Genomic DNA, 57,671 nt, shown 5'->3' on the forward strand with positions numbered 1-57,671 from the left:
CGGTAGCCCAGGCGGCCCTCGGTGCGCTCGCCCGGTGCCGCCTGGAGCTGGTCGCTCATCTCGGCTTCCAGAACCTGCTGGACCGCCTCGCGCACCAGCGTGCGCATCAGTTCCTCGTCTGTCCCCAATAACGCTCGCAGTGACGTGCGATCCGCAGTAGCCTGGCTCTTGTGAGTGGTCATGGTCTCGCCCTCCTTGAGGGGTTCCGGTGGTCGCTAACCAACCCGAATACCATGGCCGCTCACCTCCTGCCAGCTTCTGCACATAACTCAGCACACTACTCCGAGACGCAACGATCGGGACCCGGCCCGTCTGACCGCGGGTGCGCATTTCGGTACCCTGACAGTTAGGGACGAGGCACATGGAAATGTCGGAGATTGCGGCTTCGCGGCAGGGGGGTGGTCGATGGAACTTCGGGAAGGGCGACGCAGGGGCGTTCGCATGACCGCGGAAGTACAGCCGTTGCAGGGTGCCCCCGCATTCCGGGCAAATGGGTGGGTCCGCGATGTCAGCCTTAGCGGCCTTTACGTAGAGATGCCCGTTTCAGGTATCTCCGAGCATTCAAGACTGAAAGTGACGGTGAGCCCGGAAGAGGGCGCCGACGGCCGGACCTATGTTTGGCAGTGCATCGTGATGCGGGTGGATGAGCATGGCGCGGGCGTCATGTTCGATACCGAGGATCCGTCGAGTGTCGAGGGCCTGCTCGATCTGATGCGCGAGTCCATCGGACTCCCACCCGATTCGCGATAATCCGAACCCCAAGAGCGAATCCTGCTGCTCGGCCCAGCGATTGGCCAAGAGAAAAAGGCCAGGCCTGGCCCTTTGACCCGCGCACAATACCGATTTCGCTCGCACCCGCGCCCCCTGACCAACCCCGATGGCCCTGAGAGACCCGGGGCCCCGTAGGAGGCTGCTTGCAGGCGAAGCCCCTGCCAAAGCCAGACGCGGGCAGGGGCTTCGCCTGCAAGCAGCCTCCTACAGGCCCTTCTGTGTTCCGACTAGGCGGTCATTCCAGCAACGCCCAGTGGTTATCCGGGATCTCGTGCACCGGGGCAGGGGCCGACTGCAGAGCTCCCGGCTCCTCGATTCGCTCATCCAGGATAACGCTGTGGCGCCCGGAGCTAGAGGGGCCACCGTCCCACACTGGATGCTCCCTTGCCCCGAAGGTGGGCTAAAGAATCTCCACCGGCGGCCGTTAACGCCGTACCCGTCCCCGTGTGTGAGTGCGCCGCCATGCCTGTCGATACCAGTTTCCACCCAATCTCCCTAAAGGGCCCCGCAGAGCGGTCTGGCTTTACGCGCCAGGGCCTTGCGCAGGCCGACGGCGGCTCCGGCCGCAGCCTGAACGCCCTGCAGAATCAGATCCTGCAGAACCTGGCGCGGGCCATCCCCGGCGAAAGCCTTGGCAGCCTCAAGCGTCTGGATGCCAGCGACTTCACCCCGGAAAAGGTGGCCGACCGGATCGCGACCTTCGTGGAGATGGGGCTGGCGAATGCCCGGGCCCGCGGCGCGTCGGGCGCCGAGCTGGAGGCGCTGAGGGAGCAGGCGACCCAGGGCGTGGAACAGGGCTTTCGGGAGGCGCGGGAGATCCTGTCGGGGCTCAACCTGTTGGAAGGCCGCATCGCCGAGGACGTGGACGAGACCGAACGCCTGACCTTCGCGGCCCTGGAAGACCTCCGGCTGCCTCCCGCCGAGCGCAGCCTGGCCGGCACCACGGCCCTGTCCATGAGCGAGCGCTTCTCGCGCGCCGAGAGCCTGGAACTGAACATCACCACCCAGTCGGGTGCGGAGGTTCAGATCCGGTTTCAGAGCGTCCAGGACGCGTGGCTGCAGACCCAGGTCCAGGTGCAGGACGGGGCAGCCGATGGCTGGCTGGATGTCAGCCGGTACGCGGCGAGCGGCTACCAGTTCTCCGTGCAGGGTGACCTGGACCCGGACGAACTGCGTGCCGTCGAGGAGCTGGTGCGCGATATCGGCTCGCTCGCGGACGAATTCTTCCATGGCGATGTTCAGCGGGCGTTCGAGATGCTGCCGGACCTGCGTTTCGATACCGACAGGCTCCAGTCGATGGAGCTGAACATGACGCGCACCGAGACCTACCGAATGACCCAGGCCTACGAACAGACACAGCAACTGGACGCGCCTGAACACTCCCGCGCGGCACAGCGCCTCGGGCAACTGGTGGAGGCCCTCCAGGAACGCTTCAGCCAGCCAGCGCTCCAGTTCCTGGACAATCCCGTCGACACGGGCGGGCAGATCCTGAACGCCCTGGTCGAGCAGGATGCGCGGTTCCGCGAGGCCGAGGCCGAGCGCCAGCAGCAGTTCCGGGACAACCTGACACGGCTGCTCGACGCGCTGGGTTAGTCGTCCGGCCCGCGCGAGCGTGGCGAACCGCGCAGCCGCCCCTGCGTCGCTGGAATGCGATCCCGAGCGGTTGCCGAAGGGCTCGTCTAGGCTGGGACCCGTTCGCGTCGCCGCGCGCTGAGCCAGAGCGCGTCATCGCCCCATTTCGGGTGCGAAACGCCTCGTCCAGGAAGAAGATGGGTGTCCTCTTTCTCTGTTGTGGGAGGCCAGCCCTCTGGTCGATCCAGCGCCAGCCATGCCCCTCGGCCAGAGGCTGGCCTCCCACAGTAGGGTGGGATGGGGCGGTAATTCATCGGTGTGGTCGGGATGCTGGCTGTTAGACTGCCCCTTCAGGGCGCGCAGCGTGCTGCGTGCCTTAAAGCCGAGTCCGGGTCTGATTGGCATTCCGTGAGAACCATCGCTCATCTCGATATGGATGCGTTTTATGCATCCGTGGATCTGCTGCGCTATCCGGAGCTACGGGGGCGGCCCGCGGTGATCGGCGGGCGACGTCTCTCCGTGCCGGAGCGAGGGGCAGATGGGCGGTATCGGTTCGAACGGCTCGGCGATTATCGAGGGCGCGGCGTGGTGACGACGGCGACCTACGAGGCGCGGGCGTTCGGGGTGCATTCCGGGATGGGGCTGATGAAGGCGGGGCAGCTGGCGCCGGATGCGGTTTTGTTGCCGGCGGATTTCGATGCCTATCGGGCCTATTCGCACCAGTTCAAGCAGGCGGTCCGGGCGCGGGCCGATAAGGTCGAGGATCGCGGCATCGACGAGCTGTTCATCGATCTGACCGACGTGAAGGGCGATCCGGTGGTGACGGCGCGAGGGATTCGCGATGCGGTGCAGGCCGAGACGGGGCTGTCTTGTTCCATCGGCCTGGCCGCGAACAAGCTGCTGGCCAAGATCGCCTCGGATCTGGAGAAGCCGGCGGGGATGACGGTGCTGGGCGAAGGCGACCTCGAGGCGCGCATCTGGGCGCTGGGGGTGGGGAAGGTGAACGGTATAGGGCCAAAGGCGACCGAGCGCCTTAAAGCGCTGGGGATCGTTTCGATTGGCGATTTGGCGAAGGCCGATCTGTATCGGTTGCGCCAGCATTTTGGCGAGACCTATGCCTGGTGGCTGCACGAGGCGGCCCATGGCCGGGACGACAGCCCCGTAGTCACCGAGCGGGAGCCTAAATCCATCAGCCGAGAGTCCACCTTCGAGCGGGACCTGCATCCACGGGCGGATCGGGACGAGCTGACTCGCATCCTGGTGGCCCTATGCGAACGGGTTGCCGGGGATCTCCGTAGCAAGGGCTACTTGGGCCGGACGATCGGGATCAAGTTGCGCTATAGCGATTTCCGCACGGTTACTCGCGACCTTACGCTGGACACGTGGACGGACGACCCTCAGGCGATTCTGGCCGCGTCCCGTGGCTGCTTGCGCCGGATCGACCTGGGTCAACCGCTGCGACTGCTGGGCGTGCGCGTCACCAAGCTGGCCTCGGCGTCACGGAACACCCAGCTGGAAGCCAGCCGACAAACGACGCTGCCCCTGTAGATGCTCGCGGAGCGCATTGCTGCTGCCACGCGGCGCGCGAGCACGTTGAGGGGATGATGACGATGAACGACGTGTCCGGTATGCGCGGTTCGTGGAGCAGGGCGTCCCGGAACAGAAGCTGTCGCTGATGCGCGAGGCGCTGCAGCGCGGCCAACTCACCGTCAACCGGCGTTTTGTGGATGGGGTGGAGCAGGTCATGGGCTGTCGCATTGAGTGGCGGCGTCCAGGCCGTCCGCCGTCACGTCAGGCATGAGAGAATCAATCTGTCCCCGTTTCCCGGGTGTAACGCGCCCCATCCGGGGCCTGCGCACTGGCTTCTGGACATCCTGCAGATCGCCTTTTTCAGGGGCTTGATGACCTCGGAGCTCATGCCAGGCCGCACAGGGTCAGATGTCGATGCCGACCGCCCGGAAGCGCTGGCGCAGTCGATCGTAGTGGCTGCCGGGCCAGTAGACTCGGCCGCAGCCGCTGCAGCGCACGAATGCGCCGAAGCGCTCGAGCACCCCGGGCGGCACCTCGCTCGGCTCGACCGAGTCGGCGAGTGCAGCGCCATCAATCGACCGGAGCTCGCCGTTACACCGCATGCAACGCGAGAACGGCTCGAACAGCCCGGCGAGCTGAAAGCGGTCGACCACCTCGCGAAGCTGTTGCAATGGGTCCGTAGCGTGCACGTACCGCCCGTGAGTCACCCGGCCGTCCTTCAGCAGGCCAGTGTCACGCGTGAGGATAATGCGGTGCTCGTCCTGCGCGGTGCGGATGATGTACTCATCGGAGAAATCGTTGGCATACAGGCAGTCGAAGCCCAGTGCACGCAGGTAACCGGCCAGCCGGCCCAGATGCACATCGAGGATGAAGCGTGGTTCGCGCAGCGGCTGGGGTCGCAGGCGGGAGACGTCGCCTACATCGAAGGCCTCGAACACGGGGTAGACCGCCACCCGCTCACCGCCGCGCAGCCGGTGGCCGAAATCCACTGCCCGCCCGTCGACCAGTACCAGGTCAACCTCCGTGTGCGGCACGCCCAGCGACTCGATGCGGTCCTTGACCGAAGGGGTTCCGTCGAACGCGTGTTCAAAGCTCTGGTATCGCCGTTCGGGCGCGAGGAAGTCGTTCAGCTCGGCATACAACCGGAAGGTCGCGGTCGCGCGGCCGAGGGGTGCGGATTCGCGGTCCTTGGGCGGGCACATGCCTTCGAGCATACCGAAACCACCCCACGGAAGAGGCGCGCTTCAGCCCCGTTCTTCCCCGGGCCCGACAGACTCCTGGCGGTTCAACATTGGGCGGCGACCAACCGCCGGCAGTAGACTTGCCGCAAGTCGCTGACCCGAAAAGGATGCAGACATGAACGATGTCTTTCTTCAGATCGCCAACGCACTGGTACTAGGGCTCGAAGCAGTCGGCATCGCCGTGATCATCGGTGGATTCGTGCTGGCAACAGTGGTTTGGCTGGTGAACATGCGCCGCATGAGCACACACGAGGCCTACGTCGATTATCGCCGTCGCAGCGTGCGCGGGCTGATTCTCGGACTGGAGTTCCTGGTCGCGGCCGACATCATCATGACCGTAGCGATCGAGTACTCCATGGAAAACGTACTCATGCTGGCCCTGATTATTCTCATACGCACACTGCTGGTCTTTGCCCTGCACCTGGAGATCGAGGGCCGTCTCCCGTGGAACCAGTCGGAGGACGATAGCAAGACCTGACCCACTCGCAGCGGTGGGCCAATGTCCGGTGTGATGATGCTGGAGCCGCACTGGGAGGCGATCGCGAGGTCGGCCACACGAGAATGCTGCTACCCCCACGACCCCAGGAGGGAGAGAAGCCATCTGCGGACGGATGACGCGCTATAGCGCGACCAGCGAACTCGCCATGCGGTACTTCCAGGTCCCCGTCGACGAGGGGTTCGACGTACCCAGGTACAACGTTGCCCCCGGTACCCATCTGGAAGCGTTCCGGGCCGGCGAGGATGCGCCAGCGGCCTTCCAGCCGATATTCTGGGGCTTTCGGCCGAGGCGCGTCGAGGACGGGCCGCGACCGATCAACGCTCGGGCCGAGACGGTCGCCACCAGTCGGTATTTTCGATCAGCGTTTGCGCACCGGCGATGCATCGTGCTGGCCGATGGTTGGTACGAATGGCGCAAGACCGAACAGGGCAAGCAGCCGTACTACATCACCCTGGCCGAGGGCGCACCGCAGGAGATCCTGATGATGGCGGGTATCTGGGAACCCATGGTCGATGGGGGTGCCTGCTGCGCGATCATCACTGAACCCGCCAACGATCCACTTGCACATATCCATGACCGCCAACCGCTGATACTCGACGCACAGTGTCGGTGGGACTGGCTCGATCCGGGACTGTCCGAGCGTGACGACATCCGGGCCAAGACTCGCCGCTTTCCGCCGGACATGTTGCGCTATTACGCCGTTTCGAGCCGAGTGAATCGACCGGTCGAGGACGACCCGGGCCTGATCGAGCCGAAGCGCTGATCGAAAGGTGGTAGAGAGGTGGTAGAGGGTCAGACCTTGCTTCTTGCCTCCTTAGCTGACCAAGGGAAAAAAGCAAGGTCTGACCCCGGAGACCACGCGGTCTGCCGCCAGGGAGAAGATGGGTGTCCTCTTTCTCGAGGCTGGGGCCCTATCACTGTAGGAGGCGAGCCCTCTCGCCGATCGGGCGTATCCAGCGCCCCGCCGCCCGAAGGCCTGGGCTCCTGCGGGAGGTGGGGCTGCTGCGGCATGTAAACAAGATGGATGTCCTCTTCCGGTAACGATTGTCGCTGATGCGCGAGGCGCTGCAGCGCGGCCAACTCACCGGCAACCAGCGTTTTGTGGATGAGGTGGAGCAGGTCATCGGCTGTCGCATTGAGGGGCGGCGTCCAGGCCGTCCGCCGTCACGTCTCGCATGAGAAAATCAATCTGTCCCCGTTTCCGGGGAATCGTGTAGCCGGGTTACTCGTAGTGGCTCCATAAACGAATCACTTTGACCACTCTTTCGTCTTCAAGCACCTGGTACACAAGCCGGTGCTGAATATTGATGCGCCGCGAGTACGCGCCGGAGAGATCACCCACCAGCTTCTCGCAAGGTGGGGGCGTTCGATACGGATCTTCCGCGATCAGCGACAGCAGTTCCTGTGCCTTTGGCTTAAGGCCGCTGGCAGCCAGCTTCTTCGCATCCTTTTGAGCCTGTCGGGTGTAGACCAACTTCCATGTCACCAATCCAGCTCCTCGTGGCATTCATCCGCCGGAGTATCCATGCCCTCGCGGATCGACTCGCGCATACCCGGCACCGATAGCAGGTACAGGGTCTCCTGAATGGCCGACCAGTCCGACTCGGATAGCAGGACTGCGTTGTTCCGCTTGCCGGTGATCACAATCGGCTCGTGGGATTCCGCCGTTTCGTCGATCAGCCGGTAGAGGTTGCTGCGCGCCTCTGTAGCCGTAATTCCCGTCATGGCGCACCTCGCAAGTGTTTGGGCTTTGACCAAGAGTACGCCTTCGCGTACGTCCCGTAAACCGTACGGGTATTCCGTCACCGCCAGACACCGCACAAACTGCGGCAACCGGCCGGATCGTTCCAGGAATTGTCCTTTCGTCCAGCCTGCAACGTCATCCCGAAAACCGCAAAGCGGTTATCCAGGATCTCGGGCGCCAAGGCAGGAGCGGACGTCAGAGATCCCGGCTCTGCGCTTCGCTCCGGCCGGGATGACAGTGTGGTATTTCGAAGAAGGTGGGTGTTCTCTTCCTCCGCAGGGTGCTCTCCATAGCCCTTTTAACAGGTGCTATAGTCCGCCCTAATGGCAGCTTATGATGGAGCGGATCGTGATGATCAAATTTTCCGAAGACCTGGTCCCCCTGACCGACCTGAAGACGAATCCCGGACGGGTTATGAAACACGTGGCCGAGGTTCACCGGCCCGTGCTGCTGACGAGTCGGGGCAGGGGTGTTGCCGTGGTTCAGTCGGTGGCGGATTACGAAAAGGCCGAGGAAGAGCGGGAGTTCATGCGGGCCGTCGTCGCGGGTCTGGCGGACCTGGAGGCCGGTCGGGAAGTCTCGCTGGACGAGGCCAGGGCGCAGCTCGGTCTCAACTAGCAATATGCCCGGCATTACCATCACGTTTGCCGAATCCGCCCTGCGCGATCTCAAGGAGATGCAGGAGTGGTACTCGGAGCAAGGTGTGCCGGAGGTCGGACAGAGGCTGGTGCAAGAGATTTTCCAACGAGTCCAGGCCCTGAACGACCACCCCGACATCGGCAGGGTAGTGCCCGAATTTGACCAGCCGTTCCTGCGAGAGGTCGTCCATCCACCGTTCCGCATCGTGTACCGGCGTGATCCCGATCGGGTGAGGGTTGTCCGCGTCTGGCGAAGCGAACGCCTGCTGCACCTCCCTGGTGGAGCGTCGAAGAAGAACTAGGCAGCCACCAGATCTCCGCTCACGGTTCGTGGCGTTTGAGCGCACGCAAGCCCGGCCCACCGTCGTTGCGAGGCCTCGAAGAGGCCGCACCAATCGGCCGGACTGGCCCGAGACCTTGTTGGTAGCATTCGCGGTGCCGGATCGGATCGGAAAGGTGGTGTCCTCTTTCTCCGGCTACGTCCCGCGCCCCGCCTTGAGACCATACATCGCGCGGTCGGCTCGCCCCAGCAGTTCGTCTGGATCGCCGTCTCCCGGACCGTAGGCCCAACCCAGAGTCATCGCCACCGTGACCTCGCCCGCAGCAAGCTGGACCGGCCGGGACACCGCCGCCTGCAGTCGCTTCCCCTCGGCTTCGGTTGAATCGTCGCCAAACAGTAGCACCGCAAACTCGTCACCCCCAACCCGGGCCACACAGGCCGGCTCGCTGAGTGCCTCCTCCAGCCGGCGGGCGACCACCCCCAGCAGTTCGTCGCCCGCCGCGTGTCCGAACCGATCGTTCACCGGCTTGAACTGGTCGAGATCGATGAAGCCTACGGCGAACGTTTCGCCGGACCGCTGGGACCAGGCGATTGCGTCCTGCAGGCGCTTATAGAAAGCACGCCGGTTGGGTAGACCGGTCAGCGGGTCGTGGCTAGCCTCGTGCTGCAGTTGGCGTCCGGCCTTGTCGAGCTGTGACGCCTGCTCGCGCAAATCATGGTGCATGGTCACCAGGGTCCGCCGGGTGAGCAGAATCAGAGCCAACGCGAATACCACTCCGCCCCCACCGAACACCAGCATGAAGCGCTGCGTGTGCGCCCCGACTTCGCCAGCGCGCTCGGCTGCCGCTTCCATCTGTGCGCGTTCATGTGCTCGCAACGCTTCGATGGAACTGTCGAACTTCCGATCAAGATCAAACAGACGCTCGCTCAGGATCGCCATTGCCGGCGCGATCTCCTCGCGGGCCGCCAGGTCCACCACCTGGTCTTGCAGCTTCAAGATGTCCGGGATCAGGGCATCCTGTTCCTCAAGCCTTGCCCGCGCCGCATCCTCGGTCACGCGCTCATCGAGGGCCGCGCGCACCTCGCCGACCCGGTTCCCCCAGCGGTGGTACTCCATCATTAGGTCATCACGCTCAAAGGGGTCGTCGGCGATGACCTGATTCACCATGGTCTGGTGGCGATTGTAGGCGGCCTCCAGCAGATCGGACGCCAGCTGGATGCGCTGTCCTCGCTCCTCGGTGATGTGATGCAGCTCGGCCAGCAGGCGCTGGTTCTGCCATAGGCTGTTGCCCACAATCACGATCATGCCCGCCAGCAGGACCACGAAAGCGACGGTGATGGCGTTCAACAAACGCCCGCTGATCCGCTGCACCTTTTGCGAGAACCGCATCGACTACTCCTTCCAAGAGGCGAGCATGGGGAGCCCCCGTCCCATGGGCCAAGCGCCCCGCACTGTCGCGCGGATTCCGGATAGTATCGGATCGAACCGTGATTTCTTACTCGAATATGAGGCGGAGGGCCAAAGCAACGTCTGCCCCGTCATTCCCCGCCGTCATTGCGAGGCCTCGAAGAGGCCGCCGCAATCCGTCGGAGCGGCCCGAGCCTCTACCGATCCCCTTTGCGGTGCCGGAGTGGGATCTAATCTCAGGGCAAGAGCCCATTTTTGGGCCGGAATGCGCCGCTTAAGGCCCTGGAACAGCCCTTAAGATTCCATAATCGGTTTAAAGTCCGTCGGTTACCGTGGTCCGACCCCGTTATTGCGCAGATCAGCGTTGGCTGAATGGGCAAAAGGCAAGATCTGAACATCCCTCTCGGATTTTCAAGGCTTGGGCGTCTCGAATGTGGGGAGGCGGTGGTACTCCCGTCCTTGACGGAGCATCGTCCAGATCATTCGGATCAAGTGACGGCCGAGGGCTCGTACCGCTTGATTGTGCGTCTTGCCTTGAGCACGTTTGCGGTCATAGTACGCGCGGGACTCGGGCACATGGGCCATGTGCCGTGCCACGCAGGTCATCAGTGCATTCTGGCATCGGGTATTAACGGAGCGGGGGCGTTTACCCCGATCGCGAACGCCCGAACTGTTCGCTAGCGGGGCCATCCCCACATAGACGGCCAGCCCCGATTCCTTGGTGAACCGATCCAGTGTGCCGATCTCGCCCACTAACTCCGCAACACCCGTCGGGCCGAAACCGGGGATGGATCGCAGGAGCCGAGCCGGTTGGCTCTCGCACGCCAAGCGTTCGAGCTCGGTGTCCAACTCCGTGATCCGCTCACTCAGCGTCAGGATCAATCGTGCATCGGTGACCACATCCATATCGCCGAAGGCGATATCCGGGCCAAATTGTGCGGTCGGCTGCCATGCCTGGATCTTGGCGAGATAAGCGCGCCCAATACCCCGTATCCTTAACAGCGTCGAGGCGCGTACTCGTGGCAACGCCGTGAGGCGGTCTCGGCAGGTCAGGAAGCGGAGGAACCACCGGTTGTCGATCGAACCCGTGATCGACAGCAAGCCCGGGCAAAGCGCCTGTAGATCGCAGTTCAGCCGCGTCAGACGCCCAGCCCGCTCCTGTACCAGCACCCGCCGCCGGCGCGTCAGATACTTCAGATGGCGGTGCGCCTTTGGGATCAGCGTCACCCGCTGTAGGGCATTGCGGGCCACCCCGGGTTGCTGATCCAGCGCGAATAGCTCGAGCATGCGGCGCGAGTCGATCGCGTCCGTCTTGGCAGGAGCCGGAAAGATCTCCTTATACCGTGCTAGCTTCAAGTTATTGACGTTGTACAGCGCCCAACCGCGGGCCAGGGTCTGGCTATCCAGCGGGCGTGCCCAGCCGTTGTAACCTTCCATCGCCACCTGGACCCTCTGGTCCGGCGACCGACGATGGCGTTCCACTCGTTCGAAGAACGCTGTAAATCCAGACGGTTCGTGATCGATGCGGAACTCGTCCAGCACATGTCCCGTACCATCGCCGACCGCCACTTGGTGGAAACGACTGCCGACATCCACGGCTACAAGAAGAGGGGTATCCATAGCGGTGACCTCCAGGCAAGATCCGACGCCAAAACTCATCCGGCGTCTCGTCTACCTTTCAGCCATCACTCCAGAGGAGTGGGCACCATCCACGTGGGACGCTCCGGATGATGCAGGGGCGGCGAAGGCGGCATTTCAGAACCGAGCACGTCCAAGCGGAGTGCGGACCCCACAAGCCACACCTCCGCCGCCGCCTCGAGTCTAGAACACCTCAACACCCTTCGCCGGCCTGCGAAATCCAAAGGTAGACCCCAAAAGTCCCCGCCGGTTTGGAGCCGCAAAGCGGCGGAAAATCGGTCGCTGTGCAGCCAATGGTTAGGCGGTGCTGCTCCCCTCAATTCGCTCGTTCTCTTGGATTCCAAATTTGATAAATTGTCTTTCGTCGCTCGAACGCCTCCGGTCCACCTTCCATGATTCGGATGATCTTATTCTGACATTCCTTAGAGTCGACACTACCTGTAACTACGTTGAAAGCGGTCTCATCGGCGCTACAAGCCGTCACGGTCTCGGCATCCCCAAGGACCGGGAAGTTAGCGTTGTGCGTGGCAAAAATGAATTGCTGCCTAGGTTTTATTATTCGCAACAGTTTAACTACTTCTTCATATACAGTCTGGCTGTCAAGATCGTCTTCTGGTTGATCAATGAGAAGTAGGTCGTTGTCGTTTTGGCTAAGCAAGAACAACATCATGGCCGAAGCTCGCTGCCCCAAAGAGTGCGATTTTAATGGCTTCCCGTTATAGGTTACTTCATACCGATTCGGAATCTGGAATGATAGAAGCGAAAACGCATTGTTCTCGAACAGCTCAGAAAAAGTTTCTGCCTTGCTCCTCGCTTTCTTTGAAGCATTCGCAAGATCTTTGTAGATTTCTCCGAAGTCGATGTAGTCGGTCGCCAGGCCGGAAAAGGACTCCTTCCTAATGTTGCTACCCCGGAATGTATCTTCCATCTTCTTTTGAAACTCAGACTTATTTCCTTTAAATTCACTATCGATTTTAAGAGACGACTGGGACGAGTTGATCTTGTCAAGTTCGGCCTCGATGAATTTGAACTCCGCATGCCAAGCCTCATTGAGATTGGCGATGGCTCTCAGGAGCGCATCGGACTTTGCCGAGTATTTTTCGGTCTTCTTCTCGAATTCAGAGACTAAGTTCTGCAGCTCCGTGTTCCTTTCAGTGAGCTTAATGTAGTCGTCTGGCTGTATAGATGTAACGCCGTTGCTTTCAAGCGCTTTCACGAGTTCGCGTTCTGTCTCGGCAAACTCTTCCTTGAGGCCGTCCTTCGTTGTCTCTAGCTCTCCGCGTAATACGCCAAGTTCAGTCCTCACCGTTCCGATAGACTTTATGACCGCCTTTGCAGATGCCATCGTATTTTTAAGATTCGCGATCTGGTCGGTATATTTTTCGAACAGCGGCTTATTGTATTTCGACTCATGCGACTCGATTTCCTCGAACCGCTCTTCAGCATCGCCGACAACTCTTTCGAGACTCCCCTTCCATTCAGTGGCCGCCGTGTCCACTGTCTCGCAGAATGCGAGGTCTTTGCCGAACTCAACTTGCTTTTCAAGCTTGGTCTTTACGCCATGTTTTTCGAATTGTTCAAGGCGAAAATTAACGTCCCTTAGTTCACTGCGGAAAGTTTCCAATTTATCGGCATCGCTTTGCAATGACGAGAGGGCCTCGACAGCCTGTTTAAGTTCGACCTTTTTCTCTTCGATTGTCTCTCGGTAAGGGTTAAGCCCGTCACCAATGAGCTTCTCGACAAGGTCATGGCCGAACTCCTTGCCCGCAGCAGCGAGATCCTTTTGGCCGAAATAGAGCGGTCTATTGATGACGGTTTCGCGGATCGAGACACCTGGCTGCAGCTCTCCATCAACATACACATCCGGCTCGTGGTTGTAGATCCGTCCGACGTCATAGCGCGTGCCGTGACGATCGGTTACTTCAACGACAATCTTGCCCCCGCTCTTAAGCACGTGGGGGATCAACCCATCCTTGTATTCCTTGTCTTGGGCCCTCTCTCCAAACTCTAAGTTCAGAGCATAGCGGAGAGACTCGAGAACCGACGATTTTCCGCTGCCCTGAATTCCGATTAAGCAGTTCAGGTGCGGCGAGAAGGTGACGCGCTTGCCATCAAAGAGACCACCCTCGAAACGGATAGCATTGACATGAGAGTGGCTTACCTCCGGTGCTTCATTTTGGCTCGTACGGTAGGGGTGGTCCGTAAGTGCGTATCGCACAGCATCGAAATTGAAATCGCCAATCTGCAGAAAGCACTCTCTTCCTCGCCCCACATCATCTAGAGCTTTCGGGTCGCTCCCCTCAAGTTCTGCTGGATAGTTTGAGCCCCACCACTGCTGCACTTTCGTACGGCATTTCTTGTCGGGCTTGTCATGAGTACGCACCTTTTGGAAGCCAAGACAGTACTTTTGGATTAGTGGATTATTAGCTAACTCCTGCATGCGCCCGCCGTCGAGCTCATTCCACAACCCGCTCGGCGCTTCAACGTGTGCGAAAATAATAAAGAAATCTTTGTTGTACTCTTCCAGTCTGTTAAGCGTGGTAATCAGGTTATCGTTGGAACGCCCGTTTTCTTGTTCGTACTGGTCTGGCGTCTTGCCTGCGAAGGCAACATTAAGAAACTGGTTGATGTAGTCATTCCCGCCCTTAAGCCAATCATCGGAAAACACAACAAGCGTATGTACGCCATTTGCACCGTCATTAACTGACAATTCCACGCCTGGAAGCAAGCCGATACCACGCTTTCGTGCAGCCTTTCGTAAGGCTTTGAATTCCCCCATATCGAACTTGTTATGATTGGTTACGACACCAAGCCCGACACCGGTCTCTTCGAGCTTCTCTATGTATGCACCAACGAAAGCGTTCTCGTCACCGACATATTTGAACTCCTTATCGGCCTTAGTGTGAAGGTGAAAATCACCTCGCACCCAAACACTTCCATATTCGAACGGATCATTCTCTGGCATATTATTCTCGGCTCTTTCCTGTCGCTTCATGATCTACGGTGACGAAATAGCTAAACGGCCAACTGCTTCCGCCTAACGCCTGCGTAACGGGCCGTTTTGTGGAGCGGCGCGGAACAAAGCGGTCCCGTTGACGCATTGGTTAGCTGCGCCAAGGTATCCGGGATTCATTGCTCCCACCAAAATTTTCTTGCTTCGAGCGAGATGGCTTTTAGGTTCGCTATCACATTCTCCAAGCATTCAACCATAAGGCCATAATCAATGTCTGGGAGCCTTTCCCCTTGCCACTTGGCCTCGAAGGAAATTGGTTGATGCGTGATATTGTGGACGATCTCACTCCTTACCTTGGAATACGCGATGTTGCCAAGGCTCCCTTTGTGACAATGATTTTCAAACCACTCCCTTTGTTTTGAGTTCCTAAAAAGACCTGAAACAGTCTCGATCACAAAGTCCTTTTCTCTCAGCTCATATCCTATTTCGCCCAATGCGATCATGTAGTCTTGCATATCAGGATCGAACATCTTGGGGAGGTAAGAAAGCAAACCAATCGGGTGAATTTTATCCCAAAAGGTATAACCGCTCTGATCCGCCAGGATTTTTGTGAAAGCAGCAGACTTTGAATAATTAGGTATCGCTATTCGAGGTGGGGCCGTGTATTCAACTTCTTGGTATTGCCTCGCGCCAAGAGCTTCTAGATGGCAACAACACAGCATCAAAGCCTCCTCTTCTGAGACCTCCGATATGGCTCGGATAATCTCAAGCTTTGACTCTAGGTGTTTGAAGTACGCCTCTATCAGGCTATGCCGTGCATCCAATCTCAATCACTCCTCAGCTAACAGTGATTGGATAGCGCGCGCGGATATCGGATGAACGTGCGCGCGTGTTCAATTGGATATTGAGCCGGGCGCGTGGGATCAGAAAGCGGCTGGGAATCAATCAGATGTGTCGCGGGGGCGGTTTTGAGCACCGTGTTATCTCGCGCGCGGGTGGATGCGGTTGGGGGCCATGGTCGAGCGGTGAACCGTTGGTGCTTCTGGTCGTTTGTCATGTCAGGCGCCAGTGGTCGTTGTCGGTGGTGGCCTGGCCGAGGATTTGGAGGGCGGCGAGGACCTGGGTGATGGACTTGGTTGGTTTGCGCTTGAAGTGGCTGGCCAGGGCTTCCGGGGTTTGGGGGCCGATGGCGAGGAGGCGGCGGACGGCTTCGACCTGGTCGGGCATGGATTTGGGCCAGGTGGGCTTTTTGGCCGGTTCGGTTGGGGTCGCGGCGGCGGCCTCGGGCTGGGCTTCCAGGGTGGCGGTGGTCTGGGTGGCTTCGGGGGCCTGGTAGTCGGGGCGCAGCCAGCGGATGTGGCCCTGGGCTTCTTCGGCGGCGCGTTCGGCGTTGAGCGCGACGAGGCGGCTGAGAAGTTCTTCTTCGGCTTCGGCCTGGTCGGCGGGCTTGTCCGGCAGCGGGGTGGTGGCGCCGGGGCGGCCGACGAGGCGGTCGTCGAGGTCGCTCCAGCCGTAGGCCTGGAAGACGGCGCGGTCGAGGTCGTCGTGCAGTTCGCGCAGCAGGGAGACGAGGCCCTGTTCGTGGATGGTGCGTTCCTTGACGGTCAGCGGTTCTTCGGCGCGCAGTTTTTCCAGCACGTTGTACATGCCGGTGAGGGTGAGGTCCGGGTGTTCGGCCTGGCGCCCCTTGCGGTGGGCGTCGATGCGTTCGGCGAGGTCGCCGATGGTGGCGGCTTGCTGGTCGTCGAGTTCCGGGAAGGGAAAAGTGTCAAAGCAGCGAATCTTATTGTAGATCGGATCATTGCCAACGCCCAATCGGCTGCCTGTCGCGAGGCTCCAAATAATGTGGAGCCGCGATTGGAGAACCCCAAGGTGAAACCCGCTCTCCAACGCGATCGTGAACACCTTATGGTCGGTTACGTAAGTGCGGTCGATAAACACGAAGACGCGGTGTTTCGACGTTTCTGTGGTCCCGACGAACCGTGGCAGACCCGCCAAGGCAGCTCTTATCTTGGGTCGCTCCCATCCAAATCGCCACCATAGTTCTCGGATGGATTTTCGCCTGTTCTGGTCTCGCTCTGGTTTTACGTGGTTGAGCACATGCTGGAATGCGGCTGGATTGGCCTTTCGGGATTCTTCTTCCGACATTCCGGAGAAGTCGATGACATAGCGCTCGCGAGGCTTCTGAAGAATGTCGCGCCCACCGAGGTAGGGGCGAATACATGATGCGTTTGACTGCATCATCTCCGTAGCTGAACCTGAGTCTAGGATAAACCCCGAACCATGCAGTGCTGACCCCATTCCGCTAAGCCCAAGAGGAGCTTTCAGCGGGATCGCTGAGCTTACATTGGCACCAATACTGAGATCTGAAAAAATTGTCCCCGTTCGAGAAGTAAGGGACACATTGCGATAGTCGTCGTTTCCCGAGCGCTCAGAAACGACCGAAGATAAAATTCCCTGCTGCGCTCCACTATCTGTGACCGTCATGCTGATACGGACGGCAGCGCCATTGGCGGTGTCCACCCAGGGATGGTCAGGAACTGCAAAGGCGATTGATACCGGGTTCTTGCCGGAGAGCGCCGATTCGACCACCTTTCGGTTAAATGATTGCCCGATACTGTTGGTAGTAATGAAGCCGAAGCGCCGCGCTGCGCCCTTGCTGACTTTCTGTGCAGCGATGCACCACCAATACATCACGAAGTCCGCGGAGTCCGGGACGATGCTCCTGAAAACCTCGCGCATGGCGTCCACATAGCCATCGCCTAGTGCTGCGCGCATTCGTTTTGTTCCGATAAACGGCGGGTTACCGACGATGAAGTGGGCTTCGGGCCATTCGGTGCGGCGCGGGTTGCTGTAGTGGTAGACGGGGGTGCGGGCGGTCTCGTCGGGGATGAGTTCGCCGGTGACGGGGCTTTTCTTGTAGCTGATGCCGTCCCAGATGGTCACGGGCTGGCCGTGGTCGTCGGTCATGGGTTCGCGGGCATCAAAGTCGATCAGCGCGTCGCGGCATTCGATGTTGTGGAAGTCGCGCAGGATGGGTTCGGGCAGGCTGAGGCGGCCGTGCAGGCGGTAGTGCCATTGCAGGTAGCCGATCCACAATACGATTTCGGCGATGGCGGCGGCGCGCGGGTTGATCTCCAGCCCGAGGAATTGGTGCGGGTCGACGGTGAGGCCTTCGGTGTCGAAGCTGGCCTGGCCGGCGCTCAGGTCGCGGATCAGGTTGAGCACTTCGCCTTCGAGGCGCTTGAGGTGTTCCAGCGCCACGTAGAGGAAGTTGCCGGAGCCGCAGGCGGGGTCGAGCACGCGCGTTTCGCACAGCCGGTGGTGGAAGCGGCGCAGCTCGTCCAGGGCCTTGTCGGGCTTGTTCTGTTGCAGCCAGGCCTCGGCGGCGACCTGCACGGTGTTCCATTCGGCGCGCAGGGGCTCGATGAGCGTGGGCATGACCAGGCGTTCCACGTAGGCGCGCGGGGTGTAGTGGGCGCCGAGCTTGTGGCGTTCGCGCGGGTCCAGCGCGCGTTCCAGCAGGGTGCCGAAGATGGCGGGTTCGACGAAGCGCCAGTCGGCCTTGCCGGCCTGGATGAGGAGGCCGATCTGGTCGGCGTTGAGCGGGATGGGGTCGATGTTCTGGAACAGGCCGCCGTTGAAGCGCTGCACCTTGTGCATCAGCTGGCCTTCATAGCCGCCGGTGTTCATCGTCTCCCACAGCGAGCGCATGGCGTCGGGGAAGTGTTCGGGGTTTTGTTGCAGGCGCTCGAGCAGGGCGGTGAAGCTGCCCTTGGGCAGGAGCTCGACGTCCTCGCTGAACATGGTGAACAGGCAGCGCTTGAGGAAGTGCGCGACGCGCTCGACATCAAAGCCGTGCTGTTCCAGGGACTTGGCCAGTTCGGCCAGGCGTGCGCTGACCTCGCGGGTGACGCGGGCGGCGTGCTTGCTGGCGTCGAGCTGGTCCGGCGCCAGCCACAGATGGTGCAGGCGCTGCTGGATCTCGGGGTCGCGCAGGTCTTCCAGGCGGATGCGGTGGCGGCTCGGGTCCGGGTAGGGGACGTAAGTACCGCCGGAGCGGGAGAACTCGGCGTAGAGCTCGAGGCTGCGGCCGACATCGGTGATGACGATGAACGGCGGGCGGCCTTCGTCTTCCGGCAGGGCGCGCACGTACTGGTCGGCCTGGTTCTGCGCGGCGAGCATGGCCTTGTCCCAGCCCTGGGTATGCAGGCCCTTGCCGGTCTGCTTGGCCTCCAGCACAAAGCAGCCGCGGCGGTAGAGGTCGATGTAGCCGCGGTTTTCGCTGCCGTCCGGGTTGCGGATGGTGACGCGGCGTTCGAAGACATAGGCGTTGTCGGCGGTGTCGTCGCTGGCCGGGTCGGGCTGCGGCAGGTCGAGCAGCGCGCACAGCTCGGTGAGGAAGAGCTGGTAGTTGGCGCGTTCGCTGCCGCCGGTGTCGCGCCAGCGGTCGAGGAAGGCCTCAACCTGCTCCGGCGCGGCAATGGGGGCGGGGCCGGATTCTTCGGCGTGGGCCGGGCGGGCCGCGAGTCCATCCATGTGACGCATGTCCGTTTACGTGTTGGGCCCGACCTTACCGATTCTGTTTGCGGTTGTCCTGTGGGGTGCGGCTCTTGGGGTTAGGTGTGTAGTGCCGTGGTGGGTTCGTGCGTGGGAGATCGCGGCTCTTCGCTGCGCCGCGGCCGGGATGACGAGGGGGGGCTGCGGGCGGCATGACGGTGTGTGGTGGGGCACAAATTGTGGGAGTGTGCTGTGGGAGCGTGCTTGCACGCGAAGCCTTTGACTGTGTCCGACTTTGGCAGGGGCTTCGCCTGCAAGCAGGCTCCCACAAGGGGAGGCGGGCTGGTCGGGTAATTTCTTCGGGTGGGGTTAATGGGTTGGGAGGCAGTCGGGCAGGGATTGTTCGAGCGAGTGGGGGGTGATGCCGAGGTCGGCGAAGGTGCCGAGGGTGGGGTTGGCGATGTTGTCCTGTTGCATCAGGTAGAGCTGATCGCGGGTCAGGGGCGGGTTGGGGAGTAGTGAGCCGAGGGCGGCCAGGGCGTGCCAGACGGTAAATGGTATGGGCAGCATGGGGCGTTTGCGGCCCAGGTGCGTGAGGACCAGACGCATGATCTGGCGATAGGTGAGGATGTCCGGGCCACCGAGTTCGTAGATGGGGTGTGTGGGCGGCGCGTCTGCGCACAGGCTTGCGAGGGCGCGGGCGATGTCGCCGACGTGTACCGGTTGCAGGCGGGTGGTGCCGCGGCCGAACAGGGGAATGACCGGCAGCGGCGTCAGGCCGGCCAGGTTGCGCAGGAAAGCATCGCCCGGGTCGAAGAGGACGCTGGGGCGCACGATGATGGCGCTGGGGAATTCGCGGAGGACGGCGGCTTCGCCTTGCGCTCGGGCGCGGATGTACGACGAGGGCGAGCGGCTGTCGGCGCCGATGCCAGAGATCTGCACGACGCGCTCCAGGCCCGCCTTGTGGGCGGCGCGGGCGAGGCGCGCGGCGCCTTCGACGTGGATGGTGGTGAAGCGCAGGTTGCGTTGCTCCACGTACAGGCTGACGGCGTTGATAACGCCCCTGGCATCTTCCACGGCACGGGCGACATCGGCATCGTCCCGGATGTCGGCGCGGCAGTGCTCCACTCGGGGATGATTTTGCAGAGAATCGGGTAGTACCGGGCGGCGCGAGGCGATGCGCACGGTGTGCCCGGCGTCGAGCAGTTCGTGCACCGTGGCGCGGCCGAGAAAGCCGGTGCCGCCGAATACCGTGATGCGCTTCGGGTGCATGGTGAGCCCCTTGGTTCAAGTTCGCCGGGCGGTATGACTGAGCGACGGCTTGTCGCGCAGACCGGCCGGGTCAGCGGCGCCGTGTTGCCCCTGGGAAAGCCGGAAGGCGATGCGTTGCGATGGGCTTTGACAGGGGGCGGGGAGTCGGTACAATACGCGGCTCGAAGACGACAGGCGCGTAGCTCAGCTGGTTAGAGCACTACCTTGACATGGTAGGGGTCGTTGGTTCGAGTCCAATCGCGCCTACCAGTTTGTAGAAAAAAGCGAGTCAGGGTCCGCCCGGCTCGCTTTTTTTGTGTCCGGGGTTCGGGCGGGCGCGTCGACAGGGCCGAGTAGAGGCGGCAGGCTGAGCGCTCGCGTGGGGTTTGAAAGGGGGGCTTCGCGTCCGGCGATGGCTTGGTGATGCGTTATCCGGTTTGGTTTTCCTGGCTTGTGGCGGTGCTGTTGCTGGCGCTGGTGGCTGGCTGTGCCCCGCTGCAGCCGGCGCCGGAGCGTGCCTGGCAGGGGCTGGAGCCGCCGGCGAGCGAGGGGCCGCTGGCGACCTGGCTGCAGGGGCATCTGCCGGCCCGGGACGAGGGCAAGACGGGCTTCCGGTTGCTGGACGAGGGGGCGGAAGCGTTTCGCTGGCGCGTGATGAGCGTGCGCATGGCACGCGAGCGCATTCAGGTTCAGTCTTACATCTGGCGCGACGATGCGGCGGGCCGGGTGCTGATGGGCGAGCTGCTGGGGGCGGCGGATCGCGGGGTGCGGGTGTCGCTGCTGCTGGATGACATCGATGCGCGCGGGCGCGACGCCACCCTGGCCGCGATCGATCAGCACCCGAATATCGAGGTGCGGGTCTTCAACCCGTTTCGCAGCCGCGAGGGCTTGTTGCGCGCGAGTGCGGAGTTCTTCTTCCGCGGCAGCGACCTGAACCACCGGATGCACAACAAGGCCTGGATCGTGGATGGGCATCTGGCGATCACGGGCGGGCGCAATGTGGGGGACGAGTATTTCGAGGCCAGCCCGGACTACAACTTCGCGGACCTGGACCTGGTGGTGGTGGGGCCGCTGGTCCGGGAGATCGATCTTTCGTTTGTGGAGTTCTGGAACAGTCCGGGGGCGATCGGGGTCGCGCGTCTGGCGCGGGAGAATGCCTCGCCGGAACGGCTGGCGATGCAGCAGGGGGCCTTGCGCGCCTGGCTGGCACAGAACCACACCCACCCCCTGATGCAGATGGAGCCCCTGAACGGATTGCCGGTGCCGCAGCCGGTGGCGGATGCGGCGGCCTATGTGTGGACTACGCAGGCCGAGTTCGTGGTGGATGACGAGGCCAAGGCGCGCGGGCGCGGCGAGGGTTCGCGGGTTGCGGATGCGCTGGGCGAGCGGCTGCTGGGCGTGGAAGAGGAACTGCTGATCGTGTCGCCGTATTTTGTGCCGGGGCGCGACGGGGCGGCCCAGTTGGCGCGCATGAGCGAGGCGGGGGTCCGGATTCAGGTGCTGACGAATTCGCTGGCCGCCAATGATGTGGCCTTTACCCATGCGGGCTATGCGAGCCGGCGCCACGCCTTGCTGGATGCCGGCGTGGAGCTGTTCGAGCTGCGCCCCACCGGGCCGCCGCGCTGGGCGCGCCTGGAGCGCGACCGCGGGATCGATGCCTCGCAGGCCAGCCTGCACACCAAGCTGCTGGTGTTCGACCGCCGCGAGGCCTTTGTGGGCTCGTTCAATCTGGATCCGCGCTCGGCGCATACCAACAGCGAGTCGGGCGTGTTCCTGCGCGAGCCAGTCCTGGTGGAGCGGCTCGCGGCGCTGCATCAACAGGGGATTCGGCCGCAGGTGGCCTATGAGGTGGGGCGGGATGCGACTGGCGGCCTGCTGTGGCGGGACGGGTCCGGCAATGCCCACCGTTACGAGCCGAAGGCGGGACTGTGGCGCCGGTTCGTGTCCGGCGTGACCCGAATTCTTCCGGTCGAGCCGTTATTGTAGGGGCCGGCCAGACGGTAGAGGCCGGCCAGCGGCCCAGACACTCAAGGAAAGGAGAGCGAGCGATCATGGAATGTGGACAGTGTGGCAAGCAGAACCCGCCGGACGCGCGGTTCTGCATCCAGTGCGGGGCAGCGATGGCGGCCGGAGCCGGTGGGCACGACGGCCCGCCCGAGGACCGCGCGGCCTATGGCGGGTTCTGGGTCCGCGTCGGGGCCTATCTGGTGGATGGCGTGATCATCGGGGTGCCGCAGATCGTCGCGCAGGCCGTGATCAGCCCGGAGACGATGGCGGTGCGCGGGCCGGATGAGCCGGTACCGCCGGCGGAGGTGGCCTGGTTTCTGGTGAATATGCTGGTCGCCTGGCTGTACTGGGCGGGCATGCACAGCTCCCGGTATCAGGCAACGCTGGGCAAGATGGTGTTCGGGCTGCGGGTGGTGGATTTCAACGGCGAGCGGATCTCGTTCCTGCGCGCGACCGGGCGGCATTTCGCGACCATTCTGTCCGGGATGATCCTGATGATCGGCTACATCATGGTGGCCTTCACCCGGCGCCGGCAGGCGCTGCACGACCTGATTGCGCAGACCCTGGTGGTGCGCAAGGAGTGGGTGCGCTGAGCGTGGGCGGGCGGCTGCGCCACATCCCGCTGGCCTCGGGGAACGTTTGGTGACGGAACCGGGGCGGGCAACAGGGGACTTCGACGTGGTCGTGATCGGCGGCGGCGCGGCCGGGCTGATGTGTGCGCTGACGGCAGGCGGGCGCGGGCGGCGGGTGCTGGTGCTGGACCACGCCAACCGGGTGGGCAAGAAGATCCTGATGTCCGGTGGCGGGCGCTGCAACTTCACCAACATGTACTGCGAGCCGGAGAATTTCATCTCCGCGAATCCGCATTTCGTGAAGTCCGCGCTCAGCCGCTACACCCAGTGGGACTTTATCGCCCTGGTGGAGAAGCACGGCATCCCGTACCACGAGAAGAAGCTGGGGCAGCTGTTCTGTGACCGGTCGTCGAAGGACATTGTGCAGATGCTGCTCGACGAGTGCGCGGCGGCCGGGGTGACCGTGCGCACGGATACACCGGTGACGGATGTGGCCACGGGGGCGCCGCATCGGCTGCAGGCCGGCGGGGATGCGATTGCCTGCGAGTCGCTGGTGATCGCCACGGGGGGCTATTCGATCCCGCGCATGGGGGCTACCGGCTTCGGGCTGGACCTGGCGCGTTCGCTGGGCCTGGCGGTCCAGCCCACCCGGCCGGCCCTGGTGCCGTTCACCCTGAGCGGGCGGCCCCTGGAGGAGCTGGAGGGGCTGTCGGGTGTGTCGCTGGACACGGTGACCACCGCCGGGGGCATGGGGTTTCGGGAAAACCTGCTGTTCACGCATCGCGGACTCAGCGGGCCGGCGGTGCTCCAGGCCTCGTCGTACTGGGTGGAGGGGGAGCCGGTGGCGATCGATCTGTTCCCGGGAATGGACCTGGGCGCCCATCTGCGCGAGCTGCGGGAGCAGCGCCCGAAACTGGAGCTGAAGAGCGTGCTGGGGGAGCAGTTGACCCGCCGGGTCGCGCAGCGCTGGTGCGAGCTGTGGGTGGAGAACCGGCCGCTGGAGCGCCTGAGCAATGCCGATATCGAGCAGGTAACGGGGGTTTGTCAGCCCTGGACGGTCTGGCCGTCCGGGACCGAGGGCTACCGCACCGCGGAGGTGACGCTGGGCGGGGTGGATACCGCCGCCCTGTCCTCGAAGACGATGGAGTGCCGCTCGATCCCGGGGCTCTATTTTATTGGCGAGGTCGTGGATGTGACCGGGCATCTGGGTGGGCACAACTTCCAGTGGGCCTGGGCCTCCGGGTACGCGGCGGGCATGTACGTCTGAGCGGGTTTTGTGCGCCGCGAACACGGCCTTTCGTGCTGTTCGGGAAACTGTGCTGGGGTTTCGCCTGTCGGGTTGGAAGGACCCGTGTTGGAAGAACCCGGGGTGGGTGACTACTCTTCAAATTCCCAAGCAGCAACGCAAGGAGCTGGCATGAAGATCGATCAGTTGGTAGAGACGGCCGAAGCGATGGTGGCCCCCGGCAAGGGCATCATCGCCATCGATGAATCCACCGGGACGATCGGCAAGCGGCTCGGCGCGGTCGGGGTCGAGAACACCGAGGAGAACCGGCGGACCTATCGCGAACTGCTGCTGACCACGCCGCAGCTCAACGAGTACATCTCGGGCGCGATCCTGTATGACGAGACCATCCGCCAGTCGACCCGCGACGGCAAGCCGTTCGTCGACGTGATGAACGAGTCCGGCATCCTGCCGGGCATCAAGGTGGATACCGGCGCGAAGGACCTGGCCGGGTTCCCCGGCGAGAAGGTGACCGAGGGCCTGGATGGCCTGCGCGAACGCCTGGAGGAATACGCCAAAATGGGCGCGCGGTTCGCCAAGTGGCGCGCGGTGATCACGATTGGCGACACCATGCCCACCGACACCTGCATCGAGTCGAATGCGCACGCGCTGGCGCGGTATGCCGCGCTGTGCCAGGAGCAGGGCATCGTCCCGATCGTGGAGCCGGAGGTCCTGATGGACGGCAGTCACGACATCGAGACCTGCTACGGCGTGACCGAGGCGACCCAGCGCGCGGTGTTCAAGGCGCTCTACGAGCATCATGTCCTGCTGGAGGGCACCATCCTGAAGGCCAGCATGGTGCTGCCGGGCAAGGACTGCCCCGAGCAGGCCAGCGTGGAGGATGTCGCGCATGCGACGCTGCGCTGCCTGGAGTCCGCTGTGCCGGCGATCCTGCCCGGGATCGTGTTCCTCTCCGGTGGGCAGAGCGATGCCGACGCCACCAATCACCTGGATGCGATGAACCGCATCGGCGGGGCCCCGTGGCCGCTGTCCTTCTCCTATGGTCGCGGCATGCAGCAGGCGGCGATGGAGCTGTGGGGCAAGGACATGGGCGCCAACTTCGAGAAGGCCCAGCAGACGGTGTACGAGCGCGCCCGCGACAACGGGCTGGCGGCCCAGGGCAAGTACGCGGCCTGAAGCTAATGCCGCATGGCCTGGATCCAGGGCCGGAACCACAGCCAGGTCCACGGATTGGGGGATCTATTGATCTGGATCAAGAAAGACCGGCGGATGGCTGACTAGCCTGAAACCGTCGGATCCGAACAACGGCCGCCAGGGAGCGCACGATCCCCCAGCGTGCAGGCGGCCGGATGCTTCCGACGGTGTATGTCGCGTCTTGGCCTGCTATCTCCGGATAGCAGGCTTTTTTGTGTCGATTGCCTGCCGAACTGTGACGCATTCCTCAGGAATTCAAAGTTTCGCGATCTCGCGGGAAGGGGTGGCGAAGGTGGGCGCTTCTCCTGCCCATGTCCGGGAAAATGTGGTTATCGCAGGCTCGCTTGGCCGGCTCTGGCGGAACATTAATGGGTTTTGCGCGTCGGGAACTGCGTGGGGCCGCGGTAATGCCCCGTCGTTTGACGAGAAATCCAGAAGATCACCAAGGAGAGCGACATGAGTCTGACACGCCGAGAGTTCCTGGAGGCCATGGTGGCCGCAAGCGCCGCCGGCTTCTCGATGAATGCCTGGGCTGGCGAGAAGGGATCCTGGCGACCGGCCGATGCGGATATGTATGACCTGCCGAAGTTCGGCAATGTCTCGCTGCTGCACTACACGGACTGCCACGCGCAGCTGAAGCCGGTGTACTTCCGCGAGCCGGACGTGAACATCGGGGTTGGCGACATGCAGGGCAAGCCGCCGGTGATGGCCGGGAAGGAACTGCTGGAATACTTCGACATCAAGCCCGGTACGCCACTTGCGCATGCCGTGACGCACATGGATTTCAAATATGCGGCCGAGAAGTACGGACGCCTGGGCGGGTTCTCCCACCTGTCCACGCTGATCCAGAAGCTCCGGGCGGAACGCCCGAACTCCCTGTTGCTGGACGGTGGCGACACCTGGCAGGGCTCGGCCACGTCGCTGTGGACCAACGGCCAGGACATGGTGGATGCGCAGAAGCTGCTGGGCGTGGACATCATGGTCGGCCACTGGGAGTTCACCTTTGGCGACGAACGGGTGATGGAGGTCATCGAGAACGACTTCAAGCCCAACAACATCGAGTTCCTGGCGCAGAACATCGAGGATCGCGACTGGGGCGACCCGGTCTTCGAGCCCTACACCATCCGCGAGATGAACGGGGTCCCGGTGGCGGTGATCGGCCAGGCCTTCCCGTATACCTCGGTGGCCAACCCCGACTACATGTTCCCCGACTGGAGCTTCGGCATCCGCGACGAAAACATGCAGCGGATGGTTGACGAATGCCGCGAGAAGGGGGCCAAGGTGGTCGCGATCCTGTCGCACAACGGCATGGTCACGGACATGGAGATGGCCCGCCGCCTGCGCGACGTGGACGTGATCCTGGGTGGCCACACCCACGATGCCGTGCCCGGGGCGATGGAGATCGAGAATGCCGGCGGCGAGCGGACCCTGGTGACCAACGCCGGTTCCAACGGCAAGTTCGTGGGCGTGATGGACCTGGATGTGACCGACAGCGGCATCCGCGACTACAAGTTCACGCTGCTGCCGGTGTTCTCCAACCTGATCGAGGCGGACGCGGAGATGGAAGAGCATATCCGCAAGGTTCGCGAGCCCTACGAGGACAAGCTGAGCGAAGAGCTGGCGGTTACCGACGGCGTGCTGTATCGCCGCGGCAACTTCAACGGCACCTTCGACGAAGTGATCATGGACGCGATGATCAAGGAGATGGATGCCGAGGTGGCCCTCTCGCCGGGCTTCCGCTGGGGCGTGAGTGTGCTGCCGGGCTCGCCCATCACCTTCGAGGAGCTGATGACGCAGACCGCGACCACCTACTCGGAGACCCAGCGCAACGAGATGACCGGCGAGCAGTTGAAGAACGCGCTGGAGGACGTGGCCAACTCGATCTTCAACTCCAACCCCTATCACCACCGGGGGGGCGATATGGTCCGGACCTCGGGGATCGAGTACACCATCGATCCGCATGAATCCATGGGCAGCCGCATCAGTGATATGCACATCAACGGCGAGCCGCTGGATCCGGACAGGAAGTACGTGGTCGCCGGCTGGGCGAATGTCCACGAGCCGCTGGATACGGACCCGGTCTGGGATGTGGTCGCCAACTACCTGCGCGAGCACGACACCATCAGCCCCGGCAAGCCCTACCTGCCGCGACTGAAGAACGTCGAGGGCGATCCCGGTCTGGATCGCTGATCGACCCCTCTGGCTTGGCCCGCGCGAGCGGGCCGGTTAGTCTCGCAGCCGCCGTGCACTGCCTGCACGGCGGCTTTTTTGTGGGAGCGATCCGGAGATGGAGACAAACGGACCGGGCTTCTCGGGCCTGTTGCTGTACTGCCGGCCGGGGTTCGAGGCGGATCTGACGGCGGAACTGACCGACCGCGCGGCGCGGGCGGGGCTGGCTGGCTTCGCGCGCGTGCACGCCGGCAGCGGCTCGGTTCACTTCGAGCCGGCAGATGGCTCCGTCGAGGCGCTCGCGGGGGCGCTTCCGTTCTCCGCGCTGATCTTCGCGCGGCAGGTGTTCCCGGCGTTTCCGGTCCTCGAGGGGCTGGATCGCGCGGACCGGCTGACGCCGATCATCGAGCAGGCGGAGGCCTCCGGTCTGGCAGTGGATTCCGTCTGGCACGAGATGCCGGATACCAACGAAGGGAAAGGGCTGCGCCGCCTGGTCAAGGCCGTCGAGCGGCCGCTGGCCGCAGTACTGCGCAAGCGCGGGGTGCTGCGGGCACAGGCGGACGGGCAGCGGTTGCATGTCTTCTGGCATGCGGGCGATTGCGTGCAGCTCGGTGTGAGCCGGCCGGGGGAGCGCAGCGAGTGGCCGGGCGGCATCCTGCACCTGCGCTCGCCGCGCGAGGCCCCCAGCCGCTCGACCCTGAAGCTGGAAGAGGGGTGGCATACCTTCATCCCCCGGGAGGACTGGGACACGCGCCTGGCGCAAGGCATGCAGGCCGTGGATCTCGGGGCGGCACCCGGTGGCTGGACCTGGCAACTGGTACGCCGCGGGATGTACGTGCACGCGGTGGACAACGGGCCGATGGATGACCGGTTAATGGCCACCACCCAGGTGGAGCATCACCGCGAGGATGCGTTTTCGTGGGAACCCCCGAATCCGGTGACCTGGCTGGTCTGCGACATTGTCGACAAGCCGGGGCGCGTGGCGGCGCGTATGGCGGACTGGCTGGAGGCGGGCTGGTGTCGCGAGGCGATCTTCAACTTGAAGCTGCCGATGAAACGGCGCTGGCAGACGGTGGACCAGTGCCTGGACCATATCGAGGAGCGCCTGTTGGACGCCCGGATCGCCCACCGGATGCAGGCGCGACAGCTCTACCACGACCGCGAGGAGATCACGGTCCACGTGCAGCGCGACTGAGTCGGGCGTTATTCGCCCTGCACGGTAATGGTCAGCCGGCGCGTGTGGACGGCATAGCGGTGTTCCCACAGGAAGACGCCCTGCCAGGTGCCGAGGATCAGCCGCCCCTGGCCGACCGGGAGCGTCAGGTCGTTGTGTGTGAGCATGGCCCGGGCGTGGGCCGCCATGTCGTCGTCGCCTTCCATGTCGTGGCGGTAGGCGGGGTCGCCGTCCGGGGCCATGCGGGCGATCAGGGTTTCCAGGTCGTCGCGGACGTCGGGATCGGCGTTCTCGGTGACCAGCAGCGAGGCGCTGGTGTGGTGCTGGAAGACGTGGCAGGTGCCGGTGGTGATGCCGGAGGCACGGACGATGTGCTCCACGGCCTGGGTGATGTTCAGCGTGCCGCGGCCGCGGGTCTGCTGGGTCAGGCTGTCCTGGTACACGGCCATGCATCTACCTCGAATGCAAACAAAAAAGCGCCCGCAGGCGCTTGATTGGTCGGTCTAATTTGGTGGAGGCGGCGGGAATCGAACCCGCGTCCGCAGGACCTCCGCCTTCGGCTCTACATGCTTATTCTGTCTTTGAGTTTAACCAGCCGCTACCCGACAGGCAGGGAATGCAACTGGCGATCCCGGTTGAGTTTTAATGGATCCACGCCGGGCACGCTTCACCACGAGCTTATGAGAGTCGACGCCCGATACTGGACGCATAAGCACGGCTCCAGTCGGACGGCATCTACCGGTTTTTAAGCGGCGAGTGCGTAGTTGTCGTCGTTGGCAACTATTTTTTTGCAGCGGTTTTTACGAGGTCCACTACAGCCTCGGCATGCACCTCAGGTTTCGCGACCCGCGTCGAAGCCAAGTCGCCCCCAAGTACTGTCATGGACATGGTAACGCATCCGAAGTTCCCCGGCCATGTGATTCATCGGTGGGTAGAAGGTCAAGGGCGGGTTCACCACGAAGCTCACGAAGGCACGAAGGAGGGCCAGGTCAAGAGCGGTCCACAGGAAGACGGGGCGCTTGGGAAGGGTTTGGATAATTTGCTCTGGAATGGACCGGTCCGCGGGGTCGGGGCATCTATGAGATGGCCTGCGCTAGCTTCCTGGCTTCCCGCGGGTCGCCCTTGAACTTCTTCGTGCCTTCGTGTGCTTCGTGGTGAAAATGCCGTACTTCGGCTTCGAATGGGGCAGATGCGCCGGGTTGGCAGGTCCCGCGCGGGGGGCGGGTCCGGTACAATGCGCTGCTTTTGGCACGTCCGGTTCGAGGAAGCGCAATGCGGGTTGTGGAAGGGGGCGCGGCGGTCTCGCCGTTTCGGCTGCGGGCTCTGGAGGCAGGGCTGCGGGCAAGCGTACCGGGCGCGGGCCCGCTGGCCGCGCGGTTTGTCTATTTCGTGGAGACCCGGCGGCGGTTGACGCCGGACGAGGAGGCGGTGCTGACGCGCCTGCTGCGCGAGGGCGAGACCTGGGTAGCGCCCGAGTTCGCCGTGCAGCGGGAGCTGGTGGTGATCCCGCGCTTCGGCACGATCAGCCCGTGGTCGTCGAAGGCCACCGAGATTGCCCATCACGCCGGGCTGGAGGACGCGGTCGAACGGATCGAGCGCGGCATTCACTGGCAGATCGGGGGCGAGGCGGCGGCCGGCGCGGACCTGGAGGAGCTGGCCGCGTTGCTGCACGACCGCATGACCGAGGCGGTGATCGAGGATCCCGCGGCCGCGGCACAGCTCTTTCACAGCGAGACGCCGCGCTCGCTGGCGCGCGTGGAGCTGGGCGAGGACGCCCGCGCCGCCCTGGAGCACGCGAACGGGGAGCTGGGTCTGGCGCTTTCCCCGGACGAGATCGACTACCTGGCGGACGGATACTCCGCGCTGGGGCGTGCTCCGACCGACGCCGAGCTGATGATGTTCGCGCAGGCGAACTCGGAGCACTGCCGGCACAAGATCTTCAATGCCGCCTGGGTGCTGGATGGCGAGGCCGACGAACGCACGCTGTTCGGGATGATCCGCCAGACCCATGCGCGCCACCCCGAGGGGGTGCTCTCGGCCTACAGCGACAACGCCTCGGTGATCGCCGGTCACACGGGCGTGCGCCTGATGCCGGATGCGATCACCGGTGAATACCGACGTGAAACGCTGGATCTGCCGATCCTGATGAAGGTGGAGACCCACAACCACCCGACCGCGATCTCGCCGTTCCCCGGCGCCGCGACCGGTTCCGGGGGCGAGATCCGCGACGAGGGCGCCACCGGGCAAGGCTCCAAGCCGAAAGCGGGGCTTACTGGTTTCTCCGTATCGAACCTGCGGATCCCGGGCCGCGAGCAGCCCTGGGAGCGCGACTTCGGCCGGCCCGGGCGCATCGAGAGCGCGCGCCAGATCATGCTGGATGGCCCGATTGGCGCGGCGGCCTTCAATAACGAGTTCGGCCGTCCGGCGCTGGCCGGATACTTCCGTACGCTGGAGATGGCGCTGCCGAATCCGGCGGGTGGCGAGACGCTGTACGGTTACCACAAGCCGATCATGCTGGCCGGCGGGGTCGGGTCGATTCGTGGCGAGCACGTGCACAAGCAGGATGTGCCGGCGGGGACCCCGATCGTGGTGCTGGGCGGTCCGGCCATGCTGATCGGCCTGGGCGGCGGGGCGGCCTCGTCCATGGCCAGTGGCGCGAGCTCCGAGCAACTGGATTTCGCGTCGGTACAGCGCGGCAATCCGGAGATGGAGCGCCGCTGCCAGGAGGTGATCGATCGCTGCACGGCCCTGGGGGCGGGCAACCCGATCCTGTCGATCCACGACGTGGGCGCCGGCGGGCTGTCCAACGCGATCCCGGAGATCCTCGACGACGCCGGGCGCGGGGGCGTGATCCAGCTCCGGGACCTGCCGACCGCGGAGCCCGGCCTGTCGCCGATGGAGCTGTGGTGCAACGAGGCGCAGGAACGCTACGTCCTGGCGATCGCCGCCGAGCATCTCGAGACCTTCCGCACCCTGGCCGCGCGCGAACGCGCGCCGTTCGCGGTGGTGGGCCGGGCGACCGACGAGGGCCACCTGAAGGTCGAGGACAGCCTGTTCCACGAACCGCCGGTGGACATGCCCATGGGCATGCTGCTGGGCAAGACGCCGCGGATGACGCGCGAGGACCGGCGCCTGCTACCGCCGGAAACGGCGTTCGATGCCGAGGCCTGTCCACTCGCCGAGGCGCTGGAACGGGTGCTGCACATGCCGTCGGTGGCCGCGAAGCACTTCCTGATCACCATCGGGGACCGCAGCGTGGGCGGCCTCGTCGCACGCGACCAGATGGTGGGGCCGTGGCAGGTCCCCGTGGCGGATTGCGCGGTGACGCTGACCGACTTCGACGGCTATACCGGCGAGGCGATGGCCATGGGCGAGCGCACGCCGCTGGCGATCCTGTCGGCCCCGGCCTCCGGGCGCATGGCGATCGGGGAGGTCGTGACCAATCTGGCGGCAGCCGATATCGACGGTACGCATGCGATCCGCCTGTCCGCCAACTGGATGGCCGCGGCCGGCGTGCCCGGGGAGGACGCCAACCTGTTCGACACCGTCCGCACGATCGCGGAGGACCTGTGCCCGGCACTGGGCATCTCGATCCCGGTCGGCAAGGATTCGCTGTCCATGCGGACGGTCTGGGAGACCGCGGACGGGCAGGCGCGGCACATGCACGCGCCGGTATCGCTAATCGTATCCGGGTTTGCCCCGGTGGCCGATGCGCGCCGGACGCTGACGCCGCAGCCCGACCCGGAGGCCGATGACCGGCTCTGGCTGATCGATCTGGGGGAGGGCCATGGCCGCTTGGGCGGCTCCGCCCTGGCCCAGGCCTACGGGCAGGTCGGCGCGACCCCGCCGGACGTGGTCGATGCCGCACGCCTGCGCGCCTTCTTCGAGGCCATTACGACCCTGCGTCGCAACGGCCTGCTGCGCGCCTACCACGACCGCTCCGACGGTGGCCTGATCACGACCCTGCTGGAGATGGCCTTTGCCGGGCGCTGTGGGCTGGAGATCGCGGTCCCGGAGGGTCAAGCGCCGGGGGCGTGGTTGTTCAACGAGGAGCTGGGCGCCGTGGTGCAGGTCGCGCCCGGTGCCGAATCGGCCCTGCGCGACGCGATGGCGGAGGCTGGCCTGGAGGCGCATCTGCATCCGGTGGCCCGACGGACCGACGACGAGCGCGTGGTGATCCGCCATGGCGACCAGGAGGCCTTCTCCGCCACGCGCGCGGCGTTGCAGCGCCACTGGCAGGAGACCTCGGCCTGGATGCAGCGGCTGCGGGACGATCCGGAGTGCGCCGACGAGGAGCTCGCCCGGGTGGACGCCGACGGCGGCCTGCAGCCGCGGGTCACCTTCGATCCCGCCGAGGACGTGGCCGCGCCGATGATCGCGCGCGGGGAACGCCCCCGAATCGCGATCCTGCGCGAGCAGGGTGTTAACGGCCAGCTGGAGATGGCGGCGGCCTTCGAGCGCGCGGGGTTTGCCCCGGTGGACGTGCACATGACCGACCTGCTGGACGGTCGCCAGGATCTGGGTTTGATGCAGGGCGTGGCCGCCTGTGGTGGATTCTCCTACGGCGATGTGCTGGGTGCCGGTGGGGGCTGGGCGCAGACCATCCTCAACCACCCGGCGCTGCGGGATGCCTTCCAGGCGTTCTTCGAACGCCCCGAGACCTTCACCCTGGGGGTTTGTAATGGCTGCCAGATGCTGTCCCACCTGGCCCCGCTGATTCCGGGGGCGGGCCACTGGCCGCGATTCGTGCGCAACCGTTCCGAGCAGTTCGAGGCGCGCCTGTCCCAGGTGCGGATCGAACCGGGCCCGGCGATCCTGCTGGAGGGGATGGCCGGCTCGGTGCTGCCGGTGGCGGTGTCGCACGGGGAGGGGCGTACATACTATGCCGATGGAGCGCCGATCCACGACCAGGCCGCGCTGCGCTATGTGGAGGCCGATGACACGCCGGCGTCGCAATACCCGGCGAACCCCAATGGCTCCGTGGGCGGCGCCACGGGCTTTGCCAGCGAGGACGGTCGCGCGCTGATCATGATGCCGCACCCGGAGCGCGTGTTCCGTACGGTGCAGCACAGCTGGCACCCGGCGGACTGGGGCGAGGACGGACCGTGGCTGCGGCTGTTCCGCAATGCGCGCGCATTCGTCGGCTGAAGCGCGCCGGGTCGATGGTCTATAACGAAGGCATTTGGTCGGCGGACAGACGAGGCGGGTACGGACATGGATGACGCCAGCAAGGACGAATTCCTCGGGGAGGACCTGCGGGTTACGACGACTCTGATGATCGGCCCGTCGCAACGCCCGGTTACGGACCCCGTGCTGGCGCAGCGCCTGATCGAGAGCCTCGACCTGTTCGACGACGCACACCCGCGCGGAGCGATGCCCCACGAGGACGAGGGCGCCCCCGAGGTGCAGCGCCTGGAACACAAGCTGGACCTGCTGCTGCATCTGGTGGCGGAGTCGCTGCATCCGGAACGCCCGGACCCTGTCGAGCTGGTACTCAGCGGGCGTGGCATGGTGCTGCCCGCGGGTACGCTGCCCGAGGATTGCGAGCGGGTGGAGGTCTATCTGAGCCGCTTGCTGCCGCAGCCCTGCGTCCTGGGTGTCGAGACTCCGACAACCCGCGGAGGCCAGCAAATGACTCGCTGGACGGGGGTCGAGGGGCCTCTGGAAGAGGCGCTCGGGCGGTGGATCTTCCGCCTGCACCGCCGCGAGGTGGCGGAGAAACGCCAGAAAGTTGACGGCAATCGCAATTAGACAGGATACTGCGAACTCGATCACATCATCGGATGCGGGCCGGGCGTCACCCGTTGCCACATCCGGTCGCGAACATCGGGGCACAGCGGTATGCGGGATCCGGGCGAACAGCAACAGGCGATGCGTATTGCACTCAGCGGTGACTCGGGCACGACGGATGCCACCCGGGCGATCCTGAACTGCCTGGGCTGCGAGGCCGAGCATCAGCCGGCCACTGGCACCTTCGAGAACGTCGCCCCCGCCGCGATCTGGCTTTGTGGACCCGCCGCGGAGCTGTCCGCCCGGCTGCAGGATGCACGAACGGAAGACGCCGCGGTGGTCGTGCAGCCTACCGACGGGGGCGAGGTTCAGGGCGAAGGGGTGGACTGCGTGGTGGAGCACCCGCTTTCCATCGCGCGGGTTTCGCAGGTCCTGCAGTGGCTTCGGTTCGGCCGCGAGCCGGGATACGACGACATGCCCGGGCTGGTCGGGTCGCATCCGACCATGCAGGCGGTCAAGCGCCTGGTGGGCCAGGTGGCCCGCACCGACGCCACCGCGCTGATCCTGGGCGAGACCGGCTCCGGCAAGGAGGTGGTGGCCCGCGCCATCCACAACGCCTCGGACCGGGCGGACAAGCCGTTCGTGGCGGTGAACTGCGGCGCGATCCCCGGAGACTTGCTGGAGAGCGAGCTGTTCGGGCACGAGAAGGGGGCCTTCACCGGTGCCTTCACCGCCCGCGCGGGGCGTTTCGAGCTGGCCGAGGACGGCACGCTGTTCCTGGACGAGATCGGCGACATGCCGCTGCCGATGCAGGTGAAGCTGCTGCGCGTGCTGCAGGAACGCGTCTTCGAGCGTGTGGGTTCCAACAAGTCGCTCCCGGCGCGGGCCCGGATCATTGCCGCCACCCATCGCAATCTGGATGACGCGGTGGCGGATGGCAGCTTCCGCCAGGATCTGTTCTTCCGCCTCAGCGTGTTCCCCATCGAACTGCCGCCCCTGCGCGAACGCACCAGCGATATGCCGCAACTGATCGGCGCGCTGGAAGAACGGCTGCGCGAGCAGGGCATGACCCCGGCCCACCTGACGCCGGCCGTGGTCGCGCACCTGGGGCAGCTCAACTGGCCCGGCAATATCCGCGAACTGGCCAACCTGCTGGAACAGCTGGCGATCATGTATCCCGACCTGCCGGTGGACCTCGCACAACTGCCCCCCCGGGTCCGGCCGGAAGGGATCGAGGATCTGGCCGTGACCTCCCCCACACCCGGCGGCACCGAGTCGGGGTCGGCGGGCGCCAGCCTGCTGGCCGGTGGACTGCCGCCGGAGGGGGTGGATCTGCGCAGTTTCCTCAACGATCTCGAACGCGACATGATCGTCCGTGCGCTGGACGAGACCGGACAGGTGGTCGCGCGCGCGGCGCGTCGTCTCGGGATGCGCCGCACCACACTTGTCGAGCGCATGCGCAAGTTCGGGCTCGGCAAGGCCTGAGCCGGCCTCGGGCCAGACGGGCCCGGACCGTAGTGGAGGTCGGGATCCCGTCACCACAAGCCCTGAATTCCCGCGCGACGGTCGACGGATGCTTGACGGGTTGCCCTCCCGTTTTGGATAAACCCCCAATTAATCAGTTACCTGTAACGCTGGCGCGTTTTTTGCTGAACCTTCCCCGAATCTCTATGGGAAGACGTTCATGTCGCGAGCCACAATCCTGTTGGTGGATGCCGAACCGGCACTGCGCGAGGCCGTGGTCCGGGTCCTGGCCACGATTCCTCGAGTCCGACTGCAGGCCTGCAAAGCGGCCGACCTGCCGCAAACCGTGGAAGGGGCCCGTCCCGCAGCGGTGCTGCTGGGCGGTGAACCCGCCCTGAGCGGAGAAGTCCTTCCCGAACCGCGATCCTGCGTCGCCGCGATCAGTCTGGAAGCCAGTCGCGAACGCGAGCTGTCGGCCATGCGAGCCGGGGTGGACGCGCACTTTGCCCTGCCGGAGATGGCGGACGCTCTGGCCGAGTGGCTGCGGCCGCTGCTGGTCTCGGCGCAGGAATTCGAAGCGCCGGCGCTGGTGGCCCGCAGTGCTGCGATGCAGGGGATCGATCGTTTTGTATCGCGGATCGCGCGCAGCGCCGCCACGGTCTTCGTGACCGGCGAGTCAGGGGTGGGCAAGGAGGTCCTGGCGCGGCAGCTGCACGCGCGCTCCCCCCGCAGCCGCGGGCCGTTCGAGGCGATCAACTGCGCCGCGCTCCCGGAGGCCATGCTGGAGGCGATGCTCTTCGGGCATGCCAAGGGCGCCTTTACCGGTGCGCTGGAGGCCCGGCCCGGCAAGTTCCAGCGGGCCCACGGCGGGACCCTGCTGCTGGACGAGGTGACCGAAATCCCCGTGCACCTGCAGGCCAAGCTGTTGCGGGCGCTGCAGGAGCGGGAGGTAGAGCCGCTGGGCGGGCGCCAGGCACAGCGTGTGGATGTGCGGGTGATCGCCACCTCCAATCGCGATCTGCGCGAGGCGGTGGCCGAAGGCCACTTGCGCGAGGATCTGTATTACCGCCTGAACGTCTTCCCGCTTTGCATCCCGCCGCTGCGGGAGCGCCCGGAGGATATCGTGCCACTGGCACAGGCCCTGCTGCGGCGGCTGAGCCGCGGGCGCCTGGGGAAACTGGACGCCGCGGTGCAGCGGCGACTGCGGGAGCACGACTGGCCGGGCAATGTCCGCGAGCTGGCCAATGTGATGGAGCGCGCGATCACGTTGCACGAAGGCGATGACGACCGGGTGACGCTGGAGGCGGTCTGGCTGGATGCGGACATGCTGGCACCCTGGAGCTCGGGCGACTCCGGCAATCAGGCGATCCGGATGAACACGCCCGAGTGGTCGGCCAGCGACGAAAACCCGACGCCGATGCTGGAGCAGACCCTGCAGACCCAGGAGAGCCGGGTGATCCTGAATGTCCTGCGCGAGTCCGGCGGGCGGCGCAAGGAGGCCGCGGACCGACTGGGAATCAGCCCCAGAACATTGCGTTACAAGATTGCGCGCCTGCGCGAGAACGGCTTTGCGGTTCCGGCGTCGGGATGACGCCCAGCGAGGCTGGCATATGGATTGCTTGGAGTTTTGAAGAAAACGGTAAGCCGCGCACATGGGAGCACAAGGGGTCCGTGCAGGCCGCCGGGTCGCCATAGCGAGAACCCCCGAGGGTAGGAAAGATGAGCGAGATGCAGATTCAGAACGTCCTGCAGCAGATGCGTCAGCTGACGCAGACCAGCGGGATCGAGGGGACCAACCCGGCCCAGCCCAATCGCGAACCGCAGCGGGTGGGCGGGGCGGATTTCCAGAACGTGCTGACCGAGTCGCTGCGCGGCGTGAACCAGACCCAACAGGCCGCTACGGATCTGCAGACGCGCTTCGAGCTGGGCGACGACAGCGTCAGCCTGCCGCAGGTGATGACCGCAATGAGCAAGTCCAGTATCGCCTTCGAGGCGACCAACCAGGTACGCAACCGGCTGCTGACGGCGTACCAGGAAATCATGCGGATGCAGGTCTGATCGGCCGGACGGGCTGAGGGAGAGAACGGACGATGGCCGACAATGCACAGTCCCTGCCCGCGGTGGTGACCGGGGGATTCAAGGAGTTCAACGGGATGCCCGCGGGCCGCCAGCTTGCCCTGATCGGGATGCTGGCCGGCGCGATCGTGGTGATCGTGGCGCTGCTCTACTGGGCCATGCGCCCCACCTACGTGCCGCTGTTCCCGCGCATGGACGCCGAGGACGCGGCCGAGGTCGTGCAGGTGCTGTCCCAGGCCGGCATCCAGTACCAGGTGGATTCCACGACCGGGCAGGTGAAGGTCCCGCAGGGCGATGTCGCCGACGCGCGGCTGCAGCTGGCCGGCGAAGGGCTGCCGCGCTCCGGCGACCTCGGCTTCGAACTGTTGCAGGAGGACACCGGGCTTGGCACCAGTCGGATGATCGAGGGGGCGCGTCATCACCGGGCGATGGAAGGCGAGCTGGCGCGCACGGTCGCCTCCCTGGATGCGGTGGATCGCGCGCGGGTGCACATTGCCGAGGGGGAACAGTCGGTGTTCGTGCGCGACCGCCGGCCGGCCAGCGCCTCCGTGGTGGTGCACCTGCGCGGCGGACGATCCCTGAGCGAGACGCAGGTGGGGGCCATCGTGCATCTGGTGGCCTCCAGCACCTCGGATCTGGATCCCGAGCGGGTCACCGTGGTCGACCAGCGCGGCACGCTGCTGACCCAGGACGGCGGCGAGGCGGGCATGGGCGGCAGTGGCGATCGCCTGAACTTCACACGGGATGTGGAGAACCGCTATACCGACCGCGTTCGGGATCTCCTGATCCCGATCGTCGGGCGCGACAAGGTGCGCGTTCAGGTCAATGCCGATATTGATTTCTCGCGCGTGGAGCGAACCGAGGAGCTGTACGATCCCGAGACCATCGCGCTGCGGTCCGAACAAAGCCGGGAGGAAGAGCGCACGGGTCCCGAAGGCGGTGCCGGGGGCGTCCCGGGCGCGCTGACCAATCAGCCCCCCGAGGGCGGCGTGGTCGGGGAAGAGGGCGAGGAAGGTGCCGCTGCTCCGGCGCCGCTCCCGGGCAGTCGCAGCACCAACGTGACCAGAAACTACGAGGTCGATCGCCGCATCAACCACATCCGCGAGATGCCGGGCGGCGTGCGCCGGGTCTCCACCGCGGTGGTCGTGGACTTCCGTCAGGAGGTCAACGAGGACGGCGAGACGGTGCAGGTGGCGCGGGACGCCGAGGAACTGGAGCGCATCGAGGCATTGGTGCGCGAGGCGGTTGGATTCAACGCCGAACGAGGCGATACGATCAATGTGGTGACCGCGCCGTTCGAGGCGCCCGCGGACGAGATCCCGGCGGAGGAGATCGCCTTCTGGGAGCAGCCCTGGTTTATCGAGGTGCTGAAGATCGTGGCGGCGCTGTTGCTGGCCCTGATCATCCTGCTGACGGTGGTGCGCCCGGCAATGAAGCAACTGATGAAGCGTCCGGCACCGCCCCCGCGGCGCGAGGATGACCGCGAGGCCCTGACCGACGAGTCCGGCGGCGAGGCCGGCATGGGGCCGAGCGAGGGTTCGGCCGTGGCCGCGCTGACGGGTCCCAAGGGTCCGGATCAGCAGGAGATGGATCTGGAGGCCGTGCGCGAGATGGTCCGCGAGGATCCCAAGCGCGTGGCGCAGGTAATGAAGACCTGGTTGGGTGACGATGGCCGCTGACAAGAACTCCAAGCTGGAAGGCGCCGAGCGCGCCGCCGTGTTCATGATGAGCCTGGGCGAGGATGCCGCCGCCGAGGTCATGCGCCACATGGGGCCCAAGGAGGTGCAGAAGATCGGCACCGCCATGGCCTCGATGGACCGCATCTCGCGCAGCGATGTGAACGCCGCGCTGCACGAGTTCTCCACCCATGTGCAGGAACAGACCGCGCTGGGCGTGGGCGCCGACGAATACGTGCGCAGCGTCATGGAGAGCGCGCTGGGCGACAAGGCCTCGGGCCTGATCGACCGCATCCTGCTGGGACGCAATTCCAAGGGCATCGAGGCCCTCAAGTGGCTGGACCCGCGCGCCATCGCGGACATGCTGCGCAATGAGCATCCGCAGATCGTGGCCATCGTGCTGTCCCATCTCGATTCCGACCAGGCCTCCGACACCCTGCAGTACCTGCCCGCGCGGGTGCAGTCCGACATCGTGATGCGCATCGCCACCATGGACGGCGTGCAGCCCCAGGCCCTGCAGGAACTCGACGAGATCCTCGACCGGCAACTCTCCGGTAATGCGGCGAGCAAGACTTCGATGCTGGGGGGCGTGCGCTCGGCGGCCAACATCATGAACCTGATGGAGGGTTCGCGGGAGGCCGAGATCATGGAGACGATCAAGGAGTCGGATTCCGATCTGGGCACGCGTATCGAGGAAGAGATGTTTGTCTTCGATAACCTGGTGGATATCGACGACCGTGGCATCCAGACGCTGATGCGCGAGATCCAGACCGAATCCCTGGTGCTTGCGATGAAGGGCGCCGACGACGACCTGAAGGACAAGATCTTTCGCAATATGTCCAAACGTGCCGGCGAGATGCTGCGCGAGGATCTCGAGGCCAAGGGCCCGGTGCGTGTCAGCGAGGTCGAGGCCGCGCAGAAGGAGATCCTGTCGGTGGCCCGGCGCCTGGCCGAGAACGGCGACATTGTGCTTGGCGGTGGCGGTAGCGAGGCCATGTTGTGAGCGACAGCTCGGCGGCCAGGCTGTATACCGACGCCTCGGCGTCGCTGTGGGAGCCGCCGGAGATCGGTGACGACGGTGTCCATCCGCCGCGCCGTCTGCCCACCGCCGCCGAGATCGAGGCGATCGAGGAAGAGGCGCGCAAGAACGGTTTCGAGTCTGGCTATGCCGAAGGTCACGAACTGGGCCAGAAGGAGGCGGAAAAGGCGGCCCTGGCGCGCGAGGACAAGAAACTGCGCGAAACGGTGGCCGCACTGGAGGCGGTGGCCGGCAGTCTCGCCGATCCGCTGGCGGATGCCGCGGACGCCCTGGAGCCGGAGCTTCTGGCCCTGGTGACGGTCCTGGCGCGCAAGGTCGTGCAGAGCGAGCTGGAGTCCCGGCCGGAGCAGATCCGCACCGTTCTCGAGGGCGCGCTGGCGCAGTTGCCGGGGCGCAACCAGGAGGTGCGGGTGCATCTGAATCCGGAGGATCAGGGGCTGGTCGAGACCTACGCTGAGCGCGCGGACGCGCGCATCACCTGGGTCCCGGATCCGGGCCTGGCGCGCGGCGGGTGCCGGGTGGAGGCGGGCGCGGCGAGCGTGGACGCGAGCCTGGAGCGGCGCTTGCAACATGCGGTCGAGGCCCTGTGGAACGGCGAGTATGCCCCGGCCGCTGACGCCGAGCCCCGGGATGACAGCGCCCATCAGACGTCCGACCGCCCGGATGCGGAGGAGTCATGAGCACTCCGATCGACGAACTGCGCCGCAAGGGCCGCGAACGTCTGAGCACGGGGCTTCTGGACCGGTTGCAGCAGTCCCGGGGTCGCGTGGAGCGGGTCAACCCACCCCAGGCGGAGGGGCATCTGTCGCGCCTGACCGGCCTGACGCTGGAGGCCGAGGGTCTGCGCCTGCCGATTGGCGGGCGCGCCCTGATCCACGGCGAAACCGGGGAGCCGGTGCCGGCGGAGGTGGTCGGTTTCCAGAACGAGCGCACCTTCCTGATGCCGGAGGAGCTGGCCACCGGGTTGACCCCCGGGGCTCGCATCGAACCGCTGGACAACCAGCGCCAGATCCCGGTGGGCGAGGGGCTTCTGGGACGGGTGATCGATGCCAACGGGGCACCCCTGGATGGCCAGGGGCCGATCCGCACCCATGATTTTGGGCCGCTGGCCGGGCGTCCGATCAACCCGCTGCAGCGTGCGCCCGTGCGCGAGCCGCTGGATGTCGGGATCCGGGCGATCAACGGCCTGCTGTCGGTGGGGCGCGGCCAGCGGCTGGGCCTGTTCGCGGGTTCAGGGGTCGGCAAGAGCGTTCTGCTGGGCATGATGACGCGCAACACCACAGCGGACGTAATCGTGGTCGGCCTGATCGGCGAGCGTGGCCGTGAGGTCAACGAATTCATCCACGAAATCCTGGATGAGGAATCGCGTACCCGTACCGTGGTGGTGGCGGTTCCCGCGGATCAGTCGCCGCTGCTGCGCCAGCATGGTGCCTGGGTGGCCACGGCGGTGGCCGAGCATTTCCGGGACCAGGGGCTGCACGTGCTCCTGCTGATGGACTCCCTGACCCGGTTTGCCCAGGGGGCGCGCGAGATCGCGATGGCCATTGGCGAGCCACCGGCTTCCAAAGGCTATGCGGCGTCGGTGTTCGCGCGCCTGCCACAGCTGGTGGAGCGAGCGGGCAATGGCGATGTCGGCGGGGGCTCGATCACGGCCTTCTACACCGTGCTGGCCGAGGGTGATGACCAGAACGACCCGATCGTGGACGCAGCGCGGGCCATCCTCGACGGTCATGTGGTGCTCTCGCGGGAGATCGCGGAGACGGGCCGCTACCCGGCCATTGATGTCGGGGCGTCGGTCTCGCGTGTGATGTCGTCACTGATCACTCCGGAACACGAACGCGCGGCCCGCCGCTTCCGTGATCTGGCCGCCACCTACATGCGCAATCGCGACCTCATCGCGGTGGGGGCCTACCGCAAGGGCGCCGATCCGCATCTGGACGAGGCGGTGGCGATGCATGAACGCCTGGAGGCCTATCTGGGGCAGGGCCGCGACGAGGCCGTCAGCTTCGACCGCGCCCGGGATGATCTGCTGGCCCTGGTCGGGGGTGGCGCGGCATGAACCCGAAGCGCCTGGAGCGCCTGCTGCGGCTGCGCAAGATCGAGGAAAGCGAGGCGACGCGCCAGCTGGGCGAGCGGCTGCAGCAACTGGATGCCATCGCCGGCCAGCGCGACCGCCTGGAGACCTATCAGCGGGAATACCTGCAGGCAACCCTGCCGGACGATGCCAATGCGCTGAAGTGGCTGGCCGGCATGCGCGACCAGCTGCGCTCCGCGCTGGAGCAGCAGGATCTGCGCATCCAGGCGGCCGAGTCCCAGGTGGAGACGGCGCGCCAGGAGTGGCTGGAACGCCATCGAAACAGCCTCTCGCTGGAGAAGCTGCTCGAGCGCCGGCGGGCCGAGACCGCGCGGCATGACGCGCGACGCCAGCAGACGGAACAGGATATGTGGGCCACCCGCCAGGCCCATGCGCGCGAGGCAGACGCGCGTTGGCAGGGTTCTTGAATGGACCCTGAGTATCGATTGAGGCAAGGGCCCGGGGATGACCCCGGCAGACCGAGGATCCGGCAATGATCGCAACACAGAATACGGGCCAGGGCATGCTGCCGCTGCTGCAACTGCTGGGTGGCAGCTCGATGCAGGGCCTGGACGACCTGAAAGGCCTGCAAGGCCGCCTCAAGGGCCAGGACGGCGAGGACTTCCTGGCCATCCTGGAGCCCCAGATGGAGTCGCTGCTGGCCAGCCTGGGCGTTCCCGGCGAGGAACTGGAAGGCCTGGACCTGGAGGCGATGCTGGCGCGACTCCAGGACTTGCTGGACGGGCGGCCCCTGGCCGCGGATCCCGAAGGGGGTGGCAATACCTTGCCGGTCGCCGCGCTGATGGCTGCGACCCAGGAACCGGGACGAGCCGAGGTGCCCCGCGCCGAAGGTACCCCGGCCCGGGGAGGAGGCGAGGAGCGGGCCCTGCCCGTGAAGCCGCTGCCGGCCGCGGTCATGCGGCTGTTCGTCGAAGCGGCCCAGGCCAATGCCGGACGGGATGGCGCGGTTGCCCTGAAGCCCGACGTGGTGGGTGCGCAGGGAGGCATGGCCCGCGACAACGTCCTGGAGATCCTGGCCCAGTGGATGGGGCAGGGGGGTGACGAGGCGCGCCGCGGCCGTTCCGACCCCCTGAGCGGGGTGCTGCCGGCCCAGGGGCTCGGGCAAGCCGAAGGGGCGGACGGGGCGCGGGCGCTGCCGCGCCTCGATCTGACACGACTCCTGCAGCAGCCCAACGGGGCCCGGGAGCTGGCCGACCAGGTGCGCCTGCTGGCCCAGGCGCAGGGCGGGCGTACCGAACTCAAGCTGCACCCGCCGCAACTGGGCAGCCTGGATGTGCGTGTGCTGGTCGAGGGTGATCGCACCAGTATCCAGTTCATCAGTGCCAATCCGGTGACCCGCGAGGTGCTGGAGGCGGCCATGCCGCGCCTGCGTGACAGCCTGGCCGAGAGCGGCCTGATGCTGGACGATGCGACCGTGTCCGACCACGCGGCCGAGGAGCAGGCGGAGCAGGAGGCCGGCGAGACGGCGCTCGCGGCGGATGACGAGGCTGCCGAGGCCGAGGACCGCGAGGCCGATGGCAGCACGCTCTCCATGCTGAACCGGCGCCTGGACCTGTTTGCCTGATCCCTCCGGCCCGGTGGCAGCCGCGGCCTGCGGCCGTGGCTGCCGGCTCGTTCCTGCGCTGATGCCGGGTTCTCCCTGTTCCCGTGTGCCGCCAAGATTCCGTCTTTCACGGCGGCCGGGCGGCCGATTCTTGACGTTCTTCATGTTTTCCGCGCCCGCGTTTGCCCCGGAAAACCGCCAGTGACTACCCGTAACTGACGGATTAAAAACACTAAAACGACTTCTGGCATCAGCCTTGCTAAGGTTTGTACCGAGAACGAATCCTCGGTTTACCGGACAGCGGGTGCGATATGGCAGAGAAGGAAGTCAATCTGGACGACGACGAAGGCGGCGCCCCGAAGAAGGGCGGGAAGGGCAAGCTGATCGTCCTGATCCTGGTCGTCCTGTTTCTCGTAGCCGGCGGTGCGGCCGCCGCCTGGTTCTTCCTGATGGCGGACGGTGACGATACCGAGCAGGTCGAAGCCGGCCCGCCCGAGCGGCTGTACACCAGCCTCGAGCCGATGACGGTGAACATCGAGGCCCCGGGGCGCATCCGCTACCTGCGCGCGGAACTGTCGCTGGTGACCCATGACCCGGCGGTCGCCGAGGCCTTCGAACGGCACCTGCCGGCAATCCGAAACGACCTCCTGGGCATCCTGGCGGAACAGCGCTACGAGGATCTCAATACCCGCGCGGGCAAGGAGGCCCTGGCGGAAGAACTGAAAGAGACGATCGCCGGGATCCTGCGTTCCCGCGATGCCCCGGACGCGGTCGAGGCCGTGCTGTTCAACGAACTGGTGATGCAGTAGGAGCCCCGTCATGGCACAGACGGATATCCTCAGCCAGGACGAGATCGATGCCCTCCTGCACGGCGTGGACGAGGGCGACGTCGAGACCGAAGACCCGTATCCGAGTGATGGCCAGGCACGCGAATTCAACTTCGCCACCCAGGACCGGATCGTGCGTGGGCGCATGCCCACGCTGGAGATGATCAACGAGCGCTTCGCGCGTCACCTGCGGGTCCGTCTGTTCAACGTGCTGCGTCGCTCCGCCGAGATCTCGGTGGTGGGCACCCGCATCACCAAGTTCTCCGAGTACATGCATTCGCTGTTCGTGCCCACCAGCCTGAACCTGGTGCGCGCGCATCCGTTGCACGGCACCGGGCTGTTCGTGTTCGACCCGAAGCTGGTGTTCATCCTGGTGGACAACTTCTTCGGCGGCGACGGCCGTTACTACACCCGCATCGAGGGGCGTGACTTCACCCCGATGGAGATGAAGGTGGTGCACGGCGTGCTGGAAGGCGCGTTCGAGGACATGCAGAAGGCCTGGCAGCCGGTCATGGAGCTGGAGTTCGAGTTCCTGAACTCCGAGGTCAACCCGCAGTTCGCGAATATCGTCTCGCCGACCGAGATCGTGGTGATCAGCGAGTTCCACATCGAGCTCGACGGGGGCGGTGGCAACCTGCACGTGACCCTGCCGTACTCGATGATCGAGCCGATACGCGAGCAGCTGGACACCGGTATCCAGTCGGACCGCTCCGACGTGGACCAGCGCTGGATGCACGCACTCCAGGAGGAGATTCAGACCGCCGAGGTCGAGATCAGCTCCATCCTGGCCGAGACCGAGGTGACCGTGCGCGAGCTGCTGGATATCCAGCCGGGCGACATCATCCCGGTTGATCTCCCCGAGAAGATTTCCCTGCAGGTCGAAGATATCCCGATGTTCCGCGGGAAGTTCGGCGTATCCAATGGGCTGAATGCGATCCAGATTTCGGAACGCATCATCAAACGATAGAGGGCCGCAGCATGGCAGACACCGACGATCCCAAACAGGACACCCCCGGCCCCGACGCGGAGGCCGCCGCCGAGAATCCGGAGACGGAGGGCGGTTCCGATGACCAGGCCCTGGCCGACGAGTGGGCGGCCGCCCTGGCGGAGCAGAAGGACGAGGATGGCGAGGCAGCCGCCGACCCCGACGCGCTGCTGAACGAGGCACAGGGCGGGGCGTCCGAGGACCCGGCGCAGGAAGCGCCGAAGGCCGAGAAGCGGGAACGCAAGCACAAGCCGGACCCGGGCGCGGAGGCCCTGCAGCCGGAGCAGCTCTCCGGCGTGGTGCAGGGCGACGGGGAGGAGCTGAACCTGGAGATGGTCCTGGATGTACCGGTGACCATCTCCATGGAGATCGGTCGCACGCGCATCCCGATCCGCAACCTCCTCCAGCTGAATCAGGGCTCGGTGGTGGAGCTGGACCGCCTGGCCGGCGAGCCGCTGGACGTGCTGGTGAACGGGACGCTGATTGCGCATGGCGAGGTGGTGGTGGTCAACGAAAAGTTCGGTATCCGGCTGACCGACGTGATCAGCCCCAGCGAACGGATCCGCAAGCTTAAATAGCCATGAATCAACGCTATACGCACATCGCGGCCCTCGTCCTGACGGCCGTTACGGGGAGCCTCTGGCCACTGACCGCCCTCGCCGAGGGGGGTAGCGGCGGCGCCGCCGGGTATCTGGCCCAGCTGATCGGCGGTCTGGTCCTGGTGATCGGCGCGATCGTGGTGCTGGGCTGGGTCCTACGGCGCACACAGGGCGGGCTCAATCGCGGCTCCCAGGTGATCGAGATCGTCGCGGCGCGCTCGGTGGGCGCGCGCGAGCGCCTGGTGCTGGTCCAGGTCGGGGACGAACAGGTCCTGGTCGGGGTTGGGCCCGCCGGCATGCGCACGCTGCACACCATGAACGAACCGGTACTGGCCCCGGCCGGCGAGACCCCGGACTTCTCGAGCGCGTTGAAGCGCGCGGTGACGCGGCGTGCGCCGGTCACCGGCGAGCGGGGGCAGTCGTGATGTCGGTGCTGCTGCGGATTGGTCTGGGGCTGGCTCTGCTGGCCCTGCCGGGCCTGGCCGGAGCGCAGGTCGCGCAGGGCATCGAGGCCCTGACGGTGACCACCAACGGCGATGGTGGCGAGACCTATTCGGTGACGCTGCAGATCATCCTGCTGATGACGCTGCTGACCCTGCTGCCGTCGATCCTGATCATGATGACCGCGTTCACGCGCATCCTGGTGGTGCTGGCCATCCTGCGCCAGGGCCTGGGTACGACCCAGACCCCGTCCAACCAGATCCTCATTGGTCTGGCGTTTTTCCTGACCCTGTTCGTGATGGCCCCGGTGTTCGAGGAGATCTACGACACCGCGTTCGTGCCTTACGTGAACGAGGAGATGGGGACCGAGGAGGTGCTGCAGGCCGGGGTGCAGCCCCTGCGCGAGTTCATGCTGGCGCATACCCGCGAGAGTGACCTGGCGATGTTCGCCGAGATCAACGGGATCGACGGCTTCGAGGATGCCGACGATATCCCGCTGAGCCTGCTGGTGCCGGCGTTTATCACCAGCGAACTCAAGACCGCGTTCCAGATCGGCTTCCTGATCCTGATCCCGTTCCTGATCATCGACCTGGTGGTGGCCTCGGTCCTGATGTCGATGGGGATGGTGATGCTCTCGCCGCTGATCATCTCGTTGCCGTTCAAGGTGATGCTGTTCGTTCTGGTCGATGGCTGGGCGCTGATGATGAACACCCTTGCCACCAGCTTTTTTGTTTAGGAGGTTCCGATGACACCCGAACTGGTGGTCGATATCGGGCGCGAGACGCTCACGGTGGTGGTTCTTCTGGCCGCGCCGCCGCTGCTGACGGCGCTGGCGGTGGGCCTGGCGATCGGCATGCTTCAGGCCGCCACCCAGGTGCAGGAAATGACCCTGTCGTTCATCCCCAAGCTGCTGGCCATGTTCGCGGCCCTGCTGATCAGTGGGCACTGGATGCTGGCGCTGCTGATCGACTATACCGAGCGCCTCTACGAGGGCGCGCCGGGGATGGTGGGGTAGACCGATGACCCTGGCGGCGGAACAGCTGGTGCTGTGGGTGGGGGCGGTCCTGTGGCCGTTCGCGCGCATTGGCGCCATGCTCGTCGCCATGCCGATCTTCGGCGCCGACACGGTCAACGCTCGGGTGCGCATGGGGCTGGCGCTGCTGCTGGCCATCTTCGTCGCCATGCAGGGGCCGGTGCTACCGGATATCGACCCCCTGAGCCTCGAAGGCGTGGTGGTAACGCTGCACCAGATCGCGATCGGGGTGTTCATGGGCTTCATCCTGCAGATGGTCTTCTCCGCCGTGACCCAGGCGGGCGAGGTGATCGCGCTGGGCATGGGGCTGGGTTTCGCGTCCATCGTGGACCCGGCCCAGGGCGTGCAGGTGCCAGTGGTATCGACCATCTTCGTGATCTTTTCGACCCTGCTGTTCCTGGCGATGAACGGCCATCTGATCGCGCTGGAACTGATGCTGACCAGCTTCGAGACCATGCCCATCGCCCCGACCGGCCTGAACGCGGAGGCCTTCTACGCGCTGGTCGCGTTCGGATCGACGATGTTTGTGGGCGCGGTGCTGGTGGCGCTTCCGGCGGTCGCCTCGCTGCTGCTGGTGAATATCTCCATGGGCGTGATCACCCGCGCCTCGCCGCAGCTCAACATCTTCGCGGTGGGCTTCCCGATGATGATCCTGATCGGCTTTGTGCTGCTCATGTTCACTTTTCCGGGGCTGCCGGAACGCTTCGGGGAGCTGATGCTCGAGGCCTTCCACCTGATGCAGACCCGGATGGGGTTCTGACATGGCCGAGAACGAGAACGGGCAGGAAAAAACCGAAGAGCCCACTCCGAAACGCCTGCGCGAGGCGAAGGAGAAGGGTCAGGTCCCGCGCTCGCGCGAACTCAGCACCTTCCTGGTGCTGATGACCGCGGGGGCGTTCATGTTGATGTACGGCCCGAACATGGGCGCGCAACTCGCTGAACAGATGACCAGTCGTTTCGATTTCGATCCCGAAATGGCGTACGACTCGTCGCTGCTGCTGCCTTACCTCGCCGAGGAGATCTTCCGCACCCTGCGCACGTTGTTTCCGCTGTTCGGGGTCTTGATCGTTGCGGCGGTGATGGCGCCGATCGTGATCGGGGGCGCGAACTTCTCCTGGAAGGCGGCGGCCCCGAAGGCCTCCAAGCTGAATCCCGGAAAGGGGCTCAAGCGCATCTTCTCCTGGCAGGGGCTGATGGAGTTCGGCAAGACCTTCGCCAAGTTCGTGCTGATCTCCAGCGTCGCGGTCGCGGTGCTCGCCACCTTTTCCGATCGCCTGCTGATGCTGGGCTACGAGCCGATCCATCAGGGTATCGCGCATACCGCCCAGCTGGTGCTGGGGACCTTTATCGCGGTATCGGCCGCGCTGATCGTGGTGGCGGCCATCGATGCGCCGTTCCAGATGTGGAACCACCAGAAGCAGTTGCGCATGACCCGCCAGGAGGTCAAGGACGAATACAAGGAGACCGACGGCAAGCCGGAGGTCAAGCAGAAGGTCCGCCAGCTGCAGCAGGAGATGGCGCAGCGGCGGATGATGGAGGAGGTCCCGAAGGCCGACGTGATCATCACCAACCCGACCCATTACGCCGTGGCCATCGTCTACGAGGCCTCGCGCATGGCGGCGCCCAAGGTAGTGGCCAAGGGCGCCGACGAGGTCGCGGCCTCGATCCGTGCGGTCGCCGACGAACACGCGATCGTCCGCGTCGAGGCGCCGCGCGTCGCCCGCGCGATCTATTTCACCACGGACCTGAACCAGGAGATCCCCAACGGCCTGTTCGTCGCCGTCGCACGCATCCTGGCCTATGTCTACCAGCTCAAGCGGGCCGACGCCGACGCGCAGATGCCGGATGACCTGCCAGTGCCGGAGGATTACCTCGATCCGGACAAGCAGCGCGGCAAGCGGAGGGATCGCTGATGGCCTTCTTCGACCGCCTCGGGAACGTCGGCAAGTGGGGACTCGGCGCGCCGATCCTGCTGATCGCCATGCTGTCGATGATGGTGCTGCCGCTCCCGCCGCTGGCGCTGGACGTGCTGTTCACCTTCAATATCGCGCTTTCGCTGGTGGTGATCATGGTTGCGGTGTATACGCCGCGGCCGCTGGAATTCGCCGTGTTCCCGACCGTGTTGCTGGTCGCGACGCTGCTGCGCCTGGCGCTGAACATCGCGTCTACGCGGGTGATCCTGCTGGAAGGCCATACCGGGACTGACGCGGCGGGCAAGGTGATCCAGGCCTTCGGCGACTTCGTGGTGGGCGGCAACTACACCGTCGGCCTGGTGGTGTTCGCCATCCTGATCATCATCAACTTCGTGGTGGTCACCAAGGGCGCGGGGCGCGTCTCCGAGGTCAGCGCCCGCTTCACCCTGGATTCCATGCCCGGCAAGCAGATGGCGATCGACGCCGACCTGAACGCCGGCATCCTGACCCAGGAAGAGGCGCGCAAGCGCCGCGAGGAGATCGCCAGCGAGGCGGACTTCTATGGCTCCATGGACGGGGCCTCCAAGTTTGTTCGCGGTGACGCGATCGCCGGCATCCTGATCCTGTTCGTGAACATCATCGGCGGCCTGACCATCGGGGCCGTCCAGCACGGCATGACGATCGGCGATGCCGCGACCAATTACGTGCTGCTGACCATCGGCGATGGTCTGGTCGCGCAGATCCCGTCGCTGGTGCTGTCCTCCGCGACCGCGATCATCGTGACCCGCGTGACCAGCAGCCAGGACATGGGGCAGCAGGTCTTCGGCCAGATGTTCTCCAACCCGCGCGTGCTGTACGTGGCCGGGGGTGTGATCGCCGCACTGGGGATCGTGCCGGGCATGCCCAATGCCGTGTTCCTGGGCCTGGCCGCGCTGATCTTCGGCGGGGCGTACCTGCTCAAGCGCCAGGCCCGCGAGGCCGAGGTGGAGGTGGAGCGCATCCCGCAGGAGGACGAGGGCGGGGCCCGCTCCGAGGATCGCGACCTGACCTGGGAAGACGTGCCGCCGGTGGATCTGGTGTCGCTGGAGGTGGGCTATCGCCTGATCCCGCTGGTGGATCGCACCCAGGACGGCCAGCTGATGGGCCGGATCAAGGGCGTGCGCCGCAAGCTCTCGCAGGAGCTGGGCTTCCTGCTGCAGCCGGTGCATATCCGCGACAACCTCGAACTGAGCCCGAATGCCTACCGCATCAGCCTGCTGGGCGTGACCGTGGCCGAGGCCGAGGTCTTCCCCGAGCGCGAACTGGCGATCAATCCGGGCGAGGTGTTCGGGACGGTGCCGGGCACGCCGACCAAGGACCCGACGTTCAATCTGGATGCGCTGTGGATAGACCCGGCGGACCGCGACCAGGCCCAGGGTGCCGGCTATACCGTGGTCGACTGCGCCACGGTGATCGCGACCCATCTGTCACAGGTGTTCCGCGAGAACGCGCATCGCCTGATCGGCCACGAGGAGGCGCAGCACCTGCTCGACCAGCTGGCGCGCCATTCGCCGAAGCTGGTGGAAAACCTGGTGCCCAAGACGCTGTCCCTGTCCATCGTGCTGAAGGTGCTACAGAACCTGCTGGCCGAGCAAGTCTCGATCCGCGACCTGCGCACGATCGCCGAAACCCTGGCAGACGAGGGGGTCAAGAGTCAGGATCCCGGCACTTTGACCGCGGCGGTGCGGGTGGCCCTGGCGCGCTCGATCGTGCAGGACCTGGTGGGGCCGGAGGACGAGCTGCCCCTGATCGCGCTGGATCCGTCGTTGGAACAGCTCTTGCATAAGTCCCTGCAGGGGAGCTCGGGCGGCACGGTTGGACTGGAGCCCGGGCTGGCGGAGCGGCTGCAGCGCTCGGTGGCCGATGCGGCCCGCCGCCAGGAGACGGCCGGACAGCCGGCGGTCCTGGTGGTGGCACCGGAGATCCGCTCCTGGATCGCCGGGTGGCTGCGCGGCGCGGTCCGCAGTCTGACCGTGCTGGCCTTTACCGAGATTCCGGACAATCGCCGGATCCGGGTGGTTGCCACCGTCGGCCAGGAAGAGTCGCAGAAGCAGTCCGCCTGAACGACACGATGAAGGGTTCCGCCGCGCGAGCGGCACAGGAGAAAAAGCATGAACGTCAGACGATATCGGGCCCGGGACATGCGTGACGCGATGCGCCAGGTGCGCGAGCAGCAGGGCGAGGACGCGGTCATCCTGTCCAGTCGCCGGGTCGACGGCTGGCTGGAGGTGGTCGCGGCGCTGGAGGACGGCGCCGCGTCGGAGCCGGTAGCCGCGCAGGACGCGCCCGCGACGAGCCGCGAAGCGAGCACAACCGCCCGGCCGGCCCGCGAGCGCGGCGCCGGTCAGGCCGCAGCGTCGTGGCCGGCCGACCCGGAGCTGACCGCCATGCGGCAGGAGCTGCGCGACCTGCGCAGCCTGATGACGCGCCAGTATGCGGAGAGCGAAGAGGCGCGCTGGGCGGCCCGCCACCCGCTGGCGGCGGAATGCAAGGCGCGCCTGATCGACCGCGGGTTCAGCGACGCCCTGGCGCGCAGCCTGGCCGGAAGCATTCTCGATGACAGCTCGCCGGAACAGGCCTGGGAACGCCTGCGGGCGCGGTTGTCGGGCGCGATTGCCACCCACCGGCCGGACATCCTGGACGAGGGCGGCCTGCTGGCGCTGGTCGGGCCCACCGGCGTTGGCAAGACCACCACGCTGGCCCGCATCGCGCTGCGCCAGATCCGCCGCATGGGCCCGGATTCGGTTACGCTGGTCACCCTGGACAGCCAGCGCATCGGGGCCACGCGCCAGTTGCAGGCCTTCGCCCAGATGGCGGGGATCTCGGTGCGGGTGCTGCAGAACGCGAGAGAGTTGCGCGAACTGGCGCGCCGCGTGGAGGATGGGCACCTGATCCTGGTGGATACGGCGGGACAGGCCCCGCGGGCAGTGGAGGACGAATCCCTGTTCGCGCACCTGCCGCCGGACATCCGGGCCGAGAGCTGGCTGGTGGTGTCGGCGACGACCCAGGGCAGCGCATTGCGGCGGGTGCTGGAGGCATTTCGCAAGGCGGAGCCCTCGGCGCTGGTGCTGACCAAGCTGGACGAGGCCGAGGAGCTGGGCGAGGTCCTGTCCGTACTGCTCGATCAGCACCTGGGGCTGGGGTTCGTCAGCGATGGCCAGCGTATTGCCGAGGACTTTCACCGGGTCGATACCGGGTATCTGACCCGACTGGCCCTGGAGGATGCCGCCGATGAACCCGGGGCAGCGGCCAATGCCCGCGAGACCTGGGCGGCCGAGCGCCTGGCGGAGATGGAACCGCCGCGGCGCGCGCGCGCCCAGGCACGTCCGGCACGGGCGGCGGAGCCCGCCACGCTGGAACTGATTCAACCGGTCGGGAAGGGGCGCTATGCCACGCACTAACAAGCCGTTGAAGGTCATCGCGGTTGCCTCGGGCAAGGGCGGGGTGGGCAAGACCAACGTATCGGTGAACCTGTCGGTGGGCTTGGCCCGGCTCGGGCGCGAGGTCATGCTGTTCGACGCCGATCTGGGCCTGGCCAACGTGGACCTGCTGCTGGGGATGCGTCCCGAGCGCACGCTGCACGACCTGGTGACCGGTGATGTGGAGAGCCTGGAAGATGTGCTCGTCCAGGGACCGGACGGGGTGAAGGTGGTGCCGTCGGCTTCCGGGATCGCGGCGATGGCCAACCTGACGCCGGCCGAGCATGCCGGTCTGATCCATGCCTTCAGCGCCTATCGCAAACCCCTGGATGTGCTGATCGTGGACACCGCGGCCGGCCTGCAGGAATCCGTGACGTCGTTCTGCCGCGCGGTCCAGGAGACCCTGGTGGTGGTCTGCGACGAGCCCGCCTCGATTACCGACGCCTATGCCCTGATCAAGGTCCTGCACCGCGATCATGGCCTGCGTCGCTTCCGCATGGTGACGAACATGGTCGACGGCCGCGAAGGCGCCGAGCGACTGATGCAGAAGCTCAATACCGTCTGCGGCAACTACCTGCCGGAGGTGGTGCTCGACCTGGCCGGCTATATTCCGATGGACGATCACCTGCGAAAGGCGGTGCAGAAACGCGCGCCAGTGGTACAGCAGTACCCCGGGAGCCCGGCGGGGAAGGCCTTTGCCGAACTGGCACGGACCGTGGACCGCTGGCCGGTGGGGGGCGGTGACCACGGTGGCGTCGGGTTTTTCGTGGAACGGATGCTGCAGAGCGCATGATGACGACGCGTAATCGACTTTCCGGCTATCAGGCGACCTCCGCGGCCAGCGGCGGACACGAACAGCTGATTGCCGATCACGTCGAGCTGGTCCACCGCATCGCCCATCACCTGATGGCGCGGCTCCCCGCCTCGGTGCAGGTGGATGATCTGATTCAGGCGGGCATGATCGGGCTGCTCGAGGCGGCGCGCCAGTTCGAGGGCGGCCAGGGCGCGACCTTTGCCACCTACGCCGGCATCCGCATCCGTGGCGCGATGATCGACGAGCTGCGCCGCAGTGACTGGACACCGCGTTCGGTGCACCGCAACAGTCGGCGTATTGCCGCGGCGATCCAGACCGTCGAGGCGCGCGAGGGGCGGGCGGCGCGTGGCAGCGAGGTCGCCGCCGAGCTGGACGTGCCGATCGACCAGTACTACGAGATGCTGCAGGATCACGCCGGGGCCCACCTGTTCGCTTTGGACGACCTCGGCGGGGGTGACGACGGGGCTGATCGCGTGATCGAAGGGCAGGAGGTGTCGCCGGCCCGCACCCTCGAGGCCGGTGAGTTCCGTCAGGAACTGGCCGAAGCCCTCGGCGACCTCCCCGAACGCGAGCGGCTGGTGCTGTCGCTCTACTACATCGAAGAGCTCAACCTGCGCGAGATCGGTGCCGTGCTGGGCGTGACCGAGTCGCGCGTCAGCCAGATCCGAAGTCAGGCCACCATTCGACTGCGTGCCCGCCTGGGTTCGTGGCTCGAAGACGGTACGGCTTTGCAGTTATTCTAAAACCCACCCTACGAATCCCGGAGTGACGTGTGGACAAGGGAATGAAGATTCTCATCGTGGACGACTTTTCCACGATGCGGCGCATTATCAAGAACCTGTTGCGTGATCTTGGCTTCAACAATACCCAGGAAGCCGACGACGGCAGCACTGCGCTGCCGATGCTGCAGAACGGCGATTTCGACTTTCTGATCACCGACTGGAACATGCCCAACATGCCGGGGATCGACTTGCTGAAGGCCGTGCGCGCCGACCCGAACCTCAAGTCCATGCCGGTGCTGATGGTGACGGCGGAGGCCAAGCGCGACCAGATCGTCGAGGCGGCCGAGGCGGGCGTGAACGGCTACGTGGTCAAGCCGTTCACCGCCGAGACGCTGAAGGAAAAGATCGACAAGATCTTCGAACGCATTGAAGCACAGGGATAATCATGGGCCTGTGACCGATATGCCCGACGCCCGTGGCACCGACCGCCGCGGGCGTCGTCCGAAACCTTCCGCGCCGTACCCGCAAGAGGCTTCTCATGACTGAACAGGAACACCCACCACGCGACGATCAGCTGGAGCTTGCGCGGCAGTTGGTCAAGACGCTGGAGGCGGGCGACGACACGGGCGCCCGGGCGCTGGTGCAGGATCTGGCGCGCCCCTATGACCGCGAACTCTTCGACGAGCTGGGCAAGCTGACCCGTGATCTTCACGAGGCCCTGCAAAGCTTCCGCGGCGATTCGCGTCTGGTCGAACTGACCCAGGCGGAGATCCCGGACGCAAAGGAACGCCTGAATTACGTGGTCACGATGACCGAACAGGCGGCCCACGACACCATGAATGCCATCGAGTCGAGCCTGCCGATCGCGGAGTCGTTCAGCCAGCAGGCGGCCGACCTGACGGCGAAGTGGACGCGCTTTCGCAACCGCCAGCTCTCAGTGGAGGAGTTCCGGGACTTTGCCCGCGAGCTCGACACGTTCTTCGCGCAGGCGGGGGACGACACCGAGGAGCTGCGCCGGCTGCTCTCCGAGGTGCTGATGGCACAGAGCTATCAGGACATTACCGGCCAGGTGATTCGCCGCGTGATCCAGCTGGTGACCGACCTGGAAGAGAACCTGGTGTCCCTGATCCGGCTCTCCAGCGGGCGCATGGAGCAGGTCGAGGCGGCCGAGGCGTCGCTTGAACAACGCGAGGAGGAGCGCGAGGCGGACCGCAAGGGTCACGGTCCCAGCGTGCCCAAGACTCAAGATTCCGCCGCGGATGTCGTTCAAGGACAGGACGAGGTGGACGATCTGCTATCGAGCCTGGGCTTCTAGGCAGTTCCCCTCATGCGAATGGCGCCACGCGACCGGAGAGACTGAATGGCCATCGACCCCAATGACGAAATCCTTCAGGACTTCCTGATCGAGGCCGGGGAACTGCTGGAGGGGCTCAACGAGCAACTCATCGACCTGGAACAGAATCCCGATGACCGGGATCTGCTGAATGCGGTCTTTCGTAGCTTCCATACCATCAAGGGTGGAGCCGGCTTCCTGAGCCTGGATCCCCTGGTGACCGTGTGCCATCACGCGGAGGACGTCTTCAACCTGCTGCGTAACGGTGAGCGGCGGGCGGACAGTCACCTGATGGACACCATGCTGCGGGTGCTGGACACCCTGAACGTAATGTTCGGGGACCTGCGCTCCGGCGTGGATCCCACACCCGCCGAGGCCGATCTGGTGGAAAACCTCCGGCGCATGGCGAACAACGAGGACGTGGCGGCGGAGCCCGCCGCGCCGCCACCCCCGGAACCCGAGCCGGAGCCAGAACCCGAACCGCAAGCGGATACGGATGCGGAACCGGCGGCGGATGGCGACGCGATGGTCGGTGCCGGTGACGAGATCACCGACGACGAATTCGAGGCCCTGCTCGACAGCCTGCACGGCGATCAGCCGCCGAAGCCCGTGGAGACGGGCTCCACCGCGGGCGATGCGGCCGGAGAAGAACCGGCTGCGGAGGGTGAGGGTAGCTCCGGCGACCTGATCACCGACGACGAATTCGAGAACCTGCTGGACGAGTTGCAGGCCAAGGGCGCCGGGCCGGCCGCTACCGGGGCAGTCCCCAGCCCCGCAGACGACGAACCTGCGGAAGCCCCGTCGGCGAAGCCCGAACCCGCCGAACCGGAGAAGGCCGCCGCGCCCGCCGATACCCCTGCAGGAGGCCAGGGCGGTGGCGGCGCGCGTGCCGGCGGCGGGGGTGCCGAGGGGGGCGGTCGGGCGGCCCCGCAGGGCGAGACTTCCGTGCGCGTCGACACCGAGCGCCTGGACGAGATCATGAACCTGGTGGGCGAGCTGGTACTGGTGCGCAACCGGCTGAGCATGCTGCGCTCGCAGCATGTCGATGACGAGCTGGGCAAGGCGATCAGCTCCCTGGCCCTGGTGACCTCGGATCTGCAGACCTCGGTGATGAAGACCCGCATGCAGCCGGTGAAGAAGGTCTTCAACCGCTTCCCGCGCGTGATCCGCGATCTCTCCCGCAATCTGGGCAAGGAGATCGAGCTGGAGATCTTCGGCGAGGACACCGACCTCGACAAGAACCTGGTCGAGGCCCTGTCGGATCCGCTGGTGCACCTGGTCCGGAATGCCGTGGACCACGGCATCGAGACCCCCGAGGTACGCGAGGCGGCGGGCAAGCCGCGCAAGGGGACCGTAGTGCTGGGGGCCGCTCAGGAAGGCGATCACATCGCGCTGCTGATCAAGGACGACGGCGGCGGCATGGACCCGCAGGCCCTGCGGCGCAAGGCCGTGGAGAAAGGCCTGATGGAACCGGCCATGGCCGAGCGCATGACCGATCGCGAGGCCTTCAACGTGATCTTCATGGCCGGCTTCTCG

Annotated in this window: 49 protein-coding genes, 1 tRNA gene, 1 other RNA gene and 2 pseudogenes (1 of these 53 running past the window's edge); 41 read left to right on the forward strand and 12 right to left on the reverse strand. The window is 65.3% G+C overall.

Annotated elements, in window-relative coordinates; all coding sequences use genetic code 11:
• The coding region (locus D105_RS15010) for a transposase (RefSeq protein ID WP_196799921.1) at nucleotides 1-182 on the reverse strand (182 nt) is incomplete at its 3' end.
• A 223-nt stretch (nucleotides 183-405) separates the two neighbouring features.
• On the opposite strand from D105_RS15010, the gene D105_RS14070 reads away from it, so the two are divergent.
• From D105_RS14070 to D105_RS15015, 4 genes and pseudogenes are all read left to right on the forward strand, one after another.
• Nucleotides 406-750, forward strand: a complete 345-nt coding sequence (locus tag D105_RS14070) for a PilZ domain-containing protein (RefSeq protein WP_038028152.1) — start codon at nucleotides 406-408, stop codon at nucleotides 748-750.
• Between the two features lie 483 nt (nucleotides 751-1,233).
• Entirely contained in the window at nucleotides 1,234-2,364 is a 1,131-nt protein-coding gene (locus tag D105_RS0102115; protein WP_018877336.1) for a DUF5610 domain-containing protein, read from the forward strand.
• Between the two features lie 387 nt (nucleotides 2,365-2,751).
• Nucleotides 2,752-3,891 (forward strand): DNA polymerase IV, encoded by a 1,140-nt coding sequence (gene dinB, locus D105_RS0102120; protein WP_231366571.1) that lies wholly within the window; start codon nucleotides 2,752-2,754, stop codon nucleotides 3,889-3,891.
• Nucleotides 3,892-3,943: 52 nt separating this feature from the next.
• Nucleotides 3,944-4,144, forward strand: a pseudogene (locus tag D105_RS15015) (transposase); the annotation flags it as partial.
• 133 nt (nucleotides 4,145-4,277) lie between these two features.
• On the opposite strand, the gene D105_RS0102130 reads toward D105_RS15015, so the two are convergent.
• Entirely contained in the window at nucleotides 4,278-5,087 is an 810-nt protein-coding gene (locus D105_RS0102130; RefSeq protein ID WP_018877337.1) for a Mut7-C RNAse domain-containing protein, read from the reverse strand.
• Between the two features lie 142 nt (nucleotides 5,088-5,229).
• Between D105_RS0102130 and D105_RS0102135 the strand changes: the two genes are divergently transcribed.
• Nucleotides 5,230-5,592, forward strand: a complete 363-nt coding sequence (locus D105_RS0102135) for a DUF1622 domain-containing protein (protein WP_017942547.1) — start codon at nucleotides 5,230-5,232, stop codon at nucleotides 5,590-5,592.
• Nucleotides 5,593-5,725: 133 nt separating this feature from the next.
• A complete protein-coding gene (locus D105_RS0102140) occupies nucleotides 5,726-6,376 on the forward strand; it encodes an SOS response-associated peptidase (protein WP_018877338.1) in 651 nt (216 codons plus the stop codon).
• 459 nt (nucleotides 6,377-6,835) lie between these two features.
• Here D105_RS0102140 and D105_RS0102150 read toward each other — a convergent pair whose 3' ends face one another.
• Nucleotides 6,836-7,099 carry a Txe/YoeB family addiction module toxin gene (locus D105_RS0102150; protein WP_018875414.1) on the reverse strand — a complete coding sequence of 88 codons (264 nt, stop codon included), beginning with the start codon at nucleotides 7,097-7,099 and terminating at the stop codon, nucleotides 6,836-6,838.
• Entirely contained in the window at nucleotides 7,096-7,338 is a 243-nt protein-coding gene (locus tag D105_RS0102155; RefSeq protein ID WP_018139194.1) for a type II toxin-antitoxin system Phd/YefM family antitoxin, read from the reverse strand. The genes D105_RS0102150 and D105_RS0102155 overlap by 4 nt, the downstream gene beginning before the upstream one ends.
• Before the next feature lie 352 nt (nucleotides 7,339-7,690).
• Between D105_RS0102155 and D105_RS0102160 the strand changes: the two genes are divergently transcribed.
• Nucleotides 7,691-7,975 (forward strand): type II toxin-antitoxin system Phd/YefM family antitoxin, encoded by a 285-nt coding sequence (locus D105_RS0102160; protein ID WP_018877341.1) that lies wholly within the window; start codon nucleotides 7,691-7,693, stop codon nucleotides 7,973-7,975.
• A 4-nt stretch (nucleotides 7,976-7,979) separates the two neighbouring features.
• Nucleotides 7,980-8,297: a type II toxin-antitoxin system RelE/ParE family toxin gene (locus tag D105_RS0102165; protein ID WP_018877342.1), complete on the forward strand. Its 318-nt coding sequence runs from the start codon at nucleotides 7,980-7,982 to the stop codon at nucleotides 8,295-8,297.
• Between the two features lie 174 nt (nucleotides 8,298-8,471).
• Here the strand turns inward: D105_RS0102165 and D105_RS0102170 are convergent, their stop codons facing one another.
• From D105_RS0102170 to D105_RS0102200, 6 genes are all read right to left on the reverse strand, one after another.
• Nucleotides 8,472-9,665, reverse strand: a complete 1,194-nt coding sequence (locus D105_RS0102170) for a diguanylate cyclase domain-containing protein (protein WP_018877343.1) — start codon at nucleotides 9,663-9,665, stop codon at nucleotides 8,472-8,474.
• 429 nt (nucleotides 9,666-10,094) lie between these two features.
• Nucleotides 10,095-11,303 carry an IS110 family transposase gene (locus D105_RS0102175; RefSeq protein ID WP_018877344.1) on the reverse strand — a complete coding sequence of 403 codons (1,209 nt, stop codon included), beginning with the start codon at nucleotides 11,301-11,303 and terminating at the stop codon, nucleotides 10,095-10,097.
• 334 nt (nucleotides 11,304-11,637) lie between these two features.
• On the reverse strand, nucleotides 11,638-14,286 hold the full coding sequence (locus D105_RS0102180; protein WP_038032669.1) for a TrlF family AAA-like ATPase: 2,649 nt from the start codon (nucleotides 14,284-14,286) through the stop codon (nucleotides 11,638-11,640).
• 164 nt (nucleotides 14,287-14,450) lie between these two features.
• The gene (locus D105_RS0102190) at nucleotides 14,451-15,098 is read right to left on the reverse strand and encodes a hypothetical protein (RefSeq protein WP_026280391.1); all 648 of its coding nucleotides are present in this window, start codon (nucleotides 15,096-15,098) and stop codon (nucleotides 14,451-14,453) included.
• A 229-nt stretch (nucleotides 15,099-15,327) separates the two neighbouring features.
• Nucleotides 15,328-18,813 (reverse strand): DNA methyltransferase, encoded by a 3,486-nt coding sequence (locus tag D105_RS0102195; RefSeq protein WP_018877348.1) that lies wholly within the window; start codon nucleotides 18,811-18,813, stop codon nucleotides 15,328-15,330.
• A 330-nt stretch (nucleotides 18,814-19,143) separates the two neighbouring features.
• Complete coding sequence (locus tag D105_RS0102200) at nucleotides 19,144-20,046, reverse strand: complex I NDUFA9 subunit family protein (RefSeq protein WP_018877349.1); 903 nt, start codon at nucleotides 20,044-20,046, stop codon at nucleotides 19,144-19,146.
• A 172-nt stretch (nucleotides 20,047-20,218) separates the two neighbouring features.
• Between D105_RS0102200 and D105_RS0102205 the strand changes: the two genes are divergently transcribed.
• The 7 genes from D105_RS0102205 (at nucleotide 20,219) to rlmM (ending at nucleotide 28,408) form a co-directional block, all read left to right on the forward strand.
• A tRNA-Val gene (locus tag D105_RS0102205) sits at nucleotides 20,219-20,295 on the forward strand.
• A gap of 153 nt (nucleotides 20,296-20,448) precedes the next feature.
• A complete protein-coding gene (locus D105_RS0102210; protein WP_018877350.1) occupies nucleotides 20,449-22,011 on the forward strand; it encodes a phospholipase D family protein in 1,563 nt (520 codons plus the stop codon).
• Between the two features lie 65 nt (nucleotides 22,012-22,076).
• Complete coding sequence (locus D105_RS0102215; protein ID WP_018875421.1) at nucleotides 22,077-22,625, forward strand: RDD family protein; 549 nt, start codon at nucleotides 22,077-22,079, stop codon at nucleotides 22,623-22,625.
• A 49-nt stretch (nucleotides 22,626-22,674) separates the two neighbouring features.
• Nucleotides 22,675-23,871 carry an NAD(P)/FAD-dependent oxidoreductase gene (locus tag D105_RS0102220; protein WP_038032670.1) on the forward strand — a complete coding sequence of 399 codons (1,197 nt, stop codon included), beginning with the start codon at nucleotides 22,675-22,677 and terminating at the stop codon, nucleotides 23,869-23,871.
• A 150-nt stretch (nucleotides 23,872-24,021) separates the two neighbouring features.
• Nucleotides 24,022-25,026 (forward strand): class I fructose-bisphosphate aldolase, encoded by a 1,005-nt coding sequence (locus D105_RS0102225; RefSeq protein ID WP_018866236.1) that lies wholly within the window; start codon nucleotides 24,022-24,024, stop codon nucleotides 25,024-25,026.
• A 474-nt stretch (nucleotides 25,027-25,500) separates the two neighbouring features.
• Entirely contained in the window at nucleotides 25,501-27,234 is a 1,734-nt protein-coding gene (gene soxB, locus D105_RS0102235) for a thiosulfohydrolase SoxB (protein WP_018877352.1), read from the forward strand.
• Between the two features lie 97 nt (nucleotides 27,235-27,331).
• Nucleotides 27,332-28,408, forward strand: a complete 1,077-nt coding sequence (gene rlmM / locus D105_RS0102240) for a 23S rRNA (cytidine(2498)-2'-O)-methyltransferase RlmM (RefSeq protein ID WP_018877353.1) — start codon at nucleotides 27,332-27,334, stop codon at nucleotides 28,406-28,408.
• 8 nt (nucleotides 28,409-28,416) lie between these two features.
• Here rlmM and D105_RS0102245 read toward each other — a convergent pair whose 3' ends face one another.
• Both D105_RS0102245 and ssrA read right to left on the reverse strand, forming a co-directional pair.
• Entirely contained in the window at nucleotides 28,417-28,836 is a 420-nt protein-coding gene (locus D105_RS0102245) for a secondary thiamine-phosphate synthase enzyme YjbQ (RefSeq protein WP_018877354.1), read from the reverse strand.
• Between the two features lie 60 nt (nucleotides 28,837-28,896).
• Nucleotides 28,897-29,257, reverse strand: a transfer-messenger RNA (tmRNA) gene (ssrA, locus tag D105_RS14450).
• A gap of 402 nt (nucleotides 29,258-29,659) precedes the next feature.
• On the opposite strand from ssrA, the gene purL reads away from it, so the two are divergent.
• From purL to D105_RS0102375, 26 genes and pseudogenes are all read left to right on the forward strand, one after another.
• Complete coding sequence (purL, locus tag D105_RS0102250; RefSeq protein ID WP_018877355.1) at nucleotides 29,660-33,535, forward strand: phosphoribosylformylglycinamidine synthase; 3,876 nt, start codon at nucleotides 29,660-29,662, stop codon at nucleotides 33,533-33,535.
• Nucleotides 33,536-33,601: 66 nt separating this feature from the next.
• Nucleotides 33,602-34,138, forward strand: a complete 537-nt coding sequence (locus D105_RS0102255) for a PilZ domain-containing protein (protein ID WP_018866242.1) — start codon at nucleotides 33,602-33,604, stop codon at nucleotides 34,136-34,138.
• 90 nt (nucleotides 34,139-34,228) lie between these two features.
• Nucleotides 34,229-35,602, forward strand: a complete 1,374-nt coding sequence (locus tag D105_RS0102260) for a sigma-54-dependent Fis family transcriptional regulator (protein WP_018877356.1) — start codon at nucleotides 34,229-34,231, stop codon at nucleotides 35,600-35,602.
• Nucleotides 35,603-35,801: 199 nt separating this feature from the next.
• Entirely contained in the window at nucleotides 35,802-37,172 is a 1,371-nt protein-coding gene (locus D105_RS0102265) for a sigma-54-dependent Fis family transcriptional regulator (protein ID WP_018877357.1), read from the forward strand.
• A gap of 128 nt (nucleotides 37,173-37,300) precedes the next feature.
• Complete coding sequence (gene fliE, locus D105_RS0102270) at nucleotides 37,301-37,639, forward strand: flagellar hook-basal body complex protein FliE (RefSeq protein WP_018866244.1); 339 nt, start codon at nucleotides 37,301-37,303, stop codon at nucleotides 37,637-37,639.
• 32 nt (nucleotides 37,640-37,671) lie between these two features.
• Nucleotides 37,672-39,336: a flagellar basal-body MS-ring/collar protein FliF gene (fliF, locus tag D105_RS0102275; RefSeq protein WP_018866245.1), complete on the forward strand. Its 1,665-nt coding sequence runs from the start codon at nucleotides 37,672-37,674 to the stop codon at nucleotides 39,334-39,336.
• Nucleotides 39,326-40,336, forward strand: a complete 1,011-nt coding sequence (gene fliG / locus D105_RS0102280; protein ID WP_018877358.1) for a flagellar motor switch protein FliG — start codon at nucleotides 39,326-39,328, stop codon at nucleotides 40,334-40,336. Before fliF ends, fliG begins: the two co-directional genes overlap by 11 nt.
• Nucleotides 40,333-41,052 (forward strand): FliH/SctL family protein, encoded by a 720-nt coding sequence (locus D105_RS0102285; RefSeq protein WP_018877359.1) that lies wholly within the window; start codon nucleotides 40,333-40,335, stop codon nucleotides 41,050-41,052. Before fliG ends, D105_RS0102285 begins: the two co-directional genes overlap by 4 nt.
• Entirely contained in the window at nucleotides 41,049-42,431 is a 1,383-nt protein-coding gene (locus D105_RS0102290) for a FliI/YscN family ATPase (RefSeq protein ID WP_018866248.1), read from the forward strand. The genes D105_RS0102285 and D105_RS0102290 overlap by 4 nt, the downstream gene beginning before the upstream one ends.
• Nucleotides 42,428-42,874, forward strand: a complete 447-nt coding sequence (gene fliJ / locus D105_RS0102295; protein ID WP_018877360.1) for a flagellar export protein FliJ — start codon at nucleotides 42,428-42,430, stop codon at nucleotides 42,872-42,874. The genes D105_RS0102290 and fliJ overlap by 4 nt, the downstream gene beginning before the upstream one ends.
• Before the next feature lie 65 nt (nucleotides 42,875-42,939).
• Nucleotides 42,940-44,031 (forward strand): flagellar hook-length control protein FliK, encoded by a 1,092-nt coding sequence (locus tag D105_RS0102300; protein ID WP_018877361.1) that lies wholly within the window; start codon nucleotides 42,940-42,942, stop codon nucleotides 44,029-44,031.
• A gap of 290 nt (nucleotides 44,032-44,321) precedes the next feature.
• Entirely contained in the window at nucleotides 44,322-44,819 is a 498-nt protein-coding gene (gene fliL, locus D105_RS0102305; RefSeq protein ID WP_018875432.1) for a flagellar basal body-associated protein FliL, read from the forward strand.
• A 10-nt stretch (nucleotides 44,820-44,829) separates the two neighbouring features.
• Nucleotides 44,830-45,804, forward strand: coding sequence for a flagellar motor switch protein FliM (gene fliM / locus D105_RS0102310; RefSeq protein ID WP_018866252.1), 975 nt, complete (start codon nucleotides 44,830-44,832; stop codon nucleotides 45,802-45,804).
• Between the two features lie 11 nt (nucleotides 45,805-45,815).
• Nucleotides 45,816-46,400, forward strand: coding sequence for a flagellar motor switch protein FliN (fliN, locus tag D105_RS0102315; protein ID WP_018875433.1), 585 nt, complete (start codon nucleotides 45,816-45,818; stop codon nucleotides 46,398-46,400).
• 2 nt (nucleotides 46,401-46,402) lie between these two features.
• The gene (gene fliO, locus D105_RS0102320; RefSeq protein ID WP_018875434.1) at nucleotides 46,403-46,846 is read left to right on the forward strand and encodes a flagellar biosynthetic protein FliO; all 444 of its coding nucleotides are present in this window, start codon (nucleotides 46,403-46,405) and stop codon (nucleotides 46,844-46,846) included.
• On the forward strand, nucleotides 46,846-47,598 hold the full coding sequence (fliP, locus tag D105_RS0102325) for a flagellar type III secretion system pore protein FliP (protein WP_018866255.1): 753 nt from the start codon (nucleotides 46,846-46,848) through the stop codon (nucleotides 47,596-47,598). The genes fliO and fliP overlap by 1 nt, the downstream gene beginning before the upstream one ends.
• Before the next feature lie 9 nt (nucleotides 47,599-47,607).
• Nucleotides 47,608-47,877: a flagellar biosynthesis protein FliQ gene (gene fliQ, locus D105_RS0102330; protein ID WP_018866256.1), complete on the forward strand. Its 270-nt coding sequence runs from the start codon at nucleotides 47,608-47,610 to the stop codon at nucleotides 47,875-47,877.
• Nucleotides 47,878-47,881: 4 nt separating this feature from the next.
• On the forward strand, nucleotides 47,882-48,655 hold the full coding sequence (gene fliR, locus D105_RS0102335; RefSeq protein ID WP_018866257.1) for a flagellar biosynthetic protein FliR: 774 nt from the start codon (nucleotides 47,882-47,884) through the stop codon (nucleotides 48,653-48,655).
• 1 nt (nucleotide 48,656) lies between these two features.
• Entirely contained in the window at nucleotides 48,657-49,808 is a 1,152-nt protein-coding gene (flhB, locus tag D105_RS0102340) for a flagellar biosynthesis protein FlhB (protein ID WP_018877362.1), read from the forward strand.
• Nucleotides 49,808-51,910, forward strand: a complete 2,103-nt coding sequence (gene flhA / locus D105_RS0102345; RefSeq protein WP_018866259.1) for a flagellar biosynthesis protein FlhA — start codon at nucleotides 49,808-49,810, stop codon at nucleotides 51,908-51,910. Before flhB ends, flhA begins: the two co-directional genes overlap by 1 nt.
• Nucleotides 51,911-51,958: 48 nt before the next feature.
• Nucleotides 51,959-53,066: pseudogene (gene flhF, locus D105_RS0102350) on the forward strand (flagellar biosynthesis protein FlhF); the annotation flags it as partial.
• Between the two features lie 168 nt (nucleotides 53,067-53,234).
• Entirely contained in the window at nucleotides 53,235-54,059 is an 825-nt protein-coding gene (locus tag D105_RS0102355) for a MinD/ParA family protein (RefSeq protein WP_038032673.1), read from the forward strand.
• On the forward strand, nucleotides 54,056-54,823 hold the full coding sequence (locus D105_RS0102360) for an RNA polymerase sigma factor FliA (protein WP_018875438.1): 768 nt from the start codon (nucleotides 54,056-54,058) through the stop codon (nucleotides 54,821-54,823). Before D105_RS0102355 ends, D105_RS0102360 begins: the two co-directional genes overlap by 4 nt.
• A gap of 41 nt (nucleotides 54,824-54,864) precedes the next feature.
• Nucleotides 54,865-55,245 (forward strand): chemotaxis response regulator CheY, encoded by a 381-nt coding sequence (gene cheY / locus D105_RS0102365; RefSeq protein WP_017942246.1) that lies wholly within the window; start codon nucleotides 54,865-54,867, stop codon nucleotides 55,243-55,245.
• A 95-nt stretch (nucleotides 55,246-55,340) separates the two neighbouring features.
• A complete protein-coding gene (locus tag D105_RS0102370; RefSeq protein WP_018877364.1) occupies nucleotides 55,341-56,117 on the forward strand; it encodes a protein phosphatase CheZ in 777 nt (258 codons plus the stop codon).
• 45 nt (nucleotides 56,118-56,162) lie between these two features.
• Nucleotides 56,163-57,671, forward strand: partial view of a chemotaxis protein CheA gene (locus D105_RS0102375; protein WP_018877365.1) — the 5' portion only. Its footprint extends 609 nt past the window's final position; the window shows 1,509 of its 2,118 coding nt (coding positions 1-1,509); the start codon lies at nucleotides 56,163-56,165; its stop codon lies beyond the right edge, outside the window.

It is taken from the genome of Thioalkalivibrio sp. ALE28 (assembly GCF_000377425.1).
In the GTDB taxonomy this organism is placed as follows: Bacteria; Pseudomonadota; Gammaproteobacteria; order Ectothiorhodospirales; family Ectothiorhodospiraceae; genus Thioalkalivibrio.

Bases quoted from the DNA above. Each gene is read 5' to 3' on its own strand.
- D105_RS14070 (WP_038028152.1), top strand. From the start codon at position 406: ATGGAACTTCGGGAAGGGCGACGCAGGGGCGTTCGCATGACCGCGGAA.
- D105_RS0102115 (WP_018877336.1), top strand. From the start codon at position 1,234: ATGCCTGTCGATACCAGTTTCCACCCAATCTCCCTAAAGGGCCCCGCA.
- D105_RS0102130 (WP_018877337.1), bottom strand. From the start codon at position 5,087: ATGCTCGAAGGCATGTGCCCGCCCAAGGACCGCGAATCCGCACCCCTC.
- D105_RS0102135 (WP_017942547.1), top strand. From the start codon at position 5,230: ATGAACGATGTCTTTCTTCAGATCGCCAACGCACTGGTACTAGGGCTC.
- D105_RS0102140 (WP_018877338.1), top strand. From the start codon at position 5,726: ATGACGCGCTATAGCGCGACCAGCGAACTCGCCATGCGGTACTTCCAG.
- D105_RS0102155 (WP_018139194.1), bottom strand. From the start codon at position 7,338: ATGACGGGAATTACGGCTACAGAGGCGCGCAGCAACCTCTACCGGCTG.
- D105_RS0102160 (WP_018877341.1), top strand. From the start codon at position 7,691: ATGATGGAGCGGATCGTGATGATCAAATTTTCCGAAGACCTGGTCCCC.
- D105_RS0102165 (WP_018877342.1), top strand. From the start codon at position 7,980: ATGCCCGGCATTACCATCACGTTTGCCGAATCCGCCCTGCGCGATCTC.
- D105_RS0102170 (WP_018877343.1), bottom strand. From the start codon at position 9,665: ATGCGGTTCTCGCAAAAGGTGCAGCGGATCAGCGGGCGTTTGTTGAAC.
- D105_RS0102175 (WP_018877344.1), bottom strand. From the start codon at position 11,303: ATGGATACCCCTCTTCTTGTAGCCGTGGATGTCGGCAGTCGTTTCCAC.
- D105_RS0102180 (WP_038032669.1), bottom strand. From the start codon at position 14,286: ATGCCAGAGAATGATCCGTTCGAATATGGAAGTGTTTGGGTGCGAGGT.
- D105_RS0102195 (WP_018877348.1), bottom strand. From the start codon at position 18,813: ATGGATGGACTCGCGGCCCGCCCGGCCCACGCCGAAGAATCCGGCCCC.
- D105_RS0102200 (WP_018877349.1), bottom strand. From the start codon at position 20,046: ATGCACCCGAAGCGCATCACGGTATTCGGCGGCACCGGCTTTCTCGGC.
- D105_RS0102210 (WP_018877350.1), top strand. From the start codon at position 20,449: ATGCGTTATCCGGTTTGGTTTTCCTGGCTTGTGGCGGTGCTGTTGCTG.
- D105_RS0102215 (WP_018875421.1), top strand. From the start codon at position 22,077: ATGGAATGTGGACAGTGTGGCAAGCAGAACCCGCCGGACGCGCGGTTC.
- D105_RS0102225 (WP_018866236.1), top strand. From the start codon at position 24,022: ATGAAGATCGATCAGTTGGTAGAGACGGCCGAAGCGATGGTGGCCCCC.
- soxB (WP_018877352.1), top strand. From the start codon at position 25,501: ATGAGTCTGACACGCCGAGAGTTCCTGGAGGCCATGGTGGCCGCAAGC.
- rlmM (WP_018877353.1), top strand. From the start codon at position 27,332: ATGGAGACAAACGGACCGGGCTTCTCGGGCCTGTTGCTGTACTGCCGG.
- D105_RS0102245 (WP_018877354.1), bottom strand. From the start codon at position 28,836: ATGGCCGTGTACCAGGACAGCCTGACCCAGCAGACCCGCGGCCGCGGC.
- purL (WP_018877355.1), top strand. From the start codon at position 29,660: ATGCGGGTTGTGGAAGGGGGCGCGGCGGTCTCGCCGTTTCGGCTGCGG.
- D105_RS0102255 (WP_018866242.1), top strand. From the start codon at position 33,602: ATGGATGACGCCAGCAAGGACGAATTCCTCGGGGAGGACCTGCGGGTT.
- D105_RS0102260 (WP_018877356.1), top strand. From the start codon at position 34,229: ATGCGGGATCCGGGCGAACAGCAACAGGCGATGCGTATTGCACTCAGC.
- D105_RS0102265 (WP_018877357.1), top strand. From the start codon at position 35,802: ATGTCGCGAGCCACAATCCTGTTGGTGGATGCCGAACCGGCACTGCGC.
- fliE (WP_018866244.1), top strand. From the start codon at position 37,301: ATGAGCGAGATGCAGATTCAGAACGTCCTGCAGCAGATGCGTCAGCTG.
- fliF (WP_018866245.1), top strand. From the start codon at position 37,672: ATGGCCGACAATGCACAGTCCCTGCCCGCGGTGGTGACCGGGGGATTC.
- fliG (WP_018877358.1), top strand. From the start codon at position 39,326: ATGGCCGCTGACAAGAACTCCAAGCTGGAAGGCGCCGAGCGCGCCGCC.
- D105_RS0102290 (WP_018866248.1), top strand. From the start codon at position 41,049: ATGAGCACTCCGATCGACGAACTGCGCCGCAAGGGCCGCGAACGTCTG.
- fliJ (WP_018877360.1), top strand. From the start codon at position 42,428: ATGAACCCGAAGCGCCTGGAGCGCCTGCTGCGGCTGCGCAAGATCGAG.
- D105_RS0102300 (WP_018877361.1), top strand. From the start codon at position 42,940: ATGATCGCAACACAGAATACGGGCCAGGGCATGCTGCCGCTGCTGCAA.
- fliL (WP_018875432.1), top strand. From the start codon at position 44,322: ATGGCAGAGAAGGAAGTCAATCTGGACGACGACGAAGGCGGCGCCCCG.
- fliM (WP_018866252.1), top strand. From the start codon at position 44,830: ATGGCACAGACGGATATCCTCAGCCAGGACGAGATCGATGCCCTCCTG.
- fliN (WP_018875433.1), top strand. From the start codon at position 45,816: ATGGCAGACACCGACGATCCCAAACAGGACACCCCCGGCCCCGACGCG.
- fliO (WP_018875434.1), top strand. From the start codon at position 46,403: ATGAATCAACGCTATACGCACATCGCGGCCCTCGTCCTGACGGCCGTT.
- fliP (WP_018866255.1), top strand. From the start codon at position 46,846: ATGTCGGTGCTGCTGCGGATTGGTCTGGGGCTGGCTCTGCTGGCCCTG.
- fliQ (WP_018866256.1), top strand. From the start codon at position 47,608: ATGACACCCGAACTGGTGGTCGATATCGGGCGCGAGACGCTCACGGTG.
- fliR (WP_018866257.1), top strand. From the start codon at position 47,882: ATGACCCTGGCGGCGGAACAGCTGGTGCTGTGGGTGGGGGCGGTCCTG.
- flhB (WP_018877362.1), top strand. From the start codon at position 48,657: ATGGCCGAGAACGAGAACGGGCAGGAAAAAACCGAAGAGCCCACTCCG.
- flhA (WP_018866259.1), top strand. From the start codon at position 49,808: ATGGCCTTCTTCGACCGCCTCGGGAACGTCGGCAAGTGGGGACTCGGC.
- D105_RS0102355 (WP_038032673.1), top strand. From the start codon at position 53,235: ATGCCACGCACTAACAAGCCGTTGAAGGTCATCGCGGTTGCCTCGGGC.
- D105_RS0102360 (WP_018875438.1), top strand. From the start codon at position 54,056: ATGATGACGACGCGTAATCGACTTTCCGGCTATCAGGCGACCTCCGCG.
- cheY (WP_017942246.1), top strand. From the start codon at position 54,865: ATGAAGATTCTCATCGTGGACGACTTTTCCACGATGCGGCGCATTATC.
- D105_RS0102370 (WP_018877364.1), top strand. From the start codon at position 55,341: ATGACTGAACAGGAACACCCACCACGCGACGATCAGCTGGAGCTTGCG.